Origin of the sequence: Pseudomonas sp. 1912-s (genome assembly GCF_029269205.1) — a bacterium.
Classification (GTDB): Bacteria; Pseudomonadota; Gammaproteobacteria; order Pseudomonadales; family Pseudomonadaceae; genus Aquipseudomonas.
The window spans coordinates 57672-115342 of sequence record NZ_JARIXR010000018.1; the positions used below are offsets into that span (position 1 = coordinate 57672).

Consider the following 57671-nt stretch of genomic DNA (forward strand, 5'->3'; position numbering starts at 1 on the left):
ACGCACACGACCATTGGTCAATAGCAGGCAACCTGCGGATAGCTAGACTGTCCATTGAGAAGACAGTGTGTGCCCTGTACCGGGCGAAAGGAGGCACTTATGAGCCTGACAACAACGATTCTGCTTTTGATCTGTGGCTGGCTGGCCGTCGCCGCCGCCATGCTCTGGGGCGTGATGCGCGTAACCCGTCGCCACCATCACCCTCAAGTAAAACCCGCAGCACCCGGCAAGCTGCACAAACCCGCCGGGCACCACGCCTGACGCCTTAGCCGGGCATGCAGCTGAAGTCTTCCGTCTGCGCCAATTCCTTGCCGTGGCTGTCCTTCAACTCGGCGCGTACCGTGGTACCGAGGCTGGATTCCACCAGGGTGTAATGCTCGCCGGCCTTGAAGTTGCCGTAGGTAACATGCCCGCGACAATCCTGCTGGTTGTCATCCCCCGCCTCTTCTTCAAACAAGGTGACATCCAGGCGATGGGCGCCGGGTTTCACTTCGAAGTAGCGACCATCGTCAATGTTTTTCCCGTCTACCCGCTCGGCCATCAGGTCGTTGGGCGCCTCTTCTTGCAGGCCGATCCAGGCTTCGCTCGGGTCCGCTTTCGGAATCGGGCCGGCGCACGCCGACAACAGCAGGACCGCACTCAAGGCCGGGATCAACAACAAGGGTTTAAGAGACATGGCAGAACTCCAAATGGATAAAGAGTGAACGGGCAAAACGACTTCCGTTCGATCGGTATCCAGCTTGGTACTGTCACCATTATTGAACAAATGAATACATATGAAAGGATCTTCAGCCGTTAACTAAATCTTCCTTCACCTGGCTGAAAGGTGCGTGTTAGGTGGGTCCGTCAAGACTGCGAGCGTTTGCAATCCCACTCCTTTGGAGGTTACGGCATGCTCGGGCTGGTAAAGACCGCACTGCTCAAGCCCTACACGTTTATCGTGCTGGCAATTTTCATCTGCATCATTGGGCCCATGGCGGCCTTGCGTACCCCCACCGACGTATTTCCCGACATTGGCATCCCCGTAGTCGCGGTGGTCTGGCAGTACAACGGCCTGTCTCCGGACGCCATGGCCGGTCGCGTGATCTACACCTACGAACGCTCCCTGAGTACCACCGTCAACGACATCGAACACATTGAATCGCAGTCGTTACCCGGCATGGGCATCGTGAAGATTTTCTTCCAGCCCGGCGTGGATATCCGCACCGCCAACGCTCAGGTAACAGCGGTGTCACAAACCGTACTCAAGCAGATGCCACCGGGCATCACCCCACCGCTGATCCTCAACTACAGCGCCTCCACGGTGCCGATCCTGCAGATGGCATTCTCCAGCCCCAGCCTGTCGGAAGCGAAGATCCGCGACCTGGTGCAGAACAACATCCGCCTGCCGCTCAGTGCCCTCCCCGGCCTGGCCATGCCAACCCCGATGGGCGGCAAGCAACGCCAGATCACCCTCGACCTCGACCCGCAGGCGCTGGCCGCCAAAGGCCTGTCGGCGCAAGACGTGGGCAACGCCCTGGCCTTGCAGAACCAGATCATCCCCGTGGGTACCGCCAAACTCGGCCCCAACGAATACACGATTTTGCTCAACAACAGCCCCAAGGCGATTGATGAGCTCAACGACCTGCCGATCAAGACGGTCGACGGCGCAATCATCACCATCGGCCAGGTGGCTCACGTGCGTGACGGCTCGCCGCCGCAGACCAACATCGTGCGCGTCGACGGCCACCGTGCCGTGCTGATGCCAGCCCTGAAAAACGGCAGCATCTCCACCCTGTCGATCATCGACGGCATCCGCCAGATGCTGCCGCGCATCAATGAAACCCTGCCGCCTTCGCTGAAGACCTCACTGCTGGGCGATGCCTCGGTGTTCGTCAAACAGTCGGTGGGCAGCGTGGCCCAGGAAGGCATCATCGCGGCCCTGCTGACCAGTGCGATGATCCTGCTGTTCCTCGGCAGCTGGCGCTCGACCATCATCATCGCCGCCTCGATTCCCCTCGCGGTGCTGTCGGCCATCGCGCTGCTGGCGGCCACCGGGCAGACCCTCAACGTCATGACCCTCGGCGGGCTGGCGTTGGCGGTGGGGATCCTGGTGGATGACGCCACGGTGACCATCGAAAACATCAACTGGCACCTGGAACAAGGCAAGGCGGTGAAGGACGCGATCCTCGACGGCGCCAAGCAAATCGTCGGCCCGGCGTTCGTGTCCCTGCTGTGTATCTGCATCGTGTTTGTGCCGATGTTCATGCTGCAAGGCATCGCCGGCTACCTGTTCCGCCCGATGGCGCTGGCGGTGATTTTCGCCATGGCCAGTTCGTTCATCCTCTCGCGGACATTGGTACCGACCCTGGCGATGTTCCTGCTCAAGCCTCATGTGCCGGAGCAAGGCGAAGGTCATCACCCGGAAGATGCATTCATCAACCACCACGAGGGCGACCAGCACAAACCCCAACGCAACGCCGTGCTGCAATCGGTGCTGAATTTCCAGCAGGGTTTCGAGCGTCACTTCTCCAACCTGCGGGACGTTTACCACAGCCTGCTGACCCTCGCCCTGGGCGCACGCAAGCGGTTCATCGTGGGGTTCCTGGCGTGCATCCTCGCCTCGTTCCTGCTGTTGCCAAGCCTGGGCCAGGACTTCTTCCCGGCCACCGACGCCGGCGCCATGGCCCTGCACGTGCGCTTGCCGCTGGGTACGCGGATCGAAGAAAGCGCTGCGGCGTTTGACCGGATTGAAGCGCGGATTCGCGAGATCGTTCCGGCAGACGAGCTGGACACCATCGTCGACAACATCGGCATCCCGCTGAGCGGCATCGACATGGCCTACAGCAGCAGCGGCACCATCGGCCCACAGGACGGTGACATCCAGGTCACCCTGAAAAAAGACCATGCACCGACTGCCGACTACGTGAAAAAACTGCGCGAAGCGCTGCCCGAAAGCTTCCCCGGCAGCCAGTTCGCGTTCCTCCCGGCAGACATCAGCAGCCAGATCCTCAACTTCGGTTCGCCGGCGCCGCTGGACGTGAAAATCTCCGGGCGCAGCGATGAAGAAAACCGCGCCTACGCCATCGAACTGGAACGTCGCCTGAAACACATACCAGGCATCGCCGACCTGCGTATCCAGCAGTCCACCGGCTATCCGTCGCTGCAAGTCAACGTGGACCGGATGCGCGCCAACGGCCTGGGCATTACCGAGCGTGACGTGACCAACAGTATGGTTGCGTCCCTGGCCGGCAGTTCGCAAACGGCGCCGACCTTCTGGCTCAACCCGGCCAACGGCGTGTCGTATTCGATCGTGGCCGCAACGCCGCAATACCGCCTCGACAGCCTGCCGTCCCTGGAAGCGCTGCCGGTGACCGGTGCCGATGGCCAGTCGCAGATCCTCGGCGGTGTGGCGACGATCTCCCGCGTGCAAAGCCCGGCGGTGGTGACCCACTACAACATCGAACCGACCCTGGACCTGTACGCCAACGTGCAAGGCCGCGACCTCGGCGGCGTCGCCAGCGACGTGCAAAAGGTGCTGAACGACATGGCCCCGATGCGCCCCAAAGGCGCGACCATCAGCCTGCACGGGCAGATCGATGCCCTGCATGAAGCGTTCAACGGTTTGAGCTTTGGCCTGCTCGGTGCGGTGGTGCTGATCTACCTGCTGATCGTGGTCAACTTCCAGTCCTGGACCGACCCGTTCGTGATCATCACCGCGCTCCCGGCGGCCCTCGCGGGCATCGTGTGGATGCTGTTCCTCAGCGGCACCTCATTGTCGGTGCCTGCGCTCACGGGGGCCATCCTCTGTATGGGCGTGGCCACCGCCAACTCGATTTTGGTGGTGAGCTTCTGCCGAGAGCGCCTGGCCGAACATGGCGATGCCCTCAAGGCGGCACTGGAGGCTGGCTACACACGCTTCCGCCCGGTGTGCATGACCGCCCTGGCGATGATCATCGGCATGCTGCCGCTGGCCTTGTCCGAAGAACAAAACGCGCCGCTGGGACGTGCCGTGATCGGCGGCCTGATCCTCGCCACCACTGCCACTTTGCTGTTTGTACCCGTGGTCTTCAGTCTGGTCCACGGTCGTCACCATACTCGCGCTGCTGCTGGAGAAACCCCACATGTCGTCTGATCACAAACCCTCGCGCAAGCGTCTTATGCTCATGGGTGTCGGCGGCCTGACACTGGCCGCCCTGTTGGTCGCCAACGGCCTGCACGCCCGCACGATGCATGAAAAATCCGTCACTGCCTGGACTGAAACCGCCGCTGTGCCCCAAGTGCTGGTATTCCAGCCCAAACAGAACGCGGCCGGCGACACCCTGCGCCTGCCCGCGCACCTCGAAGCCTGGAGCAAGGCACCTATTCATGCACGGGTCAGCGGTTACCTGAAAGACTGGAAAGTCGACATCGGCAGCCAGGTCAAGGCCGGGCAAATCCTCGCCGAAATCGACAGCCCAGACCTCGACCAGCAAGTGGCGCAAACCCACGCTCGCATGGTGCAGGAACAGGCCAACGCACGCCTGGCGGAAACCACCGCCACCCGCTGGAAAAACCTGCTGGACAGCCATTCGGTATCGCGCCAGGAGGCCGATGAAAAAACCTCGAATGCCCTGGCCGCCAAGGCCAACGCCCAGGCTGCCGAAGCTGACTATGCACGGCTCTCGGCGCTGGAAGACTACAAGACCATCCGCGCACCGTTCGCCGGTGTGATCACCGCGCGCAACACCGATATCGGCCAACTGATCAAGGCCGACAGCGACAGCGATCCGGAGCTGTTCGACATCGCCGACACCCACCAACTGCGCCTCTATGTGCCAGTGCCGCAGAACTACGCCGCGGTGATTCATCCGGGGCTCGCCGCACAACTGACGGTACCCGAGCATCCCGGCGAACACTTCAGTGCGCGGCTGATGGGCGACTCCACCGCCATCGACCGTCGCTCCGGCACCTTGCTTGCGCAGTTCGTAGCCGACAACCCGGACGGCAAATTGCTGCCCGGCGACTACGCCGAAGCCACCCTGGCCATCCCGGCCGATACCCATGGCGTGAGCATCCCGGCCAGCGCATTGATCTTCCGCGCCGAAGGCACCCAGGTCGCGGTACTGGATGCGAAGAATCACGTGCACCTGCAAGACATCCACATCGGCCTCGACCTGGGCGAACGCCTGGTGATCGACCAGGGCCTGAAACCCGCCGACCGCGTGGTCGACAACCCGCCCGATGCGTTGCGCGAAGGCGACGCCGTGCAAATGGCCGACGCCGGAGGTGCCCATGCGCCCAAGGCTTAAACCCCTCGCGGCCCTGGTATTGGTAGCACTGCACGGTTGCTCGCTGGCGCCCACCTACAAGGCACCGACCCTGGACCTGCCGGCCAAGTACCGCGAACAGACCAGCGACGGCCCGTGGCACAGCGCGCAGCCGTCCGACCAACTGGCGCCGAAGTGGTGGCAGCTGTACCAGGAACAGCGCCTGAACGACCTGCAGGAACAACTGCTCAAGGCCAACCCGGACCTCGCAGCGGCGCTGGCGCATTTCGATGCGTCCCAGGCCTACGCCAGCCAACTGCATGCCGGGTTGTTCCCGCAAATCACCGCCAGCGCACAACCGTTGCGCCAGCGGCAATCAGACAGCCGGCCGCTGCGGGGTGATACCCAGCCTTCGGTGTACAACAGCAACACGGCCGGTTTTGCGCTGAGTTTTGATCTGGATCTGTGGGGCAAAATCCGCAACCAGGTGGCCGCGGGTGACGCACAGGCACAAGCCTCCGGGGACGATTTGGCGGTGGCACGCCTGAGCCTGCAGCATCAGTTGGCGACGCTGTACGTGCAGCTCAACGGGCTGGATGCCCAGAGCCGGATCCTTAGCAGCTCCCTGGACGATTTTGGCCAGGCGTTGCAACTGACCCGCAGCCGGTACGAAGGGCAGATCGCCTCGGAACTCGACCTGACCCGCGCACAGAACCAGCTGGCTGAAGCCGAGGCGCAGCTGGATGACGTGCGTGGCCAGCGCAATCTCACCGAGCATGCGATTGGGGAGTTGGTAGGCGTCTCCGCCAGCGAATTCCAACTGCCGCCGAGCACGCAACTGATCGCGTTGCCGGGAATACCACAACAGCTGCCAAGCCACCTGCTGCAACGTCGCCCCGATATTGCGGCGGCGGAACGACGAGTGTTTGCGGCCAACGCGAATATCGGCGTGGCGAAGGCCGCGTGGTACCCGGACTTCAGTTTGACCGGCTTGATTGGCGGGCAGACCCAGGGCGTGGGCAACTTGTTCTCGGCGGCCAATCGGTATTGGGCGCTGGGGCCGCTGGTCAACTTGCCGATCTTTGATGGCGGGCGGTTGAGTGCCAATGAACGCCAGGCCAAGGCGGAGTTTGAAGAGGCTTCGGCGCATTACCGTAGCCAGGTTTTGCGGGCAGTGCGTGAGGTGGAAGACAACCTTGGGCAATTGCGTGATTTGCAGCAGGAAGCGATGGATGAACAGGCCGCTGCGAATGCGGCCGAGCACACGCAGGCGCTGGCGATGAACAGTTATCAGGCGGGTGCGGTGAGTTACCTGGATGTGGTGACGGCGCAGACGGCGGCCTTGCAGGCGCAGAGGACGTTGCAGGCGGTGCAGACGCGGCAATTGCAAGCGAGTGTGGGTTTGGTGACGGCGCTGGGTGGCGGCTGGAAGCCTGACGCCTGATACCCATTTCACGCACACCCTAGCTCAAATGTGGGAGGGGGCTTGCTCCCGAAGGCGGTGGGTCAGTACCAGATGTGCTGGCTGATACACCGCCTTCGGGAGCAAGCCCCCTCCCACATTTTATAGCAGTGACTGAACGTACTCAGGCAGCCAGTTTGCCGCCGGCAATCGCCACCGACGCCGCCACCATCGCCCTCAACAACACCGCACACCCCGCCGCCAAATCATCGGGCGCTGCGTTCTCGATTTCGTTATGGCTGATGCCGCCTTCGCACGGCACAAAGATCATCCCCGCCGGGCCCAGTTCTGCGACGAAAATCGCGTCATGCCCTGCCCCGCTCACAATGTCCATGTTCGACAGCCCCAGACCATTGGCCGCATCACGCACGGCATCCACGCAGCCTTTGTCGAAGTACAGCGGCGGGAAGTCGGCGGTGGGTGTCATCTCGAACGTCAGGCCGTGCTTGGCGCACGTGTCGTCGATCACCTTGCGCACCTGGGCAATCATCGAGTCCAGGCGCGCCGGTTCCAGGTGACGGAAGTCCAGGGTCATGCGCACTTCGCCGGGAATCACGTTGCGTGAACCCGGATAGGCTTGCAGGCAACCGACGGTGCCGCAGGCGTGAGGCTGATGGCCCAGCGCGGCCGCATTGACGGCGGCGACCACAGCAGCGGCACCCACCAACGCATCTTTACGCAGGTGCATCGGCGTCGGTCCTGCGTGGGCCTCGACGCCGCGCAGTTTCAGGTCGAACCATTTCTGGCCGAGGGCGCCCAGCACGACGCCGATGGTTTTCTTTTCATCCTCAAGAATCGGGCCTTGCTCGATATGCGCTTCGAAATACGCGCCCACCTTGTGCCCGCTCACCGGCCGGGAGCCGGCGTAGCCAATGGCATTCAGCGCGTCACCCACGGTTACACCGTCGGCGTCGGTCTTGGCGAGCGTGTCTGCCAGGGTAAATTTCTCGGCAAACACGCCGGAGCCCATCATGCAGGGCGGAAAGCGCGAGCCTTCTTCGTTGGTCCACACCACCACTTCCAGCGGCGCCTCGGTTTCCACCTTAAGGTCGTTGAGGGTGCGCAACACCTCAACGCCCGCCAGCACACCAAAACACCCATCAAACTTGCCACCGGTGGGCTGGGTGTCGATATGGCTGCCGGTCATCACCGGCGGCAATTTGGGATTGCGCCCCGGCCGGCGGGCGAAGATATTGCCCACGCCATCGATGGTCACGGTGCAGCCCGCCTCCTCGCACCACTTCACAAACAGGTCGCGGGCCTGGCGATCGAGGTCGGTAAGGGCCAGGCGGCAGACGCCGCCTTTGGGCGTAGCGCCGAGCTTGGCGAGCTCCATCAGGGACAGCCACAAACGGTCGCGGTTGATGTGCTGATGGGTGGATTGCAGAACGTCTGCGGCAGCGTTCATGGGGATCTCCTCAGGCTACTTTTTTATATGAATCGACTCGGTCAACTGTGGGAGCTGGCTTGCCTGCGATGCGGGCGACTCGGTCTTTCAGTTGCACCGGGTCGATGCCATCGCAGGCAAGCCAGCTCCCACATTGACCGTGTTCACAAGGGTGTTTTTACGGCGACTACGCGGGCGCCGCGCTTCATGCACAGGCCGTAATACAACAACCCGCCCAGCGCCGAACCGGTGAACCAGCCGTAGCTGTAGAACCAGCTGAACGCGTCGCTGCCCAGCGACAACAGCGTCAGCACCACCGGCACGCCAAACGCCAGGAAGCCATGCCAGTTCCACGCCGGGTACACGTCATCGCGGTACAAACCGGCGAGGTCCAGTTGCTGTTTCTTGATGATGAAATAGTCCACCACCATGATCCCGGCAATCGGCCCCAGCAGGCTTGAGTAACCCAGCAACCAGTTGGAATACACGGTTTCCAGGCTCACGTCGGAGATGATCAGCCCGAGTTTTTTCAGCAGTTCATGGGCCATCAATGCCAGGCCTACCAGGCCCGTCAATACCACCGCCGTGGTGCGGTTGATCAGCTTGGGCGCGATGTTCTGGAAGTCGTTGGTGGGCGAGACGATGTTCGCCGCGGTGTTGGTGGACAAGGTGGCGATGATGATTAGCGCCATCGCCACGGCCACCCACACCGGGCTCTGGATATGGCCGATCAGGGTCACCGGGTCGGAGACGCTGACGCCCACCAGTTTCACCGAGGCGGCGGTCATGATCACGCCGAGGGCGGCGAACAGGAACATGGTCAGCGGCAGGCCGAAAATCTGCCCGAGTATCTGGTCTTTCTGGCTTTTGGCGTAGCGGCTGAAGTCGGGAATGTTCAACGATAAAGTGGCCCAGAAACCCACCATCGCGGTCAGGCCCGCCATGAAGTAGCCGGTGAGGCTCGCGCCTTCGGGACGCTTGGGCGGGATCGCCATCAGTTCGGTCAGCGAGACGTTGGGCAAGGCCCATACCAGCAGGCCGATGCCGACCGCTACCAGCAGCGGTGCCGACAAGGTTTCCAGCCATTTGATCGACTCGGCGCCGCGCAACACCACCCACAGGTTCAGCGTCCAGAAGATCATGAAGCCGATCACTTCACCGGTGCCGCCGAGGGATTTCCAGCCCTCGAAAATCGAGCCCAGGAACAGGTGAATCGCCAGCCCGCCAAACATCGTCTGGATGCCAAACCAGCCGCACGCCACCAGCGCGCGGATCAGGCACGGCACGTTGGAGCCCAGCACCCCGAAGGACGAACGCAGCAATACCGGAAACGGAATGCCGTACTTGGTACCGGGAAAGGCGTTAAGGGTCAGCGGGATCAGCACCACGATATTGGCCAGCAGGATCGCCATCAGCGCCTCGCCCACCGACAACCCGAAGTACGCGGTGAGCACGCCGCCCAGGGTGTAGGTGGGCACGCAGACCGACATGCCGATCCACAGCGCGGTGATGTGCCACTTGTTCCAGGTGCGTTCGCGCACCTTGGTCGGTGCCATGTCGTGGTTGTAGCGAGGGCTGTCGAGGACGTCGGGGCCGGCGTCGAGTTCGTACAGGCCGTTGCGCTCAATGACTTGCGATCTGTTCTGTTGCATGGCCGCTCCACGGTTTTTTCGAATTATTTTTGCTCATCCCGTGACACGCACAGGATGGCCGGAGTACCTCGTTGACAACATGACATCCGGGACCCGGCCAACCGCCACCGCACTCAATAACCGTGCCGTAAACCGTTACCTTGCCCGCACCGCTTATATAACTCGCTGATGTTTATCAGCTTTATTGTCTTAACCGAAAAGCCCTTCGTTACTTTCAGCGCTACTCAGGCCAAATAACGCAGAAGTTGTCCGAACTCTCAGGACTCAATCTGGTGCAACACAATTATTTTTATTTACCGGCCCCGTCAAGAGGCATGTCTCAAGCGTCTGATTTGCAATAAGAAATGTTGCTCATATTGGGAACCTGTCAAGTGCGTCAAAATGGTGAGAGGTCGCTACATTTTGGTGATTTTGATTTTTTATCGTTTTAATTCAATAACTTAATACCGATATAAGCTTATGAAAAATATTCTTGCTCATTCGAAAAACTCGGGCTAGTTTCTATTCCTGTCACCGCTGACAGGAATTAACTCTCCAGCGGCGCGATGCATTACAACACTTAGAACTGGCACAAGCCGGTCAAGCCTGTGAGGAACTCGACATGTCGCTGTTGATCCGTGGCGCTACCGTTATTACCCATGATGAAAGTTACCGAGCCGATGTTTTATGCGCAGACGGTCTAATCCGCGCCATTGGCACTGATCTGGATATTCCCGCCGGCACCGAGATACTCGACGGCAGCGGTCAATACCTGATGCCCGGCGGCATCGATCCCCATACCCATATGCAATTGCCCTTCATGGGCACCGTGGCCAGTGAAGACTTTTTCAGTGGCACGGCCGCCGGGTTGGCGGGCGGCACCACGTCGATCATCGACTTTGTGATTCCCAACCCGCAGCAATCCCTGCTGGAAGCTTTCCATCAGTGGCGCGGCTGGGCCGAGAAGTCGGCGTCGGACTACGGTTTTCACGTGGCCATTACCTGGTGGAGCGAGCAGGTCCGCGAGGAAATGGCCGAGCTGGTCAGCCACCACGGCATCAACAGCTTCAAGCACTTCATGGCCTACAAGAACGCGATCATGGCCGCCGACGACACCCTGGTGGCGAGCTTCGAGCGCTGCCTGGAGCTGGGCGCGGTGCCGACGGTGCATGCCGAAAACGGCGAGCTGGTGTACCACCTGCAACGCAAGCTGATGGCCCAGGGCATTACCGGGCCTGAAGCACATCCCTTGTCGCGGCCTTCGCAAGTGGAAGGCGAAGCCGCCAGCCGGGCGATCCGGATTGCCGAAACCATCGGCACGCCGCTGTACCTGGTGCACGTGTCTACCCAGGAAGCGCTGGACGAAATCACCTACGCCCGCAGCAAGGGCCAGCCGGTGTACGGCGAAGTCTTGGCCGGGCATTTGTTGCTGGACGACAGCGTGTATCAACACCCCGACTGGCAGACCGCTGCCGGCTACGTGATGAGCCCGCCCTTCCGCCCGCGCGGGCATCAGGAAGCGCTGTGGCACGGCCTGCAATCGGGCAACCTGCACACCACCGCCACTGACCATTGCTGCTTCTGCGCCGAGCAAAAAGCCGCCGGGCGTGATGATTTCAGCAAGATTCCCAATGGCACCGCCGGTATCGAAGACCGCATGGCGCTGCTGTGGGACGAAGGCGTGAACACCGGGCGTTTGTCGATGCAGGAGTTTGTGGCACTGACGTCGACCAACACCGCAAAGATCTTCAACCTGTACCCGCGCAAAGGCGCGATTCGCGTGGGTGCCGATGCCGACCTGGTGCTGTGGGATCCGGCAGGCACCCGGACCATTTCGGCGAAGACTCACCATCAGAAAGTCGACTTCAACATCTTCGAAGGCAAGACCGTACGCGGCGTGCCAAGCCACACCATCAGCCAGGGCAAGCTGGTCTGGGCCGATGGGGATTTGCGCGCCGAGCGTGGTGCGGGGCGGTACATCGAACGGCCGGCGTATCCGGCGGTGTTTGAGCAGTTGAGCAAGCGGGCGGAGCGTTCCAGGCCGGTTGCTGTGAAACGCTGAAAGCGGCCTTCGGCCTATCGCGGGCAAGCCCGGCTCCCACATTTTTGAGCGGTGAATACTTCCAAATGTGGGAGCTGGCTTGCCTGCGATGAGGCCGGTACAGGCAATAAAAAAAACCACTGCCCACCAGAGGCAGCACCTCAAAAACCGTGAGGCCAATACCGTGATCCAGACCCTGAACCATCTTCCACACCCCCCTGAAGATGCGGCCGCACTTGCCGCGCATTTCACCGACCTGGCGCCGCCGCTCAATGCCCGGCAAGCCCAACTGGAAGCCTCGCGCTGCCTGTACTGCTACGACGCACCGTGCGTTAACGCATGCCCCAGCGAGATCGATATCCCCTCGTTCATCCGCAATATCCACACCGAAAACGTCCAGGGCGCCGCGCAGAAAATCCTCTCGGCGAATATCCTCGGCGGCAGTTGCGCCCGGGTCTGTCCGACGGAAATCCTTTGCCAGCAAGCCTGCGTGCGCAACAACGCCGAAGAATGCGCCCCGGTGCTGATCGGCCTGCTGCAGCGTTACGCCGTGGACAACGCGCACTTCAGCGAGCACCCATTCCAGCGTGCCGCGCCCACCGGCAAGCGCATCGCCGTGGTCGGCGCCGGGCCTGCGGGGTTGTCCTGCGCCCATCGCAGCGCCCTGCACGGTCACGACGTGGTGATTTTCGAAGCCCGGGAAAAAGCCGGTGGCCTGAATGAGTACGGGATCGCCAAGTACAAACTGGTGGATGACTTCGCGCAAAAGGAACTGGATTTCCTCCTGCAAATCGGCGGCATTGAAATCCGCCACGGCCAGCGCCTGGGCGACAACCTGACCTTGAGCGAGTTGCACCAGCAATTCGACGCGGTGTTCCTTGGCCTCGGCCTGGCCGCCAGCAAACAGCTCGGCCTGCCTCACGAAGATGCCCCCGGCCTGCTCGCCGCCACCGACTACATCCGCGAATTGCGCCAGGCCGATGACCTCAGCCAACTGCCCCTGGCCGACCGCTGCATCGTCCTCGGCGCCGGCAACACCGCTATCGACATGGCCGTGCAAATGGCCCGCCTCGGTGCCCGTGACGTGAATCTGGTGTACCGCCGTGGCCTGACCGAAATGGGCGCCACTGGCCACGAACAGGACATCGCCAAAGCCAACCAGGTGCGCCTGCTGACCTGGGCCCAGCCCGAAGAGGTGTTGCTCGACGATCAGGGCCATGTGCGCGGCATGCGTTTCGCCCGCACCCGCATGGTGGATGGCCGCCTGCAAGCCACCGGCGAGACCTTCGAACTGGCCGCCGACGCGATCTTCAAGGCCATCGGCCAGGGCTTCGATGACGCGGCGCTGCACGACCCGCTGGCGCACCAACTGCAACGCCAGGGCGATCGTATCTTCGTCAACGAACAGCTGCGCACCAGCATCCCCGGTGTGTATGCCGGTGGCGATTGCGTCAGCCTCGGCCAGGACCTCACCGTCCAGGCCGTGCAACACGGCAAGTTGGCCGCTGAAGCCATGCACGCCCAACTCATGCTGAATGTGGAGGCTGCGTAATGGCCGATCTCTCGATTGTGTTCGCCGGCATCAAAGCCCCCAATCCCTTCTGGCTGGCCTCCGCGCCGCCCACCGACAAGGCCTACAACGTGGTTCGCGCCTTTGAGGCCGGCTGGGGCGGCGTCGTCTGGAAAACCCTCGGCGAAGACCCGGCCGCGGTCAACGTCTCGTCGCGTTACTCGGCGCACTTTGGCGCCAACCGTGAAGTGCTCGGCATCAACAACATCGAGCTGATCACCGACCGTTCCCTGGAGATCAACCTGCGGGAAATCACCCAGGTGAAAAAGGACTGGCCCGACCGCGCGCTGATCGTGTCGCTGATGGTGCCGTGCGTTGAAGAGTCGTGGAAACACATCCTGCCGCTGGTGGAAGCCACCGGTTGCGACGGCATCGAGCTGAACTTCGGCTGCCCCCACGGCATGCCGGAACGCGGCATGGGCGCGGCGGTGGGCCAGGTGCCGGAGTACGTGGAACAGGTGACCCGCTGGTGCAAGACCTATTGCTCGCTGCCGGTGATCGTCAAGCTCACGCCGAACATCACCGACATTCGCGTGGCGGCCCGGGCGGCGTATCGCGGTGGTGCGGATGCGGTGTCGCTGATCAACACCATCAACTCCATCACCAGTGTCGACCTGGAGCGCATGGTCGCCCTGCCAATGGTGGGCACCCAAAGCACTCACGGTGGCTACTGCGGCTCGGCGGTGAAACCGATTGCCTTGAATATGGTGGCGGAGATTGCCCGGGACCCGCAGACACAAGGCTTGCCGATCTGCGGGATTGGCGGGATCGGCAACTGGCGCGATGCGGCGGAGTTCGTAGCGCTGGGCTGCGGCGCGGTGCAGGTGTGCACGGCGGCGATGCTGCACGGGTTTCGGATCGTCGAAGAGATGAAGGACGGACTGTCGCGGTGGATGGACAGCCAGGGCTACAGCAGCCTGCAGGAGTTTTCCGGGCGGGCGGTGGGCAATACGACGGATTGGAAGTACCTGGATATCAACTATCAGGTGATCGCCAAGATCGATCAGGAAGCCTGTATTGGCTGCGGGCGCTGCCATATTGCCTGTGAAGACACATCGCACCAGGCGATCGCCAGCTTGAAGCAGGCGGATGGGACGCATAAGTACGAGGTGATCGATGATGAGTGCGTGGGGTGCAACCTGTGCCAGATCACCTGCCCGGTGGCGGACTGTATCGAAATGGTGCCGGTGGACACCGGGAAGCCGTTTTTGAACTGGACGCAGGATCCGCGCAATCCCTACCGCGAGGCGGTGTAGTCCTTTAGATCGCTATCGCAGGCAAGCCAGCTCCCACAGTTGGAATGCATTCTCCTGTGGGAGCTGGCTTGCCTGCGATGAGGCCCTCAATGTCAGGATAAGGCTCAAGGCTCCAACCCGATCCCCCGCAGGATCACACTCGTCACCGTCTGCACCGCCCGCTCAAACTGCATGTCCGACAACGGCTGATGGTCATTCAGGATTTTCACCTGATGATCAAAGTCGGCGTAGTGCTGGGTCGAGGCCCAGATCATATACAGCAGGCTCGACGGTTCCACCGGCAGGATGCGTTTGTCTTCCACCCACTGGCGAATCTTCGCTTCCTTCATCTTGGCCCAGTCGTACAGGCTCACGTCCAGCGCCTCACCCAGGGTCGGCGCGCCGTGGATGATTTCGTTAGCCCAGACTTTCGAACCGTAAGGCCGGCTGCGGGAGTGCTGCATCTTGGCGCGGATGTAGCTGCTGAGCACTACCCGTGGGTCATCGAACATCTCGAAGCACAAGGCGTCCTGCTTCCACACTTCCAGCAGGTCGAACAACACCGCGCTGTACAGCTCGCTCTTGGTGCTGAAGTAGTAATGCAGGTTGGAGCGCGGCAGCTGCACTTCTTCAGCGATATCGGCCATGGCGGTGCTGCCATAACCCTTCTCGGCGAAGACCTTTTCAGCCGCCAGCAGAATCTTTTCGACGTTGACCCGACGAATACCGATCTTGTGATTGCCCATACGGGCTCCCTGACAACAACATGGCCTCAAGACTACCATCCGCTCCAGTCCGCGCGACACGCCACTGTGAAACTTCGTACAAGAACCTTCCCCGTGGAAACCGGATTGGTTAGCATCGCCATCCCCTCGAAGGATCCTCTCCATGACTATCCGACAGCGAGACGCGTGCGACGACCCGGTGCTTGGCGCACTGTGGGAACGCTCGGTGCGCGCCACCCACGACTTTCTCAGCGAAGACGATATCCAGCGCCTGCTGCCCCTGGTGCGCGACTGCTACCTGCCGATGCCCGCACTTGAAGTGTGGGTGTACGAAGACGCCCAGGGCATTGCCGGCTTTGTCGGCACCGGCGGCAATAACGTAGAGATGCTGTTTATCGACCCGAGCCGGCGCGGCCAGGGCATCGGCCGCCAGTTGCTGGACTTTGTGCGCGCCCGCCACGACACCTTGCGGGTGGATGTGAACGAACAGAACCCACAAGCCGTGGGTTTCTACCTGCACTATGGTTTTACCCGGACCGGCCGCTCGCCCGTCGACGGCGAAGGCAAGCCCTTCCCCTTGTTGCACATGGCTCTACCGAACGACTGACTCTCACCTGAAGGTATTGAACAATGTTGATCAAGAAGACCCTCACCACCGTCGCCCTGCTCGCTTCCCTGCTGGGCGCCTCGGCCGCGTTTGCCCACGCTCACCTGAAAAGCGCGAAGCCTGCTGCCGACAGCAGCGTCACCGCCCCCAAGGACCTGCGCCTGACCTTCTCCGAAGGCGTTGAAGCGACCTTCACCAAGGTGTCCCTGAGCAAGGACGGCACTGAAGTGGCGATCAAAGGCCTGGAAACCCCGGATGCCGACAAGAAAGTGCTGGTGGTGACACCGGCCGCACCGTTGGCCGCCGGCACCTACAAAGTGGTGTGGAACGCCGTCTCGGTGGATACCCACAAGAGCAACGGTGAATACAGCTTCAAGGTCGGCCAATAATCCATGGCCACCCTGCTGGTGCTGTGCCGCTTCCTGCATTTCATCGTGGTGCTGTTGATGTTCGGGGCCTGTGTGTTCAGGCCCTGGTTGCTGGGCGCGGGACCGCAACCGCTGCTGGACCGCCACCTGTCGCGCATCACCCAAGGGTTGGCGTGGCTGGCACTGGTGTCGGGGGTGGCGTGGCTGCTGTTGATCAGCGCGAGCATGGCCGGTGTCGGGCTGGGCGCGCTGGAGTGGTCGACGGTGCAGTTGGTGCTGGGTAAAACCTTTTTCGGCCAGGTCTGGACCTGGCACCTGGTGCTGAACGTGCTGCTGGTGCTCGGCCTGATGACGCCGTGGAAGGCGGTGCGCCTGCCGCTCTGCGCATTGTTGCTGGCGACGCTCGCACCGGTGGGCCATGGCGCCATGCTCAATGGCCTGGCCGGGCAATTGCTGATCCTCAACCAAGTGGTGCACCTGGTGTGCGTCGGTGCCTGGCTGGGTGGCTTGCTCATGCTGGTGTTGATCCTCAGGCAATCGCCCCGCTATCCATTGGAGCCGATCCTGCAGCGCTTCAGCGGCATCGGTTATGGCCTGGTCACGGGATTGCTGGTGACCGGCCTGATCAACGTGCGCGTCCTCACCGGGCAGTTCTGGCCAACGCCATTGTTCAGCGGGTTCGCCCTGATCCTGCTGATCAAGGTGCTACTGGTATTCGGCATGCTCGCGCTGGCGCTGTTGAACCGCCTGCGGATCCATAACTGTGAGCAGCGACTGCCAGCATTGAAGGCCAGCGTGAGGCTGGAACTGTTACTAGGTGTTTCAGCGGTAGCCGCCGTTTCGTTGCTTGGCACCTTGCCGCCCATGATTGTGGCTGGATAAACCCTCTGCGACTGACGCCCCTCACCCTGGGAGTCATCGTATAACTTTCGATTGACAACCCCCTGAAACCCCGCAAATATCGCCTCCAATGTTGTACGACAACGTATAACAAAAAATAAAAACAACAAAAGACAAGGGAGCGTCACTGTGAGCCAACACGTCCGCCATTTCTCCTGCACCACCCGCTTCGCCGCCATCGGTTTGAGCAGCCTGGCCTTCACCCTCCCCATTACCGCCTCGGCAGAAGGCTTCATCGACGACACCAAAGCCACGCTCAACCTGCGCAACGCTTACTTCAACCGCAACTTCACCAACGCCGCTCACCCACAGGCCAAGGCCGAAGAGTGGACGCAAAGTTTTATCCTCGACGCCAAGTCCGGCTTCACCCAGGGCACCGTCGGTTTCGGCCTGGACGTGCTGGGCCTGTACTCGCAGAAACTCGACGGTGGCAAAGGCACCGCCGGTACCCAGTTGTTGCCGACCGGCAGCGATGGCCGCCCCGTCGACAATTTCGGCCGCCTGGGCGTGGCGCTGAAAACCCGGTTGTCGAAGACCGAATTGAAAGTCGGCGAATGGATGCCGGTGCTGCCGATCCTGCGTTCGGATGACGGCCGCTCGCTGCCGCAAACCTTCCGTGGCGGCCAGGTCACTTCCAGCGAGATTGGCGGCCTGACCCTGTACGGCGGCCAGTTCCGCGGCAACAGCCCGCGCAACGACGCGAGCATGGATGACATGTTCCTCAACGGCAAAGCCGCGTTCACCTCCGACCGCTTCAACTTCGGAGGCGGCGAATACACCTTCAACGACAAGCGCACCCAGGTAGGCGTGTGGTACGCCGAACTCAGCGACATCTACCAGCAACAGTATTTCAACCTGACCCACAGCCAGCCCGTGGGCGACTGGACCCTGGGCGCCAACCTCGGTTACTTCACCGGCAAGGAAGACGGCAAGGCCCTGGCCGGCGACCTCGACAACAAAACCGCGTTCGCCCTGCTCTCGGCCAAATACAAAGGCAACAGCTTCTATATCGGCCTGCAGAAACTCACCGGCGACAGCGCCTGGATGCGGGTCAACGGCACCAGCGGCGGTACCCTGGCCAACGACAGCTATAACGCCAGCTACGACAACGCCAAGGAGAAATCCTGGCAGGTGCGGCACGACTTCAACTTCGTGGTGCTGGGCATTCCCGGGCTGACCATGATGAACCGCTACATCAGCGGCGATAACGTGCACACCGGGGCGATCACCAATGGCAAGGAATGGGGCCGTGAGTCGGAACTGGCCTACACCGTGCAGAGCGGTGCGCTGAAGGACCTGAATGTGCGCTGGCGCAACGCAACGATGCGCCGGGATTTCAGTACCAACGAGTTTGATGAAAACCGGGTATTCATCAGTTACCCGCTGTCGTTGTTATAGCGGTTTACACACAACAGGAAAGGCTTTTGTGGTGAGGGAGCTGGCTGTGGCGAGGGAGCTTGCTCCCGCTGGAGTGCGAAGCGCTCCCAGGATTTTGGGGCTGCTGCGCACCCCAGCGGGAGCAAGCTCCCTCGCCACAGGAAGCGATGACCCTCTATCAACTTCGACCAATAGCGCGTTGACAAGTGTAGGAAAGCCTAACGATACTTCGGATTAGTCATACGACAACCTACAACAATAACGGGACCACCATGACCACCACAACCGCTCCTACCCCGTTCAACCGCTTGCTGCTCACCGGCGCCGCCGGTGGCCTGGGCAAAGTCTTGCGCGAACGGCTGCGCCCTTACGCCAAGGTGCTACGCCTGTCGGATATCGCCGACATGGCCCCGGCCACTGATGACAGCGAAGAAGTATTGCCTTGCGATCTGTCCGACAAACAAGCGGTGCACCAACTGGTGGAAGGTGTCGACGCGATCCTGCACTTCGGCGGCGTGTCGGTGGAGCGCTCCTTCGAGGAAGTGCTGGGTGCGAACATCTGCGGGATCTTCCACATCTATGAAGCCGCCCGCCGTCACGGGGTCAAGCGGGTGATCTTCGCCAGCTCCAACCACGTGATCGGCTTCTACAAGCAGGACGAAGCCCTCGACGCCCACTCCCCCCGCCGCCCGGACAGTTACTACGGTCTGTCCAAGTCCTATGGCGAGGACATGGCCAGTTTCTACTTCGACCGCTATGGCATCGAAACCGTCAGCATCCGTATTGGCTCCTCGTTTCCGGAACCCCAGAACCGCCGGATGATGCACACCTGGCTGAGCTTCGACGACCTGACCCAATTGCTCGAACGCTCGCTGTACACACCGAACATCGGCCACACCGTGGTGTACGGCATGTCGGACAACCTCGATGTGTGGTGGGACAACCGCTTCGCCGCGCACCTGGGCTTCACCCCGCGTGACAGCTCCGAAGTGTTCCGCAAACAGGTGGAAGCCCAACCGCTGCCCGCGGCCGACGACCCGGCGCGGGTCTACCAGGGCGGCGCGTTTTGTGCGGCCGGCCCGTTCGGCGACTGACCACAGACCAACCCAAGGGAATGAGTGGCCATGCAAGCAGAACTGATTGTCGACGCCCGCAACGCGGTGGGTGAATGCCCGGTGTGGGTGCCCAGGGAAAACGCCCTGTACTGGGTGGATATTCCCAACGGCGAACTGCAACGCTGGAGCGCCGCCAGCGGCCAGGTGCAGGCCTGGAAAACCCAACAGATGCTCGCCTGCATCGCGCGTACCGACGCAGGCAATTGGGTCGCAGGCATGGAGACCGGCTTTTTCCAGCTGACGCCCCACAACGACGGCAGGCTCGACACTGCGCTCCTGGCCAACGTCGAGCACGCCCGCCCGGACATGCGCCTGAACGACGGCCGCTGTGATCGCCAGGGCCGGTTCTGGGCCGGCAGCATGGTGCTGAACATGGGCGCCAATGCCGCCGAAGGCGCCCTGTACCGCGTTGAGCACGGCCAGCCCGTGCACACCGTACTCAACGGTTTCATCACGCCCAACGGCCTGGCCTTCAGCCCCGACGGGCGCACGATGTACCTCTCGGATTCACACCCGCTGATCCAGCACATCTGGGCCTTCGACTACGACATCGACAGCGGCACGCCGTCCAACCGCCGGTTGTTTGTGGACATGCACCAGTTCCTTGGCCGCCCCGACGGTGCTGCCGTGGACGCCGAAGGTTGCTACTGGATCTGTGCCAACGACGCCGGGCTGGTGCACCGTTTTACCCCCGACGGTCGCCTCGACCGTTCCCTGGCCGTACCGGTAAAAAAACCCACCATGTGCGCCTTCGGCGGCAGCCGGATGGACACCCTGTTCGTCACCTCGATCCGCGACGATCACAGCCCGCACTCCCTCGCCGGCGGCGTCTTCGCCCTCAACCCTGGCGTACAAGGAATGCCGGAGCCCAGCTTCATCCTCTAGCTGCATCGCTGTGCCTTGAACAAAACAATAACAAGACTGGAGAGACACCCCATGGACTTCAAACGCACCTTGCTCGCCGCTGCACTCCCGTTCGTTTTTACCCTCGGCAGCGCCGCCCACGCGCTGGAAATCAAATTCGCCGACATCCACCCCGCCGGCTATCCCACCGTGGTAGCCGAGGAACAACTGGGTAAAACCCTGGTCGCTGAAAGCAAGGGCGGCCTGACCTTCAAGATGTTCCCCGGCGGCGTGCTGGGTTCGGAAAAGGAAGTGGTCGAGCAGGCCCAGGTCGGCGCAATCCAGATGGCGCGGGTCAGCCTCGGCATCGTCGGCCCGGTGGTGCCGGACGTGAACGTGTTCAACATGCCGTTCGTGTTCCGTGACCAGGTGCACATGCGCAAGGTCATCGACGGTGAGATTGGTGATGAGATCCTTGCAAAAATCACCGACTCCGAATTCAACCTGGTGGCCCTGGCCTGGATGGACGGCGGCACGCGCAACATCTACACCAAGAAACCGGTGCGCAAGATCGAAGACCTCAAGGGCATGAAGATCCGCGTGCAGGGCAACCCGATCTTCATCGAAACCATCAACGCCATGGGCGGCAACGGCATTGCCATGGACACCGGCGAGATCTTCAGTGCCCTGCAGACCGGGGTGATCGATGGTGCGGAAAACAACCCGCCCACCCTGCTGGAACACAACCACTACCAGAACGCCAAGTTCTACAGCCTCACCGGGCACCTGATCCTGCCCGAGCCCATCGTGATGTCGAAAATCACCTGGAACAAGCTCACCCCCGAGCAACAGGTGCTGGTGAAAAACACCGCCAAGGCCGCGCAGATTCAGGAGCGTGAACTGTGGGATGCCAAGTCCGCCAGCAGTGAAGCCAAACTCAAGGCCGCCGGTGTGGAGTTCATCGACATCGACAAAAAACCGTTCTATGAGGCCACCGCCTCGATCCGCGACAAGTACGGCGCGCCTTACGCCGACCTGATCAAGCGCATCGAAGCCGTCGAGTAACCCGCCCTCCCCTTATAGAAAAGGCCCGGCGCGGTCAGCACCGACGCGCCCGGTCACGGTGAACGCCATGAAGAATTTACTGCTGCGCATCAACGACCGCATTTACATGAGCTGCATCTGGGTCGCCGGCCTCGCCGTTCTCGGTGTCGCCCTGATCATCCCCTGGGGCATCTTCGCCCGTTACGTGCTCGGCACCGGCTCAAGCTGGCCGGAGCCCACCGCCATCCTGCTGATGCTGGTGTTCACCTTTGTCGGCGCCGCCGCCAGTTACCGCGCCGGGGCGCACATGTCGGTGGCCATGGTCACCGACCGCCTGCCACCGGGCCAACGCAAAGTCGTTGGCATCGCCTCGCAACTGTTGATGGGCACCATCTGCCTGTTCATGGCGATCTGGGGCACCAAGTTGTGCCTGTCCACCTGGAACCAGTTCATGAGCGCCATGCCGACCTTGCGGGTGGGCATCACCTATATGCCGATCCCGATTGGCGGCTTGCTCACGCTGATTTTTGTGCTGGAAAAACTCCTGCTCGGTGACCAGAGCAACCGTCGGGTCGTGCGCTTCGACCTGGTTGAAGAAAGTGAAGGGGCTGCCTGAATGGACGCATTGATTCTGTTGGGCAGCTTTATCGCTTTGATCCTGATCGGCATGCCGGTAGCTTATGCCCTGGGGCTTTCTGCGCTGATCGGCGCGTGGTGGATCGACATTCCGTTCCAGGCCCTGATGATTCAGGTGGCCGGCGGGGTGAACAAATTTTCGCTGATGGCGATCCCGTTCTTCGTGCTGGCCGGGGCGATCATGGCCGAGGGCGGCATGTCGCGCCGGCTGGTGGCGTTTGCCGGGGTGCTGGTGGGGTTTGTGCGCGGCGGCTTGTCCCTGGTGAACATCATGGCCTCGACGTTTTTCGGGGCGATCTCCGGCTCGTCGGTGGCCGATACCGCCTCCGTGGGTTCGGTGCTGATTCCGGAAATGGAACGCCAGGGGTATCCCCGCGAATTCGCCACCGCCGTCACCGTGAGCGGCTCGGTGCAGGCGTTGCTGACGCCACCCAGCCACAACTCGGTGCTCTATTCCCTGGCGGCTGGCGGCACGGTATCCATCGCCTCGCTGTTCATGGCTGGCGTGGTTCCGGGCCTGCTGATGAGCGCCTGCCTGATGGTGCTGTGCCTGATCTTCGCGAAAAAGCGCAACTACCCCAAAGGCGAAGTGATCCCCCTGAAACAGGCGCTGAAAATCTGTGCCGACGCCCTGTGGGGCCTGATGGCCATGGTGATCATCCTCGGCGGGATTCTGTCGGGCATCTTCACCGCCACCGAGTCGGCGGCGATTGCGGTGCTGTGGGCGTTCTTCGTGACCATGTTCATCTACCGCGACTACAAGTGGAGCGAGTTGCCCAAGCTGATGCACCGCACGGTGCGCACCATTTCCATCGTGATGATCCTGATCGCGTTCGCCGCCAGCTTCGGCTACATCATGACCCTGATGCAGATCCCGGCGAAGATCACCACGATGTTCCTGACCCTCTCGGACAACCGTTACGTGATCCTGATGTGCATCAACGCCATGCTACTGTTGCTGGGCACGGTGATGGACATGGCGCCGCTGATTCTGATCCTCACGCCGATTTTGCTGCCGGTGGTGCTGGGCATTGGCGTCGACCCGGTGCACTTCGGCATGATCATGCTGGTGAACCTGGGGATCGGCCTGATCACCCCGCCGGTGGGCGCGGTACTGTTTGTGGGGGCGGCGGTGGGCAAGGTCAGCATCGAGAAGACCGTGAAGGCATTGCTGCCGTTTTATGGCGTGCTGTTCCTGGTGCTGATGGCCGTGACCTACATTCCGGCGTTGTCGTTGTGGTTGCCGGGGTTGGTGCTATAAGCCCCACACTGTGTGTAGCGAGGGAGCTTGCTCCCTCAACACAGCACGCTCACCTGCCACAGAAGCATTCATCATCCAATAGGTCTGCTGACACTCATGATGCTTGAACTCGAAGACAACCTGACCCACCTGACGCTCTCGCCAGCGTTCGGTGGGAGTATCGTCAACTGGACCGTGCGCAGCAGCGGCCAGCCCTTGCTGCGCCACACCGATCAACAGGCGTTGGCCAGCGGCCTGCCGGGCAAGCTGGGGTGTTTCCCGCTGGCGCCCTGGTCAAACCGGGTGGCCGAGGGTGGCTTTGATAACCCTGCCGGATGGCTGGCCCTTGAGCCCAACAGCCCGCTGGACCCGTTGCCGATTCATGGCAGTGCCTGGCAGCAGGCGTGGCAAGTGGTCCGTCGTTCGACAGACGAGGCGGTGCTGCAACTGGACAGCCCCACACCGTTTGCGTATCGCGCCGAGCAGCGCCTTCAGTTGAGGGACGGCAGGTTGAGCATCACCCTGCGCGTCACGCACCTGGCGGAAAAAGCCGCGTGGCACGGGCTGGGATTGCATCCGTATCTGCCCCGCAGGCCGGGAACGCAGTTGCAGGCCAAGGCTTCGCAGGTGTGGATGAGTGATGCAACGAAACTGCCGACGGGACTGGCTACCGTGCCCGTCGAGTGGGATTTCCAACGGCTGAAGTCGTTGCCCGAGGCGCTGGTGGACAACGGTTTTGGCCAATGGGACGGGCATTGCCTGATCCAGCAGCCAGACCTGGGTTACACCCTGGAATGCCAGGCCACCGGCAGCGACTACTACCTGCTGTATTGCCCGCCGGGGCTGGATTTTTTCTGCTTCGAGCCAGTGAGTCATCCGGTGAATGCCCACCACCTGCCGGGCAGGCCGGGGCTGAACTTGCTGGAGCAAGGACAGTCAGTGGAGCTGGGTTTCAGCCTGCAATACAGCCCCCTCTAACCACACACAACCCCATGTGGGAGCGGGCTTGCTCGCGAATGCGGTGGATCAGGCAGTACATCTGCGACTGATACTCCGTATTCGCGAGCAAGCCCGCTCCCACATTTTGATCTCCAGTGTGTCAGGGAGGAGTGTTTTTTAAACGCCCCGCCGTGTCGATACTCACCACCACCGACAACCCCGGCCGCAGCCGCTCACTCTGCTCCTGGCCCGGGTCCACGGTGATCCGCACCGGCACGCGCTGGGCGATCTTCACGAAGTTGCCGGTCGCGTTATCCGCCTGCAACAAGCTGAATTCCGACCCGGTGCCCGGTGAAATGCGCTGCACCGTGCCGTGAAACTTGCGGTGGTTCAGGGCATCCACCGTGAAGGTCACCGGCTGGCCGACCTGCACGTTGTCCATCTGGGTTTCTTTCATGTTGGCGATCACCCACAGCTGGTTCGGCACCAGCGCCATCAACTGCGCACCGCTGTTGACGTAGGCCCCGAGGCGCACGCCAATCTGCCCCAGCTGCCCGTCACGCGGGGCGATGATCCGGGTGTTCGACAGGTCGATGCGCGCCAGTTCCACCGCCGCGTCCGCGCTGGCCACCGCCGCCTCCAGCGAACCGCGATTGACGATCACCGTCTGCAAATCCTGCCGGGCGATTTCCAGGCTGGCCTGGGCCTGGGCCACGGCCGCAATGGTCTGCGCGTTGGCGGCGCGAGTCACGTCCAGCTCGCGCTTGGACACCGATCCATCGCTGATCAACTCTTCGTTGCGGCGCAAATCTGCGGTGCTCTTGCGGGCCTGGGCCTGGCTGTCCATCAAGGCCGCCTGGCGCAGCTTGATGGTAGCCTCGGCGCTGTTGCGTTGCTGCACCACATTGGCAAGGGACGCCTGCTGCACCGCCAATTGCGCCAGGGCCTGATCGAGGCGCTGCCTGTAGATGCGGTCATCGAGGCGCACCAGCAAATCCCCGGCCTTGACGTACTGGAAGTCCGTCACCGGCACTTCATACACATAGCCACTGAGCTGCGGCCCGATAATCGTCACCTGGCCACGCACCAGGGCGTTCTCAGTGGTTTCCACGGCGCTGCTGAAGGGCGGCAATTGCCAGGCGTAAAGCACGATCAGCACGCCGACAATCGCAATCGCGGCAAAGCCCATCGAGGAGATGATGCGCACCCGCAAGGAGCGGGGTTCGGTGGCCGGCATGCTCGGCGGTGCGGTGCCTTCCGGCGTGGAAGCAATGGCGTTGGTGGTGGTCGTCGTCGGTTCGGTCATGAAGAAAGTGCGCCGCTGGGTTGAACGGGAGGCGCTGCACTGGCGGCAGCTTTAGTGGTACTCATCAGCCAGAGGCTGCGGATAAAAATCCAGATCATGGTGAGGATGGCGATGATCGCGATCAGCATGAACACATCGTTGTAGGCCATCACATTCGCCTCGCGGGTGGCCGCCGTGGCCAGGCTGCGAATGCCCATCAGGTTACGCAACTCGGGGTCGGCAATCACCCCGCCATAGGCCGAGCCGCCGCTGGCCACCCGCGCGGCCACACGCGGGTCGAGCAAGGTCAGGTGTTCGACGATCATGCTGGAATGGAATTTCTCCCGCACGATCTGAAACGTGCCCAGCAATGCCGCGCCAATCAGGCCGCCGAGGTTCTGGCAGATCCCGAACAGCACCGAAAAACTCACCAGGTTCCTGGGGTTGGTCAGCACGTTCTTCGTGCCCAACACCATGGTCGGCCCGAGGAAGAACGTGCCGCCAAAGCCTAGCAGGAACTGGCTGATGTACATGTTTTGCGGGCGCGTGAGGTTGCTGGAGAAACTGTCCATCACCGAGCCCACGGCCATGAAGGCCAGGGAGATGATCAGCGGCATCAGCAAATGCGCCGGGTTGATGGTCAGCGCGCTGACGGCCAGGCCGGCAATCGCCCCCGCCAGCATCACCCAATACAGCGTGCGCATCTGCTCGTTGCTCATGTTCAGCATCTGCATGAAGCCCACAGCGCCGGTGGACTGTTCCGAGAGCACCATGCGAATCAGGATCACCGCCAGCGCGAGGCGAATCATCGCCCCACTGCCCAGCCAGCGGGTCATCAGCAACGGGTTGGCGCGGTTATGCTCGATGGCCAGGCCGGCCATGATCAGCACCAGCGAGCAGGCCGAGGCGATGCCGATCCACGGTGCTTCCAGCCACCAGTCGATACGGCCCAGGGACAGCACGGCGCAGAGCAAGGCGACACCGGTGGCGAGGATCGCGAAGGTGAGGAAGTCGAGCTTTTCGAAGGTCTTGAAGCGATCGCCCGGGGGCAGCTTGAGCAGAAACACGCAGCCCAGGCAGGTCAGGGCCATGCCCAGTTCGAACAGGTACAGGCCGCGCCATTCGGCGATTTGCAGCAGGTCTTCGGAGAACAGTCGAGCCAGGGGTAACGCCAGCTGCGCGGTGCCCAGGCCGAGAACCAGGGCTTTCATCCGCCATTTTGCGGGGAAGGCCTGGATCATGTAGTACAGGCCCAGGGAACTGAGGGCGGCGCCCACCATGCCGTGGGCGGCCCGTACGGCGATGGCCGAGCTGAGGTCATTGACGAACAGGTGGCCGAAGGTGACCAGGGCGTAGAGCACCAGGAACACTTCGGTGAAAGCGCGCAGGCCGAATTGCTGGCGGAATTTGACCAGCAGCAGGTTCATGGAGACGTTGGTCATGACATAGGCGGCGGGGAGCCAGGCCATTTCTGCGGTAGTGGCGCCCAAGGCGCCTTGCAGGTACACCAGGTTGGCGATCACCAGCGAGTTGCCGAGGCCGCCGGTGATTGCCACCAGCACGCCGACCAAGGCGTATGCCCAGCGTTTGCGGGTGGAATGCAGCGGCGTCGACGGCGAGCCCGGCAGGCTCGGGCGTTCGTGGGGCTGCCAGGTGTGGGGGGTGTATTTGTCCATTCAGTGACCTTGATGACCGACGTGCAAGGCCGGTGAAACCCTTACTCAGAGAGTAGTTAACCTGAGTCCGGTTCATCTTGCCATCTTGGGAGGGGGTTTGGTGGGTGTGTATATCCGTTGCTGCGGTCAGGGCGGCTATTGGTTCCGCTCTTACAGCGGGCACAGTCAAATGTGGGAGCTGGCTTGCCTGCGATAGCATCGCCTCGGTGTACCTGAAAGACCGAGTTGTCTGCATCGCAGGCAAGCCAGCTCCCACAGAAAAGCAGAGCTGCAGCAGTTTCAGATTTGGTTTTCGCTTTGGCTTTTGCTCTGGCTTCTACCACTCAAGCCGGCCTGTAGGCCGCTGTGCTCTTGCTTTTGATCTTGATCTGACTGCCCCAATAAGCCCGAGGCCGAACGTAGGTATTGAGGAGCGGGTAAACCGGCAGGACGCCGGTTTAGCCGCGACGGGGCAGGGACGCCCCGTCGCGGCGGCCCGCGGAGCAATGCCGGAGTGAGGGAACACCGAGCCTAGGCGAGGTGCCGACAGGCGGGGCAGAGCGCTTTGGTTACTTTGCCGCTTTTGCAAAGTGACTCGCTGTAAGAGCGAAACCATAAGCCGCCGTTACCCAACTAACGGATATGTACACCGCCCCCCCCACTCAAATCCACCCCAACCAACTCCAATACGTAGCCGCAAACACCAACATCAACCCATACCCAATCAACGTCACCAGAATCCCGACCTTGGCAAACTGCCGCGCCGTGAACGTCCCGGTCCCCAAACACACCATATTCTGCGGGGCGTTGATCGGCAGGATAAACCCGTAGCTCATCACAAACCCCAGCAGCATGGTCATCCCCAGGCGACTGAACTCCCCGGGCAACGTCTGCAACACCGCAATCAAAATCGGCAACAGCGCCGAGGTCAACGCCGTGGCACTGGCAAACCCCAAATGAATCACAATCAAAAACGCCCCCAGAATCGCAAACACCCCCAGCGGCCCCACCTGATCCAGGCCAGTGTGCGCCACCACCTGCGACCCCAACCACTGCCCCGCCTGCGTCGTGAGCAACGCCGTCCCCAGGCTGATACCCACACCAAACACAATCACCGTGCCCCACGGAATCCGCGACTGCACATCCTTCCAGGTCATCACCCCGATCCCCGGCATCAGCAAAAACACCAACCCGGCATACGTCGTCGAGGTCGTATCAAAGCTGTGCAACCGCCCTTCCGTGGCCCAGGCCAACAACAGCAACGCCGACACCGTCAGCAAGCGCTTCTGCGGGCCGGTCATCGGCCCGATGTCCACCAGCGACTGCGCCACCGCCTCCTTGCCGCCGGGAATGCTGTCACTCTCCGGCGGCAACAGCTTCAGCACCAGGAACAACAACACCGCCGACATGATCAGCGCCCATGGCGCACCGGCGATCAACCAGTCGATCCACGACACGCGCTGACCCAGCATTTTGTCCATGAAGCCGACAGTCAGCAGGTTCTGCGCCGCCGCCGTCTGGATGCCAACGTTCCAGATGCTGGTGCCCTGGGCCACGACGATCATGATCCCGGCCGCGATATTGGAGCGTTTGTCCACGCCAAACGCGGCGATCACCCCCATCATGATCGGCACCACACACGCGCTGCGGGCCGTCGCGCTGGGCACCACCAGGCTGAGGAGGATGGTCACGGCAATGGCCCCGACAAGAATGCCCCGAGTGCTGGTCCCCACGCGGGTCAGCGTGACCAGCGCGATGCGCCGATCAAGACCGGTATGGGTCATGGCCGCCGCGATAAACAGCGCGCCGGCTACCAGGGCCAAGGCGGGGTTGGAAAACCCGGTCAACGCCATGCTGATGGCCGGGCTGGAACCGATCAGGTGCGTGGGGTCTTGCAGCGACGGCGCAGTGCCGAGCAAAAACGCCATCAGGGACGTAATCATGATCGCGCTGGCCTCGTAGGAGACCGCTTCGGTGATCCACACCACCACGGCAAACGCGAGGATCGCCAGCATTCGGTGCCCGGCCACCGGCAAGTCGGCCGGCAGGGGCAACAGCAGCACGCCGACCATCACCAGCACGCCGACGACCAGGCCCAAGGGCAACTTGAATGAAGCAGCAGGTGTTGCGGGGGCGCTCATGGGGTTCTCCGTCGGCCTTTAAATCAGGCCGACAGCATGAGGCAAAGCGTCACGGCGGGTGTTGACGGGTATCAAGGTGCCGCCCGCTTAGAAGGCCGCCCGCCACAGCATGCCCACCGCCACCAGCACGCACAGGGTGGCAAAACCCACCTGCAGGGTGCGCGCCTTGATCACCGAGCACAGGCGCCGGCCCGCCAACATACCGACAATGCTCGAACCGATAAACACCCAGCCCACTGGCTCGATACTGACCCCGGCGTGAAACGCGCCGATCACGCCGATCAACGAGATCAGGCTGATCACCATCAAGGAGGTGGCGACGATGCCGCGCATTTGCACGTCGGTCAGTTGCTTGAACGCCGGCACGATCAGAAAGCCGCCGCCCACACCGAGCAAGCCCGATACCGCGCCGGTTACCGCGCCCAGTGCCGCCAGGGTGGCGGTGCACTTGGCCGTCCAGGAAAAGCGCCCGGTCTGTTGGTCGAGCATGCAGTTCTTCTGGCCCCAGGACGCGGCGCCGTGATCACTCGGCCCGGCCTCCAGCTTCTCGCGCCGCAACATGCGCCAGGCCACCAGCACCATCAGCGCACTGAACAGACCCATCAGAACCTTCTCCGGCATCTGATGGGCGAAGAATACCCCCAGCGGCGAAAACAGCGCGCCGAGCAGCGCAATCAGCAGCGCCGCGCGGTAACGCACCAGGCCATGGCGCAACCCATCCAGGGCCCCCACGGCGGCGGCGGCACCCACCGCGAACAGCGACACGGGCGCGGCCTGGGTCATGGTCAACCCCAGCCCCAACACCAGCGCCGGAACGCCAAGAATGCCGCCTCCGGCACCGGTCAAGCCCATCACCAACCCCATCAACACGCCCAGGATACTTGCCAGCAGCATAGGGTTGCCTCAATCCACCTTGGCCAGACGGGTCAGCCACTCGCGGCCCTTGAGCATGCCGTTCCAGTAGAACCACGGCAGGAAACTCGCCTTGAGGAACCACGCCGAACGCCGCGCCACGGTCGGGTCGAGGGGGAACGTCGGCAGCAGCTTGCCGCCATAACCGAACTCGGCCAGCACCACCTTGCCCTTCTCCACCGTCAACGGGCAGGACCCGTAGCCGTCGTATTTGAGGGGCATCGGCGCCTGTTTGCGCAGGGCCAGCAGGTTTTCCGCCACCACCACGATTTGCTTGCGCACTGCGGCGGCGGTCTTGGCGTTGGTGGTGGAGCACACATCGCCCAGGCCGAAGATGTGCGGGTAGCGCAGGTGTTGCAGGCTCTGGGGATTCACTTCGCACCAGCCGGCAGCATCGGCCAGAGGGCTCTGGCGGATAAAGTCCGGGGAGACTTGCGGTGGGACGACGTGCAGCAGGTCGAAGGTTTTCTCTTCGACCCGCACGTTGCCTTCGGCGTCCTTGATTTCAAACCAGGCTTTGCGCGCCGGGCCGTCAACCTTGATCAGGTTGGCGTTGAATGCCAGCTGCGCCGAGTACTTTTCAACGTACTTCATCAGCGGCGGAACGAAGGTCGGCACGCCAAACAAGGCAGCGCCGGCCAGGTTGAATTCGACCTTGATGTTTTTCAGGTCACCCTGCCTGAGCCAGTGATCGCAGGACAGGTACAGGGCCTTTTGCGGGGCGCCGGCGCATTTGATCGGCATGGCCGGTTGGGTAAAGAGCGCCTTGCCGTGCTTGAGTTGCTGCACCAGTTGCCAGGTGTAGGCGGCGTGCTCGTAGCTGTAGTTGGACGTCACGCCATGCTGGCCGAGGGTTTCCGGCAGGCCTTCGATCTTTTCCCAGGCCAGGCGCAGGCCCGGGCACACGATGAGGTTTTTCCAGGTGACGCGCTGGCCGCTGTCGAGCACCAGGGTGTGCTCCTCGGGCAGCAATTCGCTGACCGCTGCCTGGATCCAGGTGACGCCGTTGGGCAGCACGTCGGCCATGGGCCGCACGGTCTTGGTCACGTCATACGCGCCACCGCCGACCAGGGTCCAGGCCGGCTGGTAGTAGTGATGGTCGCTGGGTTCGATCAGGATGATGTTCAGGTGCGGGTCGCGCTTGAGCAGGCTGGCCAGCAGGCCGATGCCTGCCGAGCCGCCACCGATGACAACGATATCGCCACTGATGGTAGGTCCCCAGTGTTGGTCGTTCATGGTCTATGGCCTTTCGTTTAAAAGTGCACACAAGGGTCGTTGCCGTACGGCGTCACGCCCAGCTTTTTATCACTGCGCCGCAGTACAGGCCGGACAGCGTCTTCATCACTTGAATCACTTCGTGGCTGGCCAGCCCGTAGAAAATGTATTTGCCTTCCCGACGGGTGGCCACCAACCCTTCGTCCCGCAGGATGCCCAACTGTTGCGACAGGGTGGGTTGGCGCACGCCGGTCATGGTTTCCAATTCGCCGACATTGCGTTCACCCTGGGTCAACTGGCAGAGAATCAACAGCCGGTCTTCATTGGCCAGGGCCTTGAGCAAGGCGCAGGCCTTGGACGCGGAGGCACGCAATTGTGCGACTTCGCCTTCACTCAGGTTCGATTCCATTTGCGTGTGGCTCTCTCTGTCACTTAAGCTCAAAACATTATGTGTAAACGTAAAGTGATTGTAACTACTTATTTGGGACAACCGTCATGCCAGCGTTGATTCAATCCTTTCTGGACGAGGCGTCGTCGACCTACACCTACGTCGTCTATGAAACGGACGGTGGCCCCTGCGCCATCGTTGATTCGGTGCTCAATTACGACCCGGCCTCCGGACGCACCGGCACCGGCCAGGCGGACAAGGTGATCGCGTTTGTGCGCGAGCACAGCTTGCAGGTGCAGTGGCTGCTGGAGACCCACGCCCATGCGGATCACCTGTCGGCGGCGCCTTACCTGCGCCGACAGCTGGGGGGCAAGATCGCGATTGGCGAGTCCATCAGCAAGGTGCAGGGGGTGTTCAAGAACCTGTTCAACCTGGAGCCGGAGTTTCGGGTGGACGGGTCGCAGTTCGACCATCTGTTTGCGCCGGATGAGGTTTTTCATATCGGCACCCTGAAGGCCCAGGCGCTGCACGTGCCGGGGCATACGCCGGCGGACATGGCTTACCTGATCGATGACCAGTTGATTCTGGTGGGCGACACGCTGTTCATGCCGGATGTGGGAACGGCGCGCTGCGATTTCCCCGGTGGGGATGCGCGCCAGCTCTATGGGTCGATGCGCAAGCTGTTGGCCTTCCCGCCTGACACCCGCCTTTATGTGTGCCATGACTACCCGCCTGAAGGCCGCGCCGCCAAATGCCTGACCACGGTGGCTGAACAACGGGCGGGCAATATTCATGTGCATGACGGGGTGGATGAGGCGGCGTTTGTAGCAATGCGCACCACGCGGGATGCCGGGTTGGGCATGCCGACGTTGTTGCTGCCGGCGATCCAGGTGAATGTGCGGGCCGGCGTGATGCCGCCGGCGGAAGAAAACGGTGTGGTGTACCTGAAGATTCCGCTCAACCAACTTTGAAATGCACTGCCAATTGTGGGAGCTGGCTTGCCTGCGATAGCGGTGTGTCAGACAGCGCATCGGGTGGCTGATACTCCGCCATCGCGGGCAAGCCCGGCTCCCACAGTTGGGCTGTGTTGTTTATGAACAGGGTGTACTAACCGAGATTGATGCCGTTGGCCGGCAGCGGCAGTGCCGTCTTGTAGCGCACCTGCTTGAGGGCAAAACTGGAGCGGATGTTGGCGACACCCGGGACTTTGGTCAGGAAGTCCATCATGAAGCGCTCCAGAGACTGGATGGTCGGCACCAGCACCCGAATCAGGTAGTCGGGGTCGCCGGCCATCAGGTAGCACTCCATCACTTCGGGGCGATCCGAAATCGCCCCTTCAAACTGCTGCAACGCCAGTTCGTTCTGTTTTTCCAGGCTGACATGGATGAACACATTGACGTGCAGCCCCAGCAGGTCGGCGTCCAGCAGCGTCACCTGGTCGCGTATCAACCCCAGTTCTTCCATGGCCTTGACCCGGTTGAAACACGGCGTGGGCGACAGGTTGACCGAGCGGGCCAGGTCGGCGTTGGTGATGCGGGCGTTCTCCTGAAGGGCGTTCAGAATGCCGATATCGATACGGTCCAGTTTGCGCATGAGACAAAACCACCTGTTTATTATGTTTATGCAGTTTTTTTATCCCCAAATGATCTCCAACGCAACGAAACAGAGATAAATATTCTCCTGAGCCGAGCCTATGATTGTTGTAGGACAAGATTTCTTCTACCCGAAGAAGGACTGTCAGCTACCGCGCCCACTACAAGAAATTCACAAGATAGAGCGTAGAAAGCCATGACTCAGCAGTATGAACCACTGCGCCTGCACGTCCCCGAACCCTCGGGCCGCCCAGGCTGCAAGACCGACTTTACCTACCTGCGCCTGACTGACGCAGGCACCGTGCGCAAACCCCCAATTGACGTAGAACCCGCCGACACCGCCGACCTGGCCAAGGGCCTGATTCGCGTGCTCGACGATCAGGGCCAGGCCCTGGGCCCATGGGCCGAAGGCGTGCCCGTCGAGATTCTGCGCAAGGGCATGCGCGCCATGCTCAAGACGCGAATCTTCGACAACCGCATGGTGGTCGCCCAGCGTCAGAAAAAGATGTCGTTCTACATGCAAAGCCTTGGCGAAGAAGCCATCGGCAGCGCCCAGGCCCTGGCCTTGAACATCGACGACATGTGCTTCCCCACCTACCGCCAGCAAAGCATCCTGATGGCCCGGGAAGTGCCGCTGGTAGACCTGATCTGCCAACTGCTGTCCAACGAGCGTGATCCGCTCAAGGGCCGCCAGTTGCCCATCATGTACTCGGTAAAAGACTTCGGTTTCTTCACCATTTCCGGCAACCTCGCCACCCAATTCGTACAAGGCGTGGGCTGGGGCATGGCCTCGGCGATCAAGGGCGATACCAAGATTGCCTCGGCCTGGATCGGCGACGGCGCCACCGCCGAGTCCGACTTCCACACTGCCCTCACCTTCGCCCATGTGTACCGGGCGCCGGTGATCCTCAACGTCGTAAACAACCAGTGGGCGATCTCCACCTTCCAGGCCATCGCCGGCGGTGAAGCCACGACCTTTGCCGGACGCGGCGTAGGTTGCGGCATCGCTTCCCTGCGGGTGGACGGCAACGACTTTGTCGCGGTGTACGCCGCCTCTGCCTGGGCCGCCGAACGCGCCCGCCGGAACCTGGGGCCGACCCTGATCGAGTGGGTGACCTACCGCGCCGGCCCGCACTCCACCTCCGATGACCCGTCCAAATACCGTCCCGCCGACGACTGGAGCCACTTCCCGCTGGGCGACCCGATTGCCCGCCTCAAGCAGCACCTGATCAAGATTGGCCAGTGGTCCGAAGAGGAGCACGCGGCGGTCAGTGCCGAGCTTGAAGCCGAAGTGCTCAAGGCCCAGAAAGAAGCCGAACAGTACGGCACCCTGGCCGGTGGCCAGATTCCAAGCGCCGCGACCATGTTCGAAGACGTTTATAAAGAGATGCCGGAGCACTTGAAGCGCCAGCGTCAAGAGTTGGGGATCTGACATGAACGATCACAACAACAATATCCAGCTGGAAACCGCCATGACCACCACGACCATGACCATGATCCAGGCCTTGCGCTCGGCCATGGATGTGATGCTTGAGCGAGACGACAACGTGGTGGTGTTCGGCCAGGACGTCGGTTACTTCGGCGGCGTGTTCCGTTGCACCGAAGGCTTGCAGAACAAGTACGGCACCTCGCGGGTGTTCGACGCACCGATCTCCGAAAGCGGCATCGTCGGCGTGGCGGTCGGCATGGGCGCCTACGGCCTGCGCCCGGTGGCCGAGATTCAGTTCGCCGACTACGTATACCCGGCGACCGACCAGATCATTTCCGAAGCCGCCCGCCTGCGTTATCGCTCGGCCGGCCAGTTCACCGCACCGTTGACCATGCGCATGCCCTGCGGCGGCGGCATCTACGGCGGCCAGACCCACAGCCAGAGTATTGAAGCGGTGTTCACCCAGGTCTGCGGCCTGCGCACAGTGATGCCGTCCAACCCTTACGACGCCAAGGGCCTGCTGATCGCCTCCATCGAAAACGATGACCCGGTGATCTTTCTCGAACCCAAGCGCCTGTATAACGGCCCGTTCGACGGCCACCACGACCGCCCGGTAACCCCGTGGTCCAAACACCCCCAAGCGCAAGTGCCGGACGGTTACTACACCGTGCCGCTGGATGTGGCCGCCATCGCCCGCCCGGGCAAGGACGTGACCATCCTCACCTACGGCACCACGGTGTATGTGTCGCAAGTCGCCGCTGAAGAAACCGGCATCGATGCCGAAGTCATCGACCTGCGCAGCCTGTGGCCGCTGGACCTGGAAACCATCGTCAACTCCGTGAAGAAAACCCGTCGCTGCGTGATCGTTCACGAAGCCACCCGTACCTGCGGGTTCGGCGCCGAGCTGGTGGCGCTGGTGCAGGAGCATTGCTTCCACTACCTGGAAGCGCCGATCGAGCGCGTTACCGGCTGGGATACCCCGTATCCCCACGCGCAAGAGTGGGCGTATTTCCCTGGCCCGACCCGAGTGGGCGCGGCTTTGCATCGGGTTATGGAGGTCTGAATGGGCACGCACGTTATCAAGATGCCGGACATCGGCGAAGGCATCGCAGAAGTTGAATTGTCGGTGTGGCACGTCAAGGTCGGCGACCTGGTGGTAGAAGACCAGGTGCTGGCGGATGTGATGACCGACAAGGCCATGGTGGACATTCCTTCGCCGGTGCACGGCAAGGTGATTTCCCTCGGCGGCGAGCCGGGCGAAGTCATGGCGGTGGGCAGTATCCTGATCAGTATCGAAGTGGAAGGCGCGGGCAATACCCGGGAGTCGGCAGTGGTTGAAGACCTCGCGCCGGCACCCGAACCGGCGCCGAAAGTTGAAGCCAAGGCCGCGCCCGTGGTTGAGCCCAAACCGCCCGCCAGGCCTGCGGTGGCGGCACAGGCCCCAGTGGCCCGCGAGGCCGATGACCGTCCGCTGGCCTCCCCGGCCGTGCGCAAACATGCGCTGGATGCTGGCATCCAGCTACGACTGGTCCAGGGTTCCGGCCCGGCCGGCCGGATTCTGCATGAAGATCTGGACGCTTACTTGCTCCAGGGTCCGGCGAAAAATTCCGCGGCCTCCAACCCGTACGCCGAACGCAACGACGAGCAGCAAATCCCGGTGATCGGCATGCGCCGCAAGATCGCCCAGCGCATGCAGGACGCCACCCGGCGTGCCGCGCATTTCAGCTATGTGGAAGAGATCGACGTCACCGCCCTCGACGAGTTGCGCGTGCACCTCAACGAGAAACACGGCGCCACCCGCGGCAAGCTGACCCTGTTGCCGTTCCTGGTACGGGCCATGGTCGTGGCGTTGCGGGACTTCCCGCAGATCAACGCGCGTTATGACGACGAAGCCCAGGTGATCACCCGCCTCGGCGCGGTGCATGTGGGCGTCGCCACCCAGAGCGATGTCGGCCTGATGGTGCCGGTGGTGCGTCATGCCGAAGCCCGCAACCTGTGGGACACGGCACAAGAAATCAATCGTCTGGCGAGTGCTGCGCGCAATGGCAAGGCCAGCCGCGATGAGCTGTCGGGTTCGAGCATTACCCTGACCAGCTTGGGCGCGCTGGGCGGGATTGTCAGCACACCGGTGCTGAACCTGCCGGAAGTGGCCATCGTGGGGGTCAACCGGATCGTCGAACGGCCGATGGTGATCAAGGGCCAGATCGTGATTCGCAAGATGATGAACCTCTCCAGCTCCTTCGATCACCGGGTGGTCGATGGCATGGACGCGGCGCAATTCATCCAGGCCATCCGTGGCCTGCTCGAACAACCCGCCAGCCTGTTCCTGGAGTAACCCATGTCTCAAACATTGCACACCACGCTGCTGATTATCGGCGGTGGGCCTGGCGGTTATGTGGCGGCGATTCGCGCTGGCCAACTGGGCATCCCGACCATCCTCGTGGAAGGCCAGTCCCTGGGCGGCACCTGCCTGAACATCGGCTGCATTCCATCGAAGGCGCTGATCCATGTGGCCGAACAGTTCCAGCAAACCGTGCACCACAGCCTGGGTTCACCGTTGGGCATCGAAGTCGATGTGCCGACCCTGAACATCGGCAAAAGCGTGGAATGGAAAGACGGCATCGTCGACCGCCTGACCACCGGCGTTGCGGCGCTGCTGAAGAAACACAAGGTGCAGGTCATTCAAGGCTGGGCCAAGGTCGTGGACGGCAAGACCGTCGACGTCGGCGACCAGCGCATCCAGTGCGAGCACCTGGTGCTGGCCACCGGTTCGAAAAGCGTCAACCTGCCGATGCTGCCAATTGGCGGGCCGATCATCTCCTCCACCGAAGCCCTGGCGCCGAAACGCATTCCGAAACGCCTGATCGTGGTGGGCGGCGGCTACATCGGCCTGGAGCTGGGGATTGCCTATCGCAAGCTCGGCGCCGAGGTCAGCGTGGTCGAGGCGCAGGACCGGATCCTGCCAGCCTACGACGCCGAACTCACCCAGCCGGTGGCCGAATCCCTGAAGCAATTGGGGGTGAAGGTGTTCGTGAAACACAGCGTCACCGGTTTTGAGCACAACACCCTGCAAGTGCGTGACCCCGGCGGCGAGACGCTGTCGCTGGAAACCGACCAGGTGTTGGTTGCCGTTGGTCGAAAACCCAACACCCAGGGCTGGAACCTTGAAGCCTTGAACCTGGACATGAACGGCTCGGCGATCAGGATCGACAGCCGCTGCCAGACCAGCATGCGCAACGTGTGGGCGATCGGCGACCTGAGTGGTGAACCGATGCTCGCCCACCGCGCCATGGCCCAGGGCGAAATGGTTGCCGAACTGATCAGCGGTAAAACCCGCGAATTCAACCCGGCAGCGATTCCGGCGGTGTGCTTCACCGACCCGGAACTGGTGGTGGTCGGCAAGACCCCGGACGAGGCCAAGGCCGCCGGGCTGGACTGCATTGTCTCGAGCTTCCCGTTCGCCGCCAATGGCCGGGCCATGACCCTGGAGTCGAAAACCGGCTTCGTGCGGGTGGTGGCGCGCCGCGACAATCACCTGATCGTCGGCTGGCAGGCGGTGGGCGTTGGCGTCTCGGAACTGTCCACGGCCTTCGGCCTGAGCCTGGAAATGGGTTCGCGCCTGGAAGACGTGGCGGGCACCATCCACGCCCATCCGACCCTCGGCGAAGCGGTACAGGAAGCGGCGCTGCGGGCCCTGGGGCATGCATTGCACATGTGAAGGGGGATGCGAATCCCCCCGCTAATGAAGTATTGTTGCGCCCATCCAGAAATAAACCATAAGCCTGCCTTCGACCAGGCGGTTGACAAAAGATAGAGGGTGTCATGGGTAACGAAAGCATCAATTGGGACAAGCTGGGTTTTGACTACATCAAGACCGACAAGCGTTTCCTCCAGACCTGGAAGGACGGCGAGTGGCAAAAAGGCACCCTGACCGACGACAACGTGCTGCACATCAGCGAGGGCTCCACCGCCCTGCACTACGGCCAGCAATGCTTTGAAGGCCTCAAGGCCTACCGCTGCAAGGACGGCTCGATCAACCTGTTCCGCCCGGACCAGAACGCCGCGCGCATGCAGCGCAGCTGTGGCCGCCTGCTGATGCCGCAAGTGCCGACCGACGCCTTTATCGAAGCCTGCAAGGAAGTGGTCCGCGCCAACGAACGTTTCATCCCGCCGTACGGCACCGGCGGCGCGCTGTACCTGCGCCCGTTCGTGATCGGCACCGGTGACAACATCGGCGTGCGCACCGCGCCGGAGTTCATCTTCTCGATCTTCTGCATCCCGGTAGGCGCCTACTTCAAGGGCGGCCTGACCCCGCACAACTTCCTGATCTCCGGTTACGACCGTGCGGCGCCAAACGGCACCGGCGCGGCCAAGGTCGGTGGCAACTACGCCGCCAGCCTGATGCCCGGCTCCCTGGCCAAAAAAGCCAACTTCGCCGACTGCATCTACCTCGACCCGGCCACCCACTCGAAAATCGAAGAAGTCGGCTCGGCCAACTTCTTCGGGATCACCCACGACAACAAGTTCGTCACCCCGAACTCGCCGTCGGTGTTGCCAGGCATCACCCGCCTGTCGCTGATCGAGCTGGCCAAATCGCGCCTGGGCCTGGAAGTGGTTGAAGGCGACGTGCTGATCGACAAGCTGTCGGACTTCAAGGAAGCCGGCGCCTGCGGTACCGCGGCCGTGATCACCCCGATCGGCGGCATCGAGTACAAAGACAAGCTGCACGTGTTCTACAGCGAAAAAGAAGTCGGCCCGGTCACCCAGAAGCTCTACAAAGAGCTGACTGGCGTACAGTCCGGCGACGTCGAAGCGCCTGCGGGCTGGATCGTCAAGGTCTAAGCAACACCGCAAAACAAAATGTGGGAGCGGGCTTGCTGTGGTGAGCGGGCTTGCCCCGCGTTGGGCTGCGAAGCAGCCCCATCAATCTGTGGCGAACCCGACGGGGGACAAGCCCCCTCACCACAGCAAGCCCGCTCCCACATTTGATTTCAGTGTTTGGAAAACCGAAGTTCAGGCTTTGTCCATCGGAATATTTTCCAGGATCTTCTTGCCCATGCTGATCCTCGGCTCGGCGCCATAACCCAGTGCCTCATAAAACCCCATCACCGCGTCATTGCCGCTGGTGATCTGCAGGTTGATCTTCATACAGCCCAAGGCGGTCAACGCCTGCTCCGCATGCCGCACCAGCGAGGCGCCCAGGCCCTGGCGGCGATAGTCGTTGTGCACTGCCACCGAATACAGCCAGCCACGATGCCCGTCGTAGCCGGCGAGGATGGTGCCGATCACCGCCTTCTTGTCGGTGGCCACGAAGAACAACCCATCGTTGACCGCCAACTTCTTGTCGATCGCCAGGCCCGGCAGGTTATGGGCCGCGTCATAACCAAACGCCACCTGCCACAACGCCACCACCTGCGCCCTATGCGCCCGGTCGCGATAGGCGCCGATGGGATGGCGGGATGACAACGCCTTCTCCATCACCAGCGTGCGCTCATTGCCGTGATAGACATCGCGCACCGTGTGGAAACCCAGCTTGGTGTAGAACGGCTCGGCCGTCAGGGAAGACGGCACATGCAGCGAGGTCACCCCGGCTTCGCGGGCGCGCAACTCGATCTCAATCATCAGCAAGCGCCCGATGCCCTGCCCTTGCAGCGCCGGATTGACGAACACCGAGCGCACCACATTGGCATCCAGCGCGGCAGTGGCCACGATCACCTCATCCTGGATGGCCACCAGCACCGTTCGACGCCCGAGCAATCCCACCACGGCCTCGGGGGTAAAGTTGCTCGCCACCCGCGCAATCACGTCAGCCGGGTAATCCCGGGCGTTGCTGTCATGCAGGGCCGCCAGGATGACCTGGCTGATGCCCTCGGCATCGGTGGTTTGGGCGAGACGAACTTCAGTGGGCATGGGCACTCCTTAATGACGGACTCAATTCCTGCAGCGCCCCCATACTAATGTGGGAGCTGGCTTGCCTGCGATAGCGGTCTGTCAGTCGATACTTGATTGACTGTCAGACCGCTATCGCAGGCAAGCCAGCTCCCACAGTTGATCAGCTTTGTTCCTTCAACCGCACCCAACAGCCGATTCGGCTGCCCCACCCCACTTTTCAGCTTTCCCGGCTGAGCCACCCCCTCACTTCAGCCGGGATTCTTCCTTCACACCGCACAAAATAGCCTCACTGCCCAACCCCATGGACCCGTGCACCCATGCAAACCACCAACACTGTCCTGATGATCCGCCCGGCGCACTTCGCCTTTAACCCGGACACTGCGATCAACAACCGCTTCCAGCGCGCGCCCCTCGACCCGGTGGCCGCACAGCAGAAAGCGCTGGAAGAGTTCGACGGCTACGTCGACACCCTGCGCCACCACGGCGTGGAAGTGCTGGTGGTTCAAGACACCCCCGCCCCTCACACCCCGGACTCGATTTTCCCCAACAACTGGTGGAGCAGCCACGCCGACGGCAGCCTGGTGCTCTACCCGATGGAAGGCCAGAACCGACGACTGGAACGCGACAAAGGCGTGCTGCAAGTGCTGGAGCAACGCTTTGCGATCCACAACACCATCGACTTCAGCCACCTCGAACAACAGAACATGTTCCTGGAAGGCACCGGCAGCATGGTCCTCGACCGCCAGCACCGCATCAGCTACGCCTGCCACTCCGGGCGTACCCATCAGGATGCCCTGCGCCAGTTCGCCGAACGTCTGGACTACCAGGTCTGCGTGTTCCACGCCGTCGACCGCCACCAGGCGCCGATCTACCACAGCAACGTGATGATGAGTGTTGGCCGCGACCTCTCCGTGGTGTGCCTGCAAGCCCTGCCCGACGACCACGAGCGCCAGGCCCTGGAACGTTCCCTGCGCGACACCGGCAAAGACATCGTCGCCCTGGACTTCGACCAGCTGGAAGCCTTCGCCGGCAACATGCTGGAAGTCCATGACCGCGATGGCCAGCCGCTGCTGGTGATGTCGGCCAGCGCCTGGGGCTCGCTCAAGCCCGCCCAGCGCCAGCACGTGGAGCGCCACACCCGGCCGGTGGTGGTGAACATCGACAACATCGAACGCATCGGCGGCGGCAGTGCCCGCTGCATGTTGGCGGAAGTGCACCTGCCCGCCCGCCCCTCATTTCAATAAGGAGTCTTCCCATGACCCGCTATATCGACGTCAACGACTTGAGCTACCTGGTTTCGCAAAAAGGCCTGCAAACCTGCATCACCGAGATGGCCGAGTACATCCGCGCCGACTACCTGCGCTGGCAGGACTTTGAAAAGTGCGCACGCCTGGCCAACCACTCCCCCGAGGGCGTGATCGAGCTGATGCCGGTGTCCGACGCGTCGCTGTACGCCTTCAAATACGTGAACGGCCACCCGAAAAATACCCAGAGCGGCATGCTCACCGTCATGGCCTTCGGCGCCCTGGGCGATGTGGACACCGGCAAACCGGTGCTGCTGGCCGAAATGACCCTGACCACCGCGATCCGCACCGCCGCCACCTCGGCCCTGGTGGCGCGCTACCTGGCCCGGGACAACAGCCGCAGCATGGCGCTGATCGGCAACGGCTCCCAGAGCGAGTTCCAGGCCCTGGCCTTCCACGCCATGCTGGGCATCAATGAAATCCGCCTGTTCGACATCGACGCCAAGGCCACCGCCAAGCTGGCCGCCAACCTGAAAGCCTTCCCGGCGATCAAGGTGATCCTGGCGGGCAGCGTGGCCGAAGCGGTGAAAGGCGCCGATATCGTCACCACCGTGACCGCCGACAAGGCCTACGCCACCATCCTGACGGACGAGATGATCGAACCGGGCATGCACCTGAATGCCGTGGGCGGCGACTGCCCAGGCAAGACCGAGCTGGACCGACGAATCGTCGAACGTGCGCGGGTGATCGTCGAGTACGAACCGCAAAGCCGCATTGAAGGCGAGATCCAGCACATGCCGGAAGATTCGCCGGTCACCGAGCTGTGGCAAGTGATCAACGGCCAGGCCCCGGGCCGCGAAAATGCGCGCCAGGTCACCCTGTTCGACTCGGTGGGTTTTGCCATCGAAGACTACTCTGCCCTGCGTTACGTGCTGGACGTGGCCAAGGCGCTGGACGTGGGCAGCGAACTGGAACTGGTGCCGGACCTCGCCGACCCCAAGGACCTGTTTGCCCGCCTGGCCCAGGCACCGGCCGCACAGCAGAAAAAGCGCGCCTGAGACCGCTCTGGCCTGCCGCTTTGCGTGAGGGGCAGGCCGGAAAAAGTCGACTGACAAGCCGATTTAGCGGGTGCCGCAGCCGTTTCCGCTGTGGCCCGCGTTTTAACAGCACATTCCGCCCGCCGCGGCAGGGGTAAACGACACAAAAAACGCACCATCTTGAAGCATTCTCTCTGACAAGAAACATCCCAATGTGGCGAGGGAGCTTGCTCCCGCTGGAGTGCGTAGCGCTCCCGGGATTTTGGGGCCGTTTCGCAGCCCAGCGGGAGCAAGCTCCCTCGCCACAAAAGCCAGCTCGCCTTAGCTTTCAGCTTTCTACTGCCCTGACATCAATTACAAAATATAGGGAATACACATGACTCCGCTCCGATCACTTTTCGCTGCGCTGCTCCTGCCATTGGCCGCCACGGCTGCCCAGGCTCAGGAATGGAAAGAAATCCGCTTTGGGGTCTTCCCCGAATACCCACCGTTTGAATCGGTCGCCGCCGACGGCAGCCTGCAAGGCTTCGACATCGACCTGGGCAACGCCATCTGCGCCAAGCTTGAAGTCAAATGCGTGTGGGTCCACAACGAATTCGACGGCATGATCCCGGCCCTGCGCGCGCGCAAGTTCGACGCCATCATGTCTTCCATGGCCGTGACCCCGGCCCGCCAGAAAGTCATCGACTTCAGCGACCGCCTGTTCCTCAGCCCGACCTCGGTGATCACCCGCAAAAGCGCCGACTTCGGCGACACCCCCGAATCCCTCAAAGGCAAACAGGTCGGCGTGCTGCAAGGCTCGCTGCAAGAGGCCTATGCCCGTGCACACCTGGCAAAACTTGGCGCGCAGATCAAGGCGTACCAGTCTCAGGAACAGAACTACGCCGACCTGCAAAACGGTCGCCTCGACGCCACCCTCACCGACAAGCTCGAAGCCCAGCTCAACTTCCTGTCCAAACCTGAAGGCGCCGACTTCAAGACCGGCCCGGCCTTCAAGGACCCGACCCTGCCGCTCGACATCGCCATGGGCCTGCGCAAGAACGACAAGGACCTGGTGGAACTGATCAACAAGGGCATCGCCGCTGTCCAGGCCGATGGCACCTACGCACAGATCCAGAGGAAATACTTCGGCGATCAGGATATCTACAACGAGTGATATCCACCCCACCCCTGTAGGAGCTGGCTTGCCAGCGATGGCTGCCTGAAGCATTGCGCTGAACTCGACGGCCCCATCGCCGGCAAGCCGGCTCCTACAGGGGACGTCTGAGCCCCACAGAGATCTCCCCTCCATGAATGAATTCCTCAACTTGCAAGGCTTCGGCCCGTTGCTGGCTCAGGGTGCCTGGATGACGGTCAAGCTGGCGTTCCTGGCGCTGGTGCTGAGCCTGTCCCTGGGCCTGATCGCCGCCGGTGCCAAGCTGTCCAGCGCCAAGCTGCTGCGGGTTCCGGCCACGCTCTACACCACGCTGATCCGCAGCGTGCCGGACCTGGTGCTGATCCTGCTGATCTTCTACAGCCTGCAACTGTGGCTGAACGACCTGAGCGAAATGCTCGGCTGGGCCTACTTCGAAATCGACCCGTTCACCGCCGGTGTCATCACACTCGGTTTTATCTACGGGGCGTATTTCACCGAGAACTTTCGCGGGGCGATTCTCAGCGTGCCGGCCGGCCAACTGGAAGCCGCGACCGCCTACGGCCTGAGCCGCTGGCAGCGCTTTCGCCTGGTGCTGTTCCCGCAGTTGATGCGCTTTGCCCTGCCGGGCCTGGGCAATAACTGGCTGGTGCTGCTCAAGTCCACGGCACTGGTGTCGATCATCGGTCTGTCGGACCTGGTCAAGGCCGCGCAAAACGCCGGCAAGACCACCAACGACCCGCTGTACTTCCTGATCCTCGCGGGCCTGGTGTACCTGGTGATCACCACCCTCTCCAACCGCATCTTCAAACGCCTGGAACGGCGCTACAACGTCGGCATCAAGGGGATGGCGCGATGATCGAACTGATCCAGCAATACGGCCTGGCCTACCTGTTCACCGACGGCAACGGCTTTTCCGGGGTGGCGATGACCCTGTGGCTGTTCATTATCTCGGTGGTACTGGGCTTCTTCCTGTCGATCCCGCTGGCCATCGCACGGGTGTCGGAGCACTTCTGGATTCGCTGGCCGGTGGAGCTCTACACCTACCTGTTCCGCGGCACGCCGCTGTATATCCAGTTGCTGATTTGCTACACCGGCCTCTACGGCCTGGAGGTGGTGCAGGACAACGCCCTGCTCAACCAGTTTTTCCGCAATGCACTGAACTGCACGCTGCTGGCGTTTGTGCTGAACACCTGCGCCTACACCGTGGAAATCTTTGCCGGGGCGATCCGCAACATTCCCCATGGCGAAATCGAAGCGGCCAAGGCCTACGGCCTGCACGGCTGGCGCCTGAACCTGTTTGTGGTGGTACCCGCCGCACTGCGTCGTGCGCTGCCGGCCTACAGCAACGAAATGATCCTGATGCTGCACGCCACCTCCCTGGCGTTCACCGCCACCATCGCCGACATCCTCAAGGTGGCCCGCGACGCCAACGCCGAAACGTTCCTGACGTTCCAGGCCTTTGGCATCGCAGCCCTGTTGTACATGCTGCTGTCCTTTGCACTGGTGGGCCTGTTTCGACTGGCCGAACGTCGCTGGATGCGTTTTCTTGTTCCTACCCGAGGCTAACCCATGAATCAGTCCGCGCAGGCCCTGGCCGCTTATCCCACCGATGTACGCCCTGCCGCCAAACCGGTTGCCGTGGCAGAGAATGCCAACGTCAAACTCCAGGTCGAAGGCCTGCACAAACGCTATGGTGAGCATGAAGTGCTCAAGGGCGTCTCGCTGAACGCGCGCAACGGCGACGTAATCAGCCTGATCGGCGCCAGCGGCTCCGGCAAAAGCACGATGCTGCGCTGCATCAACTTCCTCGAACAGCCGGACGCCGGGGTCATCACCCTGGACGGCATCAGCATCGAAATGCAGCAAGGCCGCGCCGGCACCCGCGCGCCGCATCAGGCGCAATTACAGAACCTGCGCACCCGCCTGGCCATGGTGTTCCAGCACTTCAACCTGTGGAGCCACATGACGGTGCTGGAAAACATCACCATGGCCCCGCGTCGCGTGCTGGGGGTGAGCGCCGCCGAGGCAGAAAAACGCGCACGGATGTACCTCGACAAGGTCGGCCTGCCGGGCCGGGTGGCGGACCAATACCCGGCATTCCTCTCCGGCGGCCAGCAACAGCGCGTCGCCATCGCCCGGGCCCTGGCGATGGAACCGGAGATCATTCTGTTCGACGAACCCACCTCGGCCCTCGACCCTGAACTTGTAGGAGAAGTCCTTAAAGTCATACAGACGTTGGCTGAGGAAGGTCGTACCATGCTCATGGTCACCCACGAAATGGGCTTTGCCCGGCAGGTGTCCAGCCAAGTGCTGTTTCTGCACCAGGGCCGTGTCGAGGAGCAAGGCGGAGCCGAAATCCTCGACCAGCCGAACAGCGAACGCTTGCAGCAATTTCTTTCCAACCGATTGAAGTGAACACCACACACCATGGATACCAAGGCCACCGGACCGAACGCCTCCCCTGTGCTGGATCGCATCGATGAAGCCATCATCGACGTGTTGCGGCACCAGGGACGCATCACCTACGAAAAACTCTCGTCGCTGGTGCACCTGACGCCCAGGCCGTGCCTGGAACGGGTGCGCAAGCTGGAGCGACGCGGGGTCATCCGGGGGTATGGGGCAATCATCGATGTGCAGATGGTTTCGCCGGGGCTGTCACTGCTGGTGCTGGTGGCCCTCTCCAACCAGAGCGGGCGCTCGGCGCAGAAAGCATTCGAGGCGTGCGTCAAAGCCTGCCCGCAAGTGTTCGAATGCCAGTTGATCAGCGGGCCGTTCGACTACAGCCTGCGCATGCGCTGCCGGGACATGGAGCACTATCGGGTGCTGACGGAAACCTGGTTGAACAATGACGAGTTGCACATTGATAAATTGGTGGCGCATCCGGAGTTGGCGGTGGTGAAAAATACCGCCACGGAACTGGCCTGAACACCACCCGCTAAAACCACACACATCACTGTGGTGAAGGTGCCTCTGTGGTGAGCGGGCTTGCCCCGCGCTGGGCTGCGAAGCAGCCCCAACAAAGTCACCGAGTTCTTTCAGATGGAACCGGAGCGCAGGTTTTGGGGCCGCTTCGCAGCCCAGCGCGGGGCAAGCCCGCTCACCACAAAAGCCCGCTCACCACAAAAGCCCACTCACCACAGAAGCCTGCTCAACACAGAAGCCCACTCACCACAGAAGCCCGCTCAACACAGAAGCCCACTCACCACAAATGCCCGCTCTCACATTTAAATGTGCCCGCTTGAGATTCTCTTACCCTGTTTGGCCCCAATCATCTTCGCCTGCCCATCCCGCTGCTTGCCCGTACGCGCCTCGCTGATCAACCCCGGAATCAACTTGCCCTCCGGCAGATTCTTCCAGAACCGGCTCGGCAAATGCCCTTCCATCACCTTAGGGTTCAATCGCGCCGGGTTAAAGATATGGCTGTAATACGTCAGCCACATAGCACTGTGCGGATCCTCGACATTCTGCGCCAACTGCTGCCATTCCACCGGGCAGTGCCGCTGATGAATCAACTGTTCCCCATCGTAATAAACCCCATCCAGGGGCGTCGCGATCATCCAGCGATGGCGCCCCATACGCCCGACAAAATGCTGGCTGGCCACCTTCAGGATATCGTGGGCCGGCTCATGCCAGGCCACATACTCCGGCAACTCCGGCCCCGCCTCTGCCGGCAACGCGATAAACCGCACAAACGCATGCAGGTGATGGGCCTCGCGCTGCACCTGCTTGATCCGGCGCTGCAACTCGCTGCCCAGCTTGTCCCCCGACATCATCGCCGTGCGGTCCCCATGGCTGACGCGCCATAACACCTCATACAGCAGGCTCCAGCGCTGTTCACCGTGATAACACGCGGCAGACTCCAGCAGCTCCAGCAGCGCCTTGGGGATCCGCGCCTGGAACGGCCCGCACTCGGCCGGGTACTGCTCGTCAGTGGCAAACAGGTCCGCCACCTCGGCCACGCCCCAACTCACATGGCTTGGGTCAATCTGATGGCTGAGCAGCCAGCGCGCCTGCTCGCGCCAGGTGCTGAACAGGTTGTCGCACTCCAGGCTGATCATCCCCACAGCCCCATTTGCTGCGGCTGCGGACGGTCGCGCAGTTGTTCGCGCAGCAACACGCTGGTGCTTTCCGCCTGCTGCGGGTGGTAGTCGCTGGTGATGAAAAACGGCTTGGCCTTGGCCAGCACGCAACGCATACGCGCCAGGTCTTCGAAGCGGATCTTGCGCTGGCGGCGCAGGTCCACCAGCCGCTGGGTGGTGCGCAGGCCAATCCCGGGAATGCGCGCAATCAGTGTCGGCTCGGCACGATTCAAATCCAGCGGGAACACCTCGCGGTGCTCCAGGGCCCAGGCCAGTTTCGGGTCGATATCCAGGGCCAGGTCGCCCGGCCCTTCGAACAGTTCATTGGCGCTGAACCCGTAGCTGCGCAACAGGAAATCCGCCTGGTACAAGCGGTGCTCGCGCATCAGGGGCGGCGCGGCCAGGGGTACGCTTTTGGGGCTGTTGGGAATCGGGCTGAACGCTGAGTAATACACCCGGCGCAACTTGAAGTTGCCGTACAACGCCTCGGCGCTGTGGAGGATGGTGCTGTCGTCGGTGTCATCGGCGCCGACGATCATCTGCGTGCTCTGCCCCGCTGGCGCGAAACGTGGTGCACGGGGTTCGTTGAGCACGGTCTGTTCACCGGTGTAGATGGTTTGCATGGCCTGCTTGATCGAGAAAATCTGCTTCTCGGGCGCCAGGGTCTGCAGGCTCTGGTCGGTCGGCAACTCGATGTTCACGCTGAGGCGATCGGCATAGCGCCCCGCCTCGGCAATCAGCGCCGGGTCGGCTTCGGGAATGGTCTTGAGGTGGATATAGCCGCGAAAGTCATGCTCTTCGCGCAGGAGCTTGGCGACCCGCACCAACTGCTCCATGGTGTAGTCGGCCGAACGGATGATGCCGGAGCTGAGAAACAGCCCGCTGACGCAATTGCGCCGGTAGAAGTCGAGGGTCAGGGTCACCACCTCCTCCGGGCTGAAGCGTGCACGGGGCACATCGCTGGAACGGCGGTTGACGCAGTATTGGCAGTCGTAGAGGCAGAAGTTGGTCAGCAATACCTTGAGCAGGGACACGCAGCGACCGTCGGGCGTATAGCTGTGGCAGATGCCCATGCCATCGGTGGAACCCAGCCCCGCCTTGCCTTCCGAGCTGCGCTTGGGCGCGCCGCTGCTGGCGCAGGAGGCGTCGTACTTGGCGGCGTCGGCGAGGATGCTGAGTTTTTCGATCAACTGCATGGGGCTTCTACCGATACTGGTTTTTTGTACAGTATCAGCAGCAAGCCCCAGGGTTCAAGTGCAGCCTGTCAGCTGGCGGTGGCCAGCAGCAGGTCCTGCACCGAACGGCTCTTGCCACGGTTGCGGTCGTGTTCGTACAGCGACGCGGCAATCTCGTCGGCACGGATCGGCAGGATCGACAGCAACGTATCGCTCAAGCCATGGCTGGCCTGGCTGAAACCCTGCATGTAGATGCCGGCCTTGCAGCGCTCGTCGGTGACGATGCGGTAGTCGCGGCTGACTTCGAAGTCGCCCATGTAGTCCGCCAACGGTGCCAGCAACTGGCGATGCATCTGGCGTTCATACCCGGTGGCCAGCACCACGGCGTCGTAGTGGTTGAGGCTGGTTTCGCCGGTGGCGTTGTTGCGCAATGCCAACTCGACGCCCAGCGGCCCGGCCGTGGCTTTTTCCACGGTGGTCAGGGTGCGGAACGCATGACGGGCAATGCCGGAGACTTTCTGGCGGTAGAAGATCCCGTAGATGCGCTCGATCAGGTCCAGGTCCACCACCGAATAGTTGGTGTTGTGGTACTCGTTGACCAGCCGCTCGCGCTCACTGCCGTTCTGCTGGAACACCAGGTCGGTGAATTCCGGCGAGAACACTTCGTTGACGAACGGGCTGTCGTCCGCAGGCTTGAGGGCCGAGCCGCGCAGGATCATGTCGACCTGCACCGACGGGAAGCTGTCGTTCAGATCAATGAAGGCCTCAGCCGCACTCTGGCCGCCGCCGATGATCGCGATGCGCATCGGCTTGCCGTCCACACATGGCTGCTTGGCCATGCGCTCCAGATACTGGGAATGATGGAACACCCGCCCGTCCTCCTTGAGCCCCTTGAAAGACTCGGGAATACGCGGCGTGCCACCGGCGCTGACCACCACCGAACGGGTGGTACGCACGTGTTGCTCACCCTGGCCATCCCGGGAAATCACCCGCAGCGCCTCGACCTGCTGCTGATGCAGGATCGGTTCGATGGCCAGCACTTCCTCACCATAACGGCTCTGCGCCTGGAACTGCCCGGAGACCCAGCGCAGGTAGTCGTTGTACTCCATGCGGCACGGATAAAAGGTGCCCAGGTTGATGAAATCCACCAGGCGGCCATGGGCTTTCAGGTAATTGACGAACGAATACGGACTGGTGGGGTTGCGCAGGGTCACCAGGTCCTTGAGGAAGGAAATCTGCAATTCGCTCTGGGTCACCAGAGTGTTGCCATGCCAGCGGTAGTCGGCCTGCTTGTCGAGAAACAGCACGTCCAGCTTGCCCTGGGCTTTCTCGCGTTCCTGCAGGGCGATGGCCAGCGCCAGGTTCGAGGGGCCGAAACCGATACCGATCAGGTCGTGAACGGCGGGCGATGCAATTGCCTGTGTCATTCCAGTGTCCTCTGGATAAGCCCCGTGGCAGTGGGGCGGGAAAGCCTCAGAGACCTGAAGGCACAGCAACAGGTCGTGTGTTGATAGGAGACGAGGACAATGAAATAAAATTTAGCTGGCGCTGGAATCAGTGCGCATCCCACTCACGCATGCGCGCCCGGCAATGCTTCATGGCATTGACGATGTGTTTTTCCACCAGCGCGCGGGAAATGCTCAGGCGCTCGGCGATTTGCAGGTGGGACAGACCATCGATCTTGCGCAGCAGGAAGCTGTCACGGCAGAGCGCCGGCAACTCGGCCAGCGCGCGCTCGAGCATCTCCAGGCGCTGGCCGTGATCCAGGCTGTGGTGGGGCGAGTAAAGCGAAAAACGTTCTTCGCTGTCGAGTACTTCCAGGGGCTCATCCTGGCGCAGGGCATTGCGCCGATGACTGTCGATCACCAGGTTCAGCGCCGTGCGATAGAGAAACGCCCGGGGCTGCTCGATTGGAACTTCACTGGCGCGCCCCAGTACCCGCACGTAAGCGTCATGCACCACATCTTCGGCCACCTGACGGTTGCCCAGCTTGGCGTTAAGGAAACACACCAGCTCGCGATAGTAGTTTTCCAACATGACTCCCGACCGCGTGGAGGCGGCATTAGGTCCTTTGAGTACGACGATGACGGCCAAATCGGTGACGCAGCTCGATGATGGCAGTTTGCGGTACGTGTAATTTATAGTAATTCTCATCTAGTTTTAAACAAGACTTACGTCGTCATGCAATTATTTTGTCCGCCCACACCTGTAACCACATATGTAATGGCCTAAATCCCGGAGCAATTTCCTCGTCTACCTGTCAGCTTCCCGCTCCTGCGGCCCGATTTTTCCTGGCTGGAACTCTGCATGAAACGTCCTCGACCTGCCCGACGCGCCCTGCTTGTGGTTGCGTGCCTGATCCCGGTTATCGCTGTCGCTGCCTGGCAGATCCTGCCACCAGGCCGGGACAAGCTGGCGACCGTCACCGTAACGCGTGGCGATATCGAAAGTAGCGTCACCGCCCTGGGCACCTTGCAACCGCGCCGTTATGTCGACGTGGGCGCCCAGGCGTCGGGGCAAATCCAGAAGATCCACGTTGAAGCCGGCGACCAGGTCAATGAAGGCCAGTTGCTGGTGGAGATCGACCCTTCCACGCAAAAAGCCAAACTCGATGCCAGCCGCTATGCCATCGAGAACCTGCAGGCCCAGTTGCAGGAGCAACGGGCGCAGCACGAACTCGCCCGCCAGAAGTACCAGCGCCAGCAGCGCCTGGTCGCCGGCAACGCCACCCGCGAGGAAGACGTGCAAACCGCCAAGGCCGAGCTGAGTGCCACTCAGGCCCGGGTCGAGATGTTCCAGGCGCAGATTCGCCAGGCCAAGGCGAGCCTGCGCAGTGATGAGGTAGAGCTGGGCTACACGCGCATCTATGCGCCAATGAGCGGCACCGTGGTCGCCGTTGACGCCCGCGAGGGCCAGACCCTCAACGCCCAGCAACAAACCCCGCTGATTCTGAGGATCGCCAAACTGTCGCCGATGACCGTATGGGCCGAAGTCTCGGAGGCCGATATCGGCCACGTCAAACCCGGCATGACCGCCTATTTCACTACGCTGAGCGGCGGTGCACGGCGCTGGTCCAGTACCGTAAGGCAAATCCTGCCGATCCCGCCCAAACCGCTCAATGAAACCAGCCAGGGCGGCGGCAGCCCGAGCAGCGCCAGCAAAAGCGGGACCGGGCGAGTGGTGCTGTACACGGTGTTGCTGGATGTCGACAACACCGACAACGCGCTGATGGCCGAAATGACCACCCAGGTGTTCTTCGTCGCCGGCCAGGCCAAGGACACCCTGACCGCGCCGGTCGCCGCCCTGCAAGGCCGCCTCGGCGCCGACAAACAGATCGCCCGCGTCGTGGCGAAGAACGGCAATATTGAACAGCGCGAAATTCGCCTGGGCCTCAGCGACCGTCTGCGGGTCCAGGTACTGGAAGGCTTGAATGAAGGCGATCACCTGCTGATCGGTCCAGCCGATGGCAGCGGGGGTTGAATGTCGACCCCACTGATCGAACTCAAGGGCATCCGCAAATCCTACGGCGGCGGCGATACACCACAGGTTGACGTGCTGCGCGGCATTGACCTGGCGATCCATGCCGGAGAATTCGTGGCGATTGTCGGCGCCTCCGGCTCCGGTAAATCCACGCTGATGAACATCCTCGGCTGCCTCGACCGCCCCACCGAGGGCGACTACCTGTTCGCCGGGGAAAACGTCGCCCGACTGGACAGCGACGAACTCGCCTGGCTGCGTCGCGAAGCCTTTGGTTTTGTATTTCAGGGCTATCACCTGATCCCTTCCGGCTCCGCCCAGGAAAACGTCGAAATGCCGGCCATCTATGCCGGCATCAGCGCCGCAGAACGCCATGCCCGGGCCAAAGCCCTGCTGACGCGCCTGGGCCTCGCCGAGCGCACCGGCAACCGCCCGCACCAGCTTTCCGGCGGCCAGCAACAGCGGGTATCGATTGCCCGTGCGCTGATGAACGGCGGGCACATCATCCTCGCCGACGAACCCACCGGCGCCCTCGACAGTCACAGCGGCGCCGAGGTCATGATCCTGCTGGACGAACTGGCCAGCCAGGGCCATGTCGTGATCCTGATCACCCACGACCGCGAAGTCGCGGCGCGGGCCAATCGCATCATCGAGATCCGTGACGGGCTCATCATCAGTGACTCTGCCGACACCAGCGACAGCGCTCCCGTGGCCATCTCGGGCGCGTTGCAAGCCGTGGACCTGCGCCAGCGCCTGGCCGACGGCGCCGAGCACAACGGCGCCTGGAAAGCCGAGCTGCTGGATGCCGTGCAAGCTGCGTGGCGAGTGATGTGGATCAACCGTTTTCGCACCGCACTGACGTTGCTGGGGATCATCATCGGCGTGGCGTCGGTGGTGGTGATGCTGGCGGTGGGCGAAGGCAGCAAGCGCCAGGTGATGGCGCAGATGGGCGCTTTCGGCTCCAATATCCTCTATGTCAGCGGGTCGGCACCCAACCCGCGCACACCACCCGGCGTGATCACCCTCAACGACGTGGCCGCCCTCGCGGCCCTGCCTCAGGTCAAGCGCATCATGCCGGTGAATGGCGCAGAGGCCGGCGTTCGCTTTGGCAACGTCGACCACATGGCGTATGTCGGCGGCAATGACACCAACTTCCCGGCCATTTTCAACTGGCCAGTGGTCGAGGGGAGTTACTTCACCGAGGCAGACGAGCGCGCTGGAGCCACGGTGGCAGTGATCGGCAAACGGGTACGCGACAAGCTGTTCAAGGATGTGGCCGACCCGATCGGGCAATACATCCTGATCGAAAACGTTCCATTCCAGGTGGTCGGTGTGCTCGCCGAAAAAGGCGCCAGCTCCGGCGACAAAGACAGCGACGACCGTATCGCCATCCCCTACTCTGCCGCCAGCGTGCGCTTGTTCGGCAGCTATAACCCCGAATACGTAGTGATTGCCGCCGCCGACGCGCGCAACGTGCACGACGCCGAACAGGCTATCAATCAGTTGTTGCTGCGCCTGCACAACGGCAAGCACGACTTTGAACTGACCAACAATGCCGCGATGATCCAGGCCGAGGCACGCACCCAGAATACCTTGTCACTGATGCTCGGCTCGATTGCCGCGATCTCGTTGCTGGTAGGCGGTATCGGGGTGATGAATATCATGCTGATGACCGTCCGCGAACGCACCCGGGAAATCGGCATTCGCATGGCCACCGGCGCACGACAGCGGGACATCCTGCGCCAGTTCCTCACTGAAGCGGTGATGCTCTCGGTGGTCGGCGGCGTCACCGGCATTGGCCTCGCCCTGCTGGTGGGCGGTGTGCTGATCCTCAGCAACGTGGCCGTCGCGTTCTCGATTCCGGCCGCCGTGGGGGCCTTCTTCTGCGCCCTCGTCACCGGCGTTATCTTCGGTTTCATGCCGGCCCGCAAAGCCGCCCGACTTGACCCGGTCAAGGCCCTTACCAGTGAATGATCGCCCTATGAAAGTGCCCCTGACCCTCCTCGCCGCCAGCCTGCTGCTGGCCGCCTGCAGCACCCCCGCACCGCGTCCCGACGCAGGCATGCAAACACCGCTCGCCTGGCACAGCGCACGCGACGCAACGGCGCTGCAGGCCAACCAGCAATGGTGGACACGCTTTGACAGCCCCCAGCTCAACCAATTGATCGAACAGGCCCGCAGCGGCAGTTACGACTTGGCCAGCGCCATGGCCCGGGTGCGCCAGGCCCAGGCCAGCGCCGTAATTGCTGGAGCACCGTTGCTGCCTGAACTCACCGGCGCGTTCAATGCGAACCGCCAGAAACTGCTGCGGGGCAAGGGCTACAGCCAGCTGGATGCCACCAGCAGTAACAAGGCCGTGGATTACTTTGATGCGCGCCTGAGCGCCACTTACGAAATCGATTTCTGGGGTGGCAAACGCGCCGCCCGGGACAGCGCCGTGGAAGAGGTGCGCGCCAGCGAATTCGACCAGGCCACCGTTGAACTGACCCTGCTCAGCGGTGTTGCGACCAGCTATACCCAGTGGCTGTCATTGCGTGAGCAACTGCGCATCGCCCAACTCAACCTGGACAACGCCCAAAACGTGTTGAAGCTGGTGCAGACGCGCCACGATGCAGGCTCCGCCACCGCCCTGGAACTGGCGCAGCAAAAAAGCCTCGTGGCCGCACAACAACGCCAACTGCCGCTGGCACAGCAACAGACCGACGAGGCCTTGATCAGCCTCGCGGCATTGCTGGGCACACCGGTGCAGGACCTGCACCTGGCCCCGCAACCCTTTGCCCAATTGAACTGGCCGAGCATCGCCGCGGGTGTTCCCAGCCAACTGCTCAGCCGCCGGCCCGACATCGCCAGCGCCGAGGCCCGGCTGGCAGCAGCCCAGGCAGACGTCACCGTGGCCCGGGCAGCCATGCTGCCCACCATCACCCTCAGTGCCGACCTTGGCTCGGGCGCCGACAAGCTCGGCGACGTATTACGCAGCCCGTTCTACAACCTCACTTCCGGGCTGGTCGCACCGATCTTCAACAACGGCCGCCTGAGCGCCGAACGGGACAAGGCCCGCGCACGCCAGGATGAGCTGCTGCAGACTTACCGGGGCGCCATCATCAATGGCTTTGCCGATGTGGAAAAAGCCCTGAGCAGCATTCGCGGGCTGGATGCACAGCGCCAGTGGCAGAGCGTGGAACTGAGTGAGGCGCAGACCGCCTTCGAGATTGCGCAGAGCCGATATGAAGCCGGGGCGGAGGACCTGCTGACGGTGCTGGAGACGCAGCGTACGTTATATGCGGCGCAGGATTTGAATGTGCAATTGCGCCGGTCGCGGCTGAACGCAAGCATTGCGTTGTATAAGGCGCTGGGTGGCGGATGGCAGGTGCCAGGCACGATCAACTGAATCAAAGCCGGGCTTGCCCGGCTACCACCGTTGAGCGGCGCCCTTTAGAGCACCCGTTCCTTGACCTTCAAGTGCCGCGCATACCAGGGACGCTTCGGCACCTTGCGAAACAGCTCGGCCAGCTTGTCCTCATCCGCCCCGAAGGTAATCCGCAGCGCCAGCTTCATGGTTTCCGGGTCCATCTCCATCGACTTGCCCATCTGCAAACCCGGCACAGTGCTGCAACCGTGGGTGTCCGGCCCCAACCACGGGTCGTCCACCTCCACCCAGCGCCCCGGCGCAAACCACGGCACGCCGTTGACCTCCAGCCGGCTCACTTCACCCGGATGAAAACGCTCGTGAGCCCGGAACCAATCCTCGACCCGATCATCAATCCACCCATGAAAGTGCCAGAACACCGGGTTCACGTGGGATGAAAACGGATCACCGAGAAAGTCGTTCTGCGCCGTGTACCAGCGCGCAGCGAAGTCCGCAGGGTCACGGGCAAACGGTACGGGTGCGCCGTTGGACGGATCCCGCGGCACCGACGCCCAGCGCATGTGCAACCAGTCATGCAGGCCCAGTTCGACTTCTGAACCGAACTGCCCCAACGTCAACTTGGCCAGGTAGCGCGGGTCGCGGTACTGCGACTCCCAGACTTCAAAGTTGCTGTGGTAGGTCTCGGCCGCCTTGATATCGCTGACCCACTGGGTGTATTCGGCATCGTCACTGGCCATCCAGGTCGGCGGCAGCGCGAAGCCGTCGTGGTTGTCGAAATACCGGATAAACCCTTGCCGGTCACGCTCAAGTGCAGGCTGCGGCTGGGGAAAGTACGGCCACGAGGGCAAGTCCTGCATGGACCGCGCAGTGCCCAGCATATGCCGGTGCATGAAAAAGAAATCGATGCCCGAGCCATTGCGATCCTTGTGCGGACCACGGGCGTCGCGCTCCTTGTCCCGTGGCCCGGGTTGCCAGCCAATCCCGCGCAGGGCGTTGCGCTTGTCTTCGGAGAGTTTGTGCCACTGATCACGGGAGGCGTGCCAGAGCTGGTGAAACAGGCGATGTTCGGGAGCAATCAACCAGGCCAGCAACGTCGGGTGCAGGCCGATACGCTCCCGGGCTTCGGGAAACAGCTGCTTGCTGGCGACAAAATGGTTGTCCAGTTCAAGTAACGCCAGTGGCCTATCCAGGCGCAGGATTTGCCCGCTGAGGGTTCCACCACCGGCATTACCGAACTCGCCCCACACTTCATCAAGGATCATTGTGAGTTCATGGGTCGGCGCGGCGTCCGGCGCATCAC

At 62.2% G+C, this 57671-nt stretch carries 50 protein-coding genes (1 of these 50 only partly in view); 33 read left to right on the plus strand and 17 right to left on the minus strand.

Annotated features, from left to right (window positions below; genetic code table 11):
* Positions 1-99 precede the first annotated feature (99 nt).
* Positions 100-261 carry a hypothetical protein gene (locus P3C29_RS21320; protein ID WP_010166825.1) on the plus strand — a complete coding sequence of 54 codons (162 nt, stop codon included), beginning with the start codon at positions 100-102 and terminating at the stop codon, positions 259-261.
* A gap of 4 nt (positions 262-265) precedes the next feature.
* Here the strand turns inward: P3C29_RS21320 and P3C29_RS21325 are convergent, their stop codons facing one another.
* Complete coding sequence (locus tag P3C29_RS21325; RefSeq protein WP_010166823.1) at positions 266-676, minus strand: hypothetical protein; 411 nt, start codon at positions 674-676, stop codon at positions 266-268.
* A 216-nt stretch (positions 677-892) separates the two neighbouring features.
* Between P3C29_RS21325 and P3C29_RS21330 the strand changes: the two genes are divergently transcribed.
* The 3 genes from P3C29_RS21330 to P3C29_RS21340 are packed head-to-tail and all read left to right on the plus strand — an operon-like array spanning position 893 to position 6672.
* On the plus strand, positions 893-4114 hold the full coding sequence (locus P3C29_RS21330) for an efflux RND transporter permease subunit (RefSeq protein WP_275965367.1): 3222 nt from the start codon (positions 893-895) through the stop codon (positions 4112-4114).
* Entirely contained in the window at positions 4104-5270 is a 1167-nt protein-coding gene (locus P3C29_RS21335) for an efflux RND transporter periplasmic adaptor subunit (protein WP_275965368.1), read from the plus strand. The genes P3C29_RS21330 and P3C29_RS21335 overlap by 11 nt, the downstream gene beginning before the upstream one ends.
* Positions 5254-6672 carry an efflux transporter outer membrane subunit gene (locus tag P3C29_RS21340; RefSeq protein WP_275965369.1) on the plus strand — a complete coding sequence of 473 codons (1419 nt, stop codon included), beginning with the start codon at positions 5254-5256 and terminating at the stop codon, positions 6670-6672. Before P3C29_RS21335 ends, P3C29_RS21340 begins: the two co-directional genes overlap by 17 nt.
* 142 nt (positions 6673-6814) lie before the next feature.
* Here the strand turns inward: P3C29_RS21340 and P3C29_RS21345 are convergent, their stop codons facing one another.
* Entirely contained in the window at positions 6815-8098 is a 1284-nt protein-coding gene (locus tag P3C29_RS21345) for a Zn-dependent hydrolase (protein WP_275965370.1), read from the minus strand.
* Positions 8099-8241: 143 nt separating this feature from the next.
* Complete coding sequence (locus tag P3C29_RS21350; RefSeq protein ID WP_169389170.1) at positions 8242-9729, minus strand: NCS1 family nucleobase:cation symporter-1; 1488 nt, start codon at positions 9727-9729, stop codon at positions 8242-8244.
* Positions 9730-10330: 601 nt separating this feature from the next.
* Here P3C29_RS21350 and hydA point away from each other — a divergent pair.
* The 3 genes from hydA (at position 10331) to preA (ending at position 14575) form a co-directional block, all read left to right on the plus strand.
* Positions 10331-11770 carry a dihydropyrimidinase gene (gene hydA, locus P3C29_RS21355; RefSeq protein ID WP_010166811.1) on the plus strand — a complete coding sequence of 480 codons (1440 nt, stop codon included), beginning with the start codon at positions 10331-10333 and terminating at the stop codon, positions 11768-11770.
* Between the two features lie 163 nt (positions 11771-11933).
* Complete coding sequence (locus tag P3C29_RS21360) at positions 11934-13301, plus strand: NAD(P)-dependent oxidoreductase (protein WP_275965371.1); 1368 nt, start codon at positions 11934-11936, stop codon at positions 13299-13301.
* A complete protein-coding gene (preA, locus tag P3C29_RS21365; RefSeq protein ID WP_010166807.1) occupies positions 13301-14575 on the plus strand; it encodes an NAD-dependent dihydropyrimidine dehydrogenase subunit PreA in 1275 nt (424 codons plus the stop codon). The genes P3C29_RS21360 and preA overlap by 1 nt, the downstream gene beginning before the upstream one ends.
* Before the next feature lie 104 nt (positions 14576-14679).
* Here preA and P3C29_RS21370 read toward each other — a convergent pair whose 3' ends face one another.
* Entirely contained in the window at positions 14680-15300 is a 621-nt protein-coding gene (locus P3C29_RS21370) for a TetR/AcrR family transcriptional regulator (RefSeq protein ID WP_003207828.1), read from the minus strand.
* A gap of 142 nt (positions 15301-15442) precedes the next feature.
* Between P3C29_RS21370 and P3C29_RS21375 the strand changes: the two genes are divergently transcribed.
* The 10 genes from P3C29_RS21375 to P3C29_RS21420 all read left to right on the plus strand — a co-directional run bounded on the left by P3C29_RS21375 (position 15443) and on the right by P3C29_RS21420 (position 24387).
* Positions 15443-15886 (plus strand): GNAT family N-acetyltransferase, encoded by a 444-nt coding sequence (locus P3C29_RS21375; RefSeq protein ID WP_169389173.1) that lies wholly within the window; start codon positions 15443-15445, stop codon positions 15884-15886.
* 23 nt (positions 15887-15909) lie between these two features.
* Entirely contained in the window at positions 15910-16275 is a 366-nt protein-coding gene (copC, locus tag P3C29_RS21380; RefSeq protein WP_275965372.1) for a copper homeostasis periplasmic binding protein CopC, read from the plus strand.
* A 3-nt stretch (positions 16276-16278) separates the two neighbouring features.
* On the plus strand, positions 16279-17136 hold the full coding sequence (gene copD, locus P3C29_RS21385) for a copper homeostasis membrane protein CopD (protein WP_275965373.1): 858 nt from the start codon (positions 16279-16281) through the stop codon (positions 17134-17136).
* A 147-nt stretch (positions 17137-17283) separates the two neighbouring features.
* Positions 17284-18552: an OprD family porin gene (locus P3C29_RS21390; protein ID WP_275965374.1), complete on the plus strand. Its 1269-nt coding sequence runs from the start codon at positions 17284-17286 to the stop codon at positions 18550-18552.
* A 251-nt stretch (positions 18553-18803) separates the two neighbouring features.
* On the plus strand, positions 18804-19625 hold the full coding sequence (locus P3C29_RS21395) for an NAD(P)-dependent oxidoreductase (RefSeq protein WP_275965375.1): 822 nt from the start codon (positions 18804-18806) through the stop codon (positions 19623-19625).
* Between the two features lie 30 nt (positions 19626-19655).
* Positions 19656-20531, plus strand: a complete 876-nt coding sequence (locus P3C29_RS21400; RefSeq protein ID WP_275965376.1) for an SMP-30/gluconolactonase/LRE family protein — start codon at positions 19656-19658, stop codon at positions 20529-20531.
* Between the two features lie 51 nt (positions 20532-20582).
* A complete protein-coding gene (locus P3C29_RS21405; RefSeq protein WP_010166796.1) occupies positions 20583-21554 on the plus strand; it encodes a TRAP transporter substrate-binding protein in 972 nt (323 codons plus the stop codon).
* A 67-nt stretch (positions 21555-21621) separates the two neighbouring features.
* The gene (locus tag P3C29_RS21410; protein WP_201124850.1) at positions 21622-22149 is read left to right on the plus strand and encodes a TRAP transporter small permease; all 528 of its coding nucleotides are present in this window, start codon (positions 21622-21624) and stop codon (positions 22147-22149) included.
* The gene (locus P3C29_RS21415) at positions 22150-23430 is read left to right on the plus strand and encodes a TRAP transporter large permease (RefSeq protein ID WP_010166793.1); all 1281 of its coding nucleotides are present in this window, start codon (positions 22150-22152) and stop codon (positions 23428-23430) included.
* A gap of 96 nt (positions 23431-23526) precedes the next feature.
* Positions 23527-24387, plus strand: a complete 861-nt coding sequence (locus P3C29_RS21420) for an aldose 1-epimerase (protein WP_275965377.1) — start codon at positions 23527-23529, stop codon at positions 24385-24387.
* A 121-nt stretch (positions 24388-24508) separates the two neighbouring features.
* Here P3C29_RS21420 and P3C29_RS21425 read toward each other — a convergent pair whose 3' ends face one another.
* The 6 genes from P3C29_RS21425 to P3C29_RS21450 all read right to left on the minus strand — a co-directional run bounded on the left by P3C29_RS21425 (position 24509) and on the right by P3C29_RS21450 (position 31965).
* Positions 24509-25654, minus strand: a complete 1146-nt coding sequence (locus P3C29_RS21425) for an HlyD family secretion protein (protein ID WP_010166789.1) — start codon at positions 25652-25654, stop codon at positions 24509-24511.
* Positions 25651-27309, minus strand: a complete 1659-nt coding sequence (locus P3C29_RS21430; protein WP_010166787.1) for an MFS transporter — start codon at positions 27307-27309, stop codon at positions 25651-25653. The genes P3C29_RS21425 and P3C29_RS21430 overlap by 4 nt, the downstream gene beginning before the upstream one ends.
* A 641-nt stretch (positions 27310-27950) precedes the next feature.
* On the minus strand, positions 27951-29429 hold the full coding sequence (locus tag P3C29_RS21435; RefSeq protein ID WP_275965378.1) for a DASS family sodium-coupled anion symporter: 1479 nt from the start codon (positions 29427-29429) through the stop codon (positions 27951-27953).
* Positions 29430-29516: 87 nt separating this feature from the next.
* Positions 29517-30323 carry a sulfite exporter TauE/SafE family protein gene (locus P3C29_RS21440; protein WP_275965379.1) on the minus strand — a complete coding sequence of 269 codons (807 nt, stop codon included), beginning with the start codon at positions 30321-30323 and terminating at the stop codon, positions 29517-29519.
* Between the two features lie 9 nt (positions 30324-30332).
* The gene (locus P3C29_RS21445) at positions 30333-31577 is read right to left on the minus strand and encodes an FAD/NAD(P)-binding oxidoreductase (protein ID WP_201124855.1); all 1245 of its coding nucleotides are present in this window, start codon (positions 31575-31577) and stop codon (positions 30333-30335) included.
* 52 nt (positions 31578-31629) lie between these two features.
* Positions 31630-31965 carry a metalloregulator ArsR/SmtB family transcription factor gene (locus tag P3C29_RS21450; RefSeq protein ID WP_010166774.1) on the minus strand — a complete coding sequence of 112 codons (336 nt, stop codon included), beginning with the start codon at positions 31963-31965 and terminating at the stop codon, positions 31630-31632.
* A gap of 86 nt (positions 31966-32051) precedes the next feature.
* On the opposite strand from P3C29_RS21450, the gene P3C29_RS21455 reads away from it, so the two are divergent.
* Positions 32052-32915 (plus strand): MBL fold metallo-hydrolase, encoded by an 864-nt coding sequence (locus tag P3C29_RS21455; protein ID WP_275965380.1) that lies wholly within the window; start codon positions 32052-32054, stop codon positions 32913-32915.
* 136 nt (positions 32916-33051) lie between these two features.
* Here the strand turns inward: P3C29_RS21455 and bkdR are convergent, their stop codons facing one another.
* A complete protein-coding gene (gene bkdR / locus P3C29_RS21460) occupies positions 33052-33537 on the minus strand; it encodes a Bkd operon transcriptional regulator BkdR (protein WP_003212855.1) in 486 nt (161 codons plus the stop codon).
* Between the two features lie 195 nt (positions 33538-33732).
* Here bkdR and P3C29_RS21465 point away from each other — a divergent pair, with 195 nt between their 5' ends.
* The 5 genes from P3C29_RS21465 (at position 33733) to P3C29_RS21485 (ending at position 39807) form a co-directional block, all read left to right on the plus strand.
* On the plus strand, positions 33733-34968 hold the full coding sequence (locus P3C29_RS21465; RefSeq protein ID WP_010166769.1) for a 3-methyl-2-oxobutanoate dehydrogenase (2-methylpropanoyl-transferring) subunit alpha: 1236 nt from the start codon (positions 33733-33735) through the stop codon (positions 34966-34968).
* A 1-nt stretch (position 34969) separates the two neighbouring features.
* A complete protein-coding gene (locus P3C29_RS21470) occupies positions 34970-36028 on the plus strand; it encodes an alpha-ketoacid dehydrogenase subunit beta (RefSeq protein WP_010166768.1) in 1059 nt (352 codons plus the stop codon).
* Complete coding sequence (locus P3C29_RS21475; protein ID WP_275965382.1) at positions 36029-37300, plus strand: dihydrolipoamide acetyltransferase family protein; 1272 nt, start codon at positions 36029-36031, stop codon at positions 37298-37300.
* Positions 37301-37303: 3 nt separating this feature from the next.
* Positions 37304-38683, plus strand: a complete 1380-nt coding sequence (gene lpdA, locus P3C29_RS21480) for a dihydrolipoyl dehydrogenase (protein ID WP_275965383.1) — start codon at positions 37304-37306, stop codon at positions 38681-38683.
* Positions 38684-38787: 104 nt separating this feature from the next.
* Positions 38788-39807, plus strand: a complete 1020-nt coding sequence (locus P3C29_RS21485; protein WP_169389183.1) for a branched-chain amino acid aminotransferase — start codon at positions 38788-38790, stop codon at positions 39805-39807.
* 171 nt (positions 39808-39978) lie between these two features.
* Here P3C29_RS21485 and P3C29_RS21490 read toward each other — a convergent pair whose 3' ends face one another.
* Positions 39979-40875, minus strand: coding sequence for a GNAT family acetyltransferase (locus P3C29_RS21490; RefSeq protein ID WP_275965384.1), 897 nt, complete (start codon positions 40873-40875; stop codon positions 39979-39981).
* A 299-nt stretch (positions 40876-41174) separates the two neighbouring features.
* Between P3C29_RS21490 and P3C29_RS21495 the strand changes: the two genes are divergently transcribed.
* The 7 genes from P3C29_RS21495 (at position 41175) to P3C29_RS21525 (ending at position 47198) form a co-directional block, all read left to right on the plus strand.
* Positions 41175-42101, plus strand: a complete 927-nt coding sequence (locus tag P3C29_RS21495) for an arginine deiminase-related protein (RefSeq protein WP_010166758.1) — start codon at positions 41175-41177, stop codon at positions 42099-42101.
* Between the two features lie 11 nt (positions 42102-42112).
* The gene (locus tag P3C29_RS21500; RefSeq protein ID WP_177071794.1) at positions 42113-43159 is read left to right on the plus strand and encodes an ornithine cyclodeaminase; all 1047 of its coding nucleotides are present in this window, start codon (positions 42113-42115) and stop codon (positions 43157-43159) included.
* 355 nt (positions 43160-43514) lie between these two features.
* Positions 43515-44294, plus strand: a complete 780-nt coding sequence (locus tag P3C29_RS21505) for an ABC transporter substrate-binding protein (protein ID WP_275965385.1) — start codon at positions 43515-43517, stop codon at positions 44292-44294.
* Between the two features lie 133 nt (positions 44295-44427).
* The gene (locus tag P3C29_RS21510; protein ID WP_275965386.1) at positions 44428-45129 is read left to right on the plus strand and encodes an ABC transporter permease; all 702 of its coding nucleotides are present in this window, start codon (positions 44428-44430) and stop codon (positions 45127-45129) included.
* Positions 45126-45839 carry an ABC transporter permease gene (locus P3C29_RS21515; protein WP_275965387.1) on the plus strand — a complete coding sequence of 238 codons (714 nt, stop codon included), beginning with the start codon at positions 45126-45128 and terminating at the stop codon, positions 45837-45839. The genes P3C29_RS21510 and P3C29_RS21515 overlap by 4 nt, the downstream gene beginning before the upstream one ends.
* Before the next feature lie 3 nt (positions 45840-45842).
* A complete protein-coding gene (locus tag P3C29_RS21520; protein WP_237151038.1) occupies positions 45843-46688 on the plus strand; it encodes an ATP-binding cassette domain-containing protein in 846 nt (281 codons plus the stop codon).
* 12 nt (positions 46689-46700) lie between these two features.
* Positions 46701-47198 (plus strand): Lrp/AsnC family transcriptional regulator, encoded by a 498-nt coding sequence (locus P3C29_RS21525; protein ID WP_003208571.1) that lies wholly within the window; start codon positions 46701-46703, stop codon positions 47196-47198.
* 299 nt (positions 47199-47497) lie between these two features.
* Here the strand turns inward: P3C29_RS21525 and P3C29_RS21530 are convergent, their stop codons facing one another.
* The 4 genes from P3C29_RS21530 to P3C29_RS21545 form a co-directional block, all read right to left on the minus strand.
* Positions 47498-48331 (minus strand): TIGR03915 family putative DNA repair protein, encoded by an 834-nt coding sequence (locus P3C29_RS21530; RefSeq protein ID WP_169389187.1) that lies wholly within the window; start codon positions 48329-48331, stop codon positions 47498-47500.
* On the minus strand, positions 48328-49548 hold the full coding sequence (locus tag P3C29_RS21535; protein WP_201124863.1) for a putative DNA modification/repair radical SAM protein: 1221 nt from the start codon (positions 49546-49548) through the stop codon (positions 48328-48330). Before P3C29_RS21535 ends, P3C29_RS21530 begins: the two co-directional genes overlap by 4 nt.
* Before the next feature lie 68 nt (positions 49549-49616).
* Positions 49617-50954 carry a SidA/IucD/PvdA family monooxygenase gene (locus P3C29_RS21540; RefSeq protein ID WP_275965388.1) on the minus strand — a complete coding sequence of 446 codons (1338 nt, stop codon included), beginning with the start codon at positions 50952-50954 and terminating at the stop codon, positions 49617-49619.
* Positions 50955-51081: 127 nt separating this feature from the next.
* A complete protein-coding gene (locus tag P3C29_RS21545; protein WP_275965400.1) occupies positions 51082-51612 on the minus strand; it encodes a sigma-70 family RNA polymerase sigma factor in 531 nt (176 codons plus the stop codon).
* Between the two features lie 222 nt (positions 51613-51834).
* Between P3C29_RS21545 and P3C29_RS21550 the strand changes: the two genes are divergently transcribed.
* The 3 genes from P3C29_RS21550 to P3C29_RS21560 are packed head-to-tail and all read left to right on the plus strand — an operon-like array spanning position 51835 to position 56392.
* Entirely contained in the window at positions 51835-53007 is a 1173-nt protein-coding gene (locus tag P3C29_RS21550) for an efflux RND transporter periplasmic adaptor subunit (protein WP_275965389.1), read from the plus strand.
* Entirely contained in the window at positions 53008-54978 is a 1971-nt protein-coding gene (locus tag P3C29_RS21555; protein ID WP_275965390.1) for a MacB family efflux pump subunit, read from the plus strand.
* Positions 54979-54985: 7 nt separating this feature from the next.
* On the plus strand, positions 54986-56392 hold the full coding sequence (locus P3C29_RS21560) for an efflux transporter outer membrane subunit (RefSeq protein WP_275965391.1): 1407 nt from the start codon (positions 54986-54988) through the stop codon (positions 56390-56392).
* A 44-nt stretch (positions 56393-56436) separates the two neighbouring features.
* On the opposite strand, the gene P3C29_RS21565 is transcribed toward P3C29_RS21560, so the two are convergent.
* Positions 56437-57671, minus strand: the 3' portion of a protein-coding gene (locus P3C29_RS21565) for a PvdJ/PvdD/PvdP-like protein (protein WP_275965392.1). It continues 397 nt past the right edge of the window; the window shows 1235 of its 1632 coding nt (coding positions 398-1632); its start codon lies beyond the right edge, outside the window; its stop codon occupies positions 56437-56439.

Bases quoted from the DNA above. Each gene is read 5' to 3' on its own strand.
- P3C29_RS21395 (WP_275965375.1), top strand. From the start codon at position 18,804: ATGACCACCACAACCGCTCCTACCCCGTTCAACCGCTTGCTGCTCACC.
- preA (WP_010166807.1), top strand. From the start codon at position 13,301: ATGGCCGATCTCTCGATTGTGTTCGCCGGCATCAAAGCCCCCAATCCC.
- P3C29_RS21455 (WP_275965380.1), top strand. From the start codon at position 32,052: ATGCCAGCGTTGATTCAATCCTTTCTGGACGAGGCGTCGTCGACCTAC.
- P3C29_RS21330 (WP_275965367.1), top strand. From the start codon at position 893: ATGCTCGGGCTGGTAAAGACCGCACTGCTCAAGCCCTACACGTTTATC.
- P3C29_RS21420 (WP_275965377.1), top strand. From the start codon at position 23,527: ATGATGCTTGAACTCGAAGACAACCTGACCCACCTGACGCTCTCGCCA.
- P3C29_RS21550 (WP_275965389.1), top strand. From the start codon at position 51,835: ATGAAACGTCCTCGACCTGCCCGACGCGCCCTGCTTGTGGTTGCGTGC.
- P3C29_RS21450 (WP_010166774.1), bottom strand. From the start codon at position 31,965: ATGGAATCGAACCTGAGTGAAGGCGAAGTCGCACAATTGCGTGCCTCC.
- P3C29_RS21465 (WP_010166769.1), top strand. From the start codon at position 33,733: ATGACTCAGCAGTATGAACCACTGCGCCTGCACGTCCCCGAACCCTCG.
- P3C29_RS21350 (WP_169389170.1), bottom strand. From the start codon at position 9,729: ATGCAACAGAACAGATCGCAAGTCATTGAGCGCAACGGCCTGTACGAA.
- P3C29_RS21320 (WP_010166825.1), top strand. From the start codon at position 100: ATGAGCCTGACAACAACGATTCTGCTTTTGATCTGTGGCTGGCTGGCC.
- P3C29_RS21440 (WP_275965379.1), bottom strand. From the start codon at position 30,323: ATGCTGCTGGCAAGTATCCTGGGCGTGTTGATGGGGTTGGTGATGGGC.
- copC (WP_275965372.1), top strand. From the start codon at position 15,910: ATGTTGATCAAGAAGACCCTCACCACCGTCGCCCTGCTCGCTTCCCTG.
- P3C29_RS21405 (WP_010166796.1), top strand. From the start codon at position 20,583: ATGGACTTCAAACGCACCTTGCTCGCCGCTGCACTCCCGTTCGTTTTT.
- P3C29_RS21555 (WP_275965390.1), top strand. From the start codon at position 53,008: ATGTCGACCCCACTGATCGAACTCAAGGGCATCCGCAAATCCTACGGC.
- P3C29_RS21525 (WP_003208571.1), top strand. From the start codon at position 46,701: ATGGATACCAAGGCCACCGGACCGAACGCCTCCCCTGTGCTGGATCGC.
- P3C29_RS21470 (WP_010166768.1), top strand. From the start codon at position 34,970: ATGAACGATCACAACAACAATATCCAGCTGGAAACCGCCATGACCACC.
- P3C29_RS21445 (WP_201124855.1), bottom strand. From the start codon at position 31,577: ATGAACGACCAACACTGGGGACCTACCATCAGTGGCGATATCGTTGTC.
- P3C29_RS21410 (WP_201124850.1), top strand. From the start codon at position 21,622: ATGAAGAATTTACTGCTGCGCATCAACGACCGCATTTACATGAGCTGC.
- P3C29_RS21375 (WP_169389173.1), top strand. From the start codon at position 15,443: ATGACTATCCGACAGCGAGACGCGTGCGACGACCCGGTGCTTGGCGCA.
- P3C29_RS21325 (WP_010166823.1), bottom strand. From the start codon at position 676: ATGTCTCTTAAACCCTTGTTGTTGATCCCGGCCTTGAGTGCGGTCCTG.
- P3C29_RS21505 (WP_275965385.1), top strand. From the start codon at position 43,515: ATGACTCCGCTCCGATCACTTTTCGCTGCGCTGCTCCTGCCATTGGCC.
- P3C29_RS21425 (WP_010166789.1), bottom strand. From the start codon at position 25,654: ATGACCGAACCGACGACGACCACCACCAACGCCATTGCTTCCACGCCG.
- P3C29_RS21490 (WP_275965384.1), bottom strand. From the start codon at position 40,875: ATGCCCACTGAAGTTCGTCTCGCCCAAACCACCGATGCCGAGGGCATC.
- copD (WP_275965373.1), top strand. From the start codon at position 16,279: ATGGCCACCCTGCTGGTGCTGTGCCGCTTCCTGCATTTCATCGTGGTG.
- bkdR (WP_003212855.1), bottom strand. From the start codon at position 33,537: ATGCGCAAACTGGACCGTATCGATATCGGCATTCTGAACGCCCTTCAG.
- P3C29_RS21530 (WP_169389187.1), bottom strand. From the start codon at position 48,331: ATGATCAGCCTGGAGTGCGACAACCTGTTCAGCACCTGGCGCGAGCAG.
- hydA (WP_010166811.1), top strand. From the start codon at position 10,331: ATGTCGCTGTTGATCCGTGGCGCTACCGTTATTACCCATGATGAAAGT.
- P3C29_RS21560 (WP_275965391.1), top strand. From the start codon at position 54,986: ATGAAAGTGCCCCTGACCCTCCTCGCCGCCAGCCTGCTGCTGGCCGCC.
- P3C29_RS21515 (WP_275965387.1), top strand. From the start codon at position 45,126: ATGATCGAACTGATCCAGCAATACGGCCTGGCCTACCTGTTCACCGAC.
- P3C29_RS21415 (WP_010166793.1), top strand. From the start codon at position 22,150: ATGGACGCATTGATTCTGTTGGGCAGCTTTATCGCTTTGATCCTGATC.
- P3C29_RS21340 (WP_275965369.1), top strand. From the start codon at position 5,254: ATGCGCCCAAGGCTTAAACCCCTCGCGGCCCTGGTATTGGTAGCACTG.
- P3C29_RS21495 (WP_010166758.1), top strand. From the start codon at position 41,175: ATGCAAACCACCAACACTGTCCTGATGATCCGCCCGGCGCACTTCGCC.
- P3C29_RS21475 (WP_275965382.1), top strand. From the start codon at position 36,029: ATGGGCACGCACGTTATCAAGATGCCGGACATCGGCGAAGGCATCGCA.
- lpdA (WP_275965383.1), top strand. From the start codon at position 37,304: ATGTCTCAAACATTGCACACCACGCTGCTGATTATCGGCGGTGGGCCT.
- P3C29_RS21430 (WP_010166787.1), bottom strand. From the start codon at position 27,309: ATGGACAAATACACCCCCCACACCTGGCAGCCCCACGAACGCCCGAGC.
- P3C29_RS21335 (WP_275965368.1), top strand. From the start codon at position 4,104: ATGTCGTCTGATCACAAACCCTCGCGCAAGCGTCTTATGCTCATGGGT.
- P3C29_RS21345 (WP_275965370.1), bottom strand. From the start codon at position 8,098: ATGAACGCTGCCGCAGACGTTCTGCAATCCACCCATCAGCACATCAAC.
- P3C29_RS21435 (WP_275965378.1), bottom strand. From the start codon at position 29,429: ATGAGCGCCCCCGCAACACCTGCTGCTTCATTCAAGTTGCCCTTGGGC.
- P3C29_RS21400 (WP_275965376.1), top strand. From the start codon at position 19,656: ATGCAAGCAGAACTGATTGTCGACGCCCGCAACGCGGTGGGTGAATGC.
- P3C29_RS21370 (WP_003207828.1), bottom strand. From the start codon at position 15,300: ATGGGCAATCACAAGATCGGTATTCGTCGGGTCAACGTCGAAAAGATT.
- P3C29_RS21540 (WP_275965388.1), bottom strand. From the start codon at position 50,954: ATGACACAGGCAATTGCATCGCCCGCCGTTCACGACCTGATCGGTATC.
- P3C29_RS21510 (WP_275965386.1), top strand. From the start codon at position 44,428: ATGAATGAATTCCTCAACTTGCAAGGCTTCGGCCCGTTGCTGGCTCAG.
- P3C29_RS21485 (WP_169389183.1), top strand. From the start codon at position 38,788: ATGGGTAACGAAAGCATCAATTGGGACAAGCTGGGTTTTGACTACATC.
- P3C29_RS21520 (WP_237151038.1), top strand. From the start codon at position 45,843: ATGAATCAGTCCGCGCAGGCCCTGGCCGCTTATCCCACCGATGTACGC.
- P3C29_RS21500 (WP_177071794.1), top strand. From the start codon at position 42,113: ATGACCCGCTATATCGACGTCAACGACTTGAGCTACCTGGTTTCGCAA.
- P3C29_RS21535 (WP_201124863.1), bottom strand. From the start codon at position 49,548: ATGCAGTTGATCGAAAAACTCAGCATCCTCGCCGACGCCGCCAAGTAC.